48 protein-coding genes (2 of these 48 only partly in view) are annotated in these 56,837 nt (G+C 70.2%); 26 read left to right on the forward strand and 22 right to left on the reverse strand.

Translation table 11 applies throughout. From position 1 onward, the window contains the following. Together Ato02nite_RS17835 and Ato02nite_RS17840 are read right to left on the reverse strand one after the other, a co-directional pair. Positions 1 to 704, reverse strand: the 5' portion of a protein-coding gene (locus Ato02nite_RS17835; RefSeq protein ID WP_213007658.1) for an isopenicillin N synthase family dioxygenase. The gene continues 259 nt to the left of window position 1, outside the view; the window shows 704 of its 963 coding nt (coding positions 1-704); its start codon is at positions 702 to 704; the stop codon falls past the left edge of the window. Between the two features lie 23 nt (positions 705 to 727). Beyond that, positions 728 to 1,630 carry a LysR substrate-binding domain-containing protein gene (locus Ato02nite_RS17840; RefSeq protein WP_213007659.1) on the reverse strand — a complete coding sequence of 301 codons (903 nt, stop codon included), beginning with the start codon at positions 1,628 to 1,630 and terminating at the stop codon, positions 728 to 730. A gap of 66 nt (positions 1,631 to 1,696) precedes the next feature. On the opposite strand from Ato02nite_RS17840, the gene Ato02nite_RS17845 reads away from it, so the two are divergent. Both Ato02nite_RS17845 and Ato02nite_RS17850 read left to right on the forward strand, forming a co-directional pair. Continuing rightward, complete coding sequence (locus Ato02nite_RS17845) at positions 1,697 to 2,470, forward strand: inositol monophosphatase family protein (RefSeq protein ID WP_213007660.1); 774 nt, start codon at positions 1,697 to 1,699, stop codon at positions 2,468 to 2,470. Then, positions 2,467 to 3,090: an NAD(P)-dependent oxidoreductase gene (locus Ato02nite_RS17850; RefSeq protein ID WP_213007661.1), complete on the forward strand. Its 624-nt coding sequence runs from the start codon at positions 2,467 to 2,469 to the stop codon at positions 3,088 to 3,090. The genes Ato02nite_RS17845 and Ato02nite_RS17850 overlap by 4 nt, the downstream gene beginning before the upstream one ends. Before the next feature lie 57 nt (positions 3,091 to 3,147). Here Ato02nite_RS17850 and Ato02nite_RS17855 read toward each other — a convergent pair whose 3' ends face one another. Then, on the reverse strand, positions 3,148 to 4,761 hold the full coding sequence (locus tag Ato02nite_RS17855) for a beta-1,3-glucanase family protein (RefSeq protein WP_213007662.1): 1,614 nt from the start codon (positions 4,759 to 4,761) through the stop codon (positions 3,148 to 3,150). A gap of 128 nt (positions 4,762 to 4,889) precedes the next feature. Continuing rightward, a complete protein-coding gene (locus Ato02nite_RS17860) occupies positions 4,890 to 6,398 on the reverse strand; it encodes a S1 family peptidase (RefSeq protein WP_246607132.1) in 1,509 nt (502 codons plus the stop codon). A 198-nt stretch (positions 6,399 to 6,596) separates the two neighbouring features. On the opposite strand from Ato02nite_RS17860, the gene Ato02nite_RS17865 reads away from it, so the two are divergent. Genes Ato02nite_RS17865 through Ato02nite_RS53005 form a run of 5 tightly spaced genes read left to right on the forward strand, consistent with a single transcriptional unit; the run spans position 6,597 to position 11,841 of the window. Further along, positions 6,597 to 7,760, forward strand: coding sequence for an NAD(+)/NADH kinase (locus Ato02nite_RS17865; RefSeq protein WP_213007663.1), 1,164 nt, complete (start codon positions 6,597 to 6,599; stop codon positions 7,758 to 7,760). A gap of 4 nt (positions 7,761 to 7,764) precedes the next feature. After that, on the forward strand, positions 7,765 to 9,423 hold the full coding sequence (locus tag Ato02nite_RS17870) for an NAD(P)/FAD-dependent oxidoreductase (protein ID WP_213007664.1): 1,659 nt from the start codon (positions 7,765 to 7,767) through the stop codon (positions 9,421 to 9,423). Beyond that, the gene (locus Ato02nite_RS17875) at positions 9,423 to 10,883 is read left to right on the forward strand and encodes an ATP-binding protein (RefSeq protein ID WP_213007665.1); all 1,461 of its coding nucleotides are present in this window, start codon (positions 9,423 to 9,425) and stop codon (positions 10,881 to 10,883) included. Before Ato02nite_RS17870 ends, Ato02nite_RS17875 begins: the two co-directional genes overlap by 1 nt. Before the next feature lie 45 nt (positions 10,884 to 10,928). Continuing rightward, positions 10,929 to 11,645: a class I SAM-dependent DNA methyltransferase gene (locus tag Ato02nite_RS17880; protein ID WP_213007666.1), complete on the forward strand. Its 717-nt coding sequence runs from the start codon at positions 10,929 to 10,931 to the stop codon at positions 11,643 to 11,645. Positions 11,646 to 11,670: 25 nt separating this feature from the next. After that, entirely contained in the window at positions 11,671 to 11,841 is a 171-nt protein-coding gene (locus tag Ato02nite_RS53005; protein ID WP_438873050.1) for a hypothetical protein, read from the forward strand. Positions 11,842 to 11,898: 57 nt separating this feature from the next. Here the strand turns inward: Ato02nite_RS53005 and Ato02nite_RS17885 are convergent, their stop codons facing one another. From Ato02nite_RS17885 to Ato02nite_RS17895, 3 genes are read right to left on the reverse strand one after another with little or no spacing between them, the layout of a single operon-like run. Beyond that, entirely contained in the window at positions 11,899 to 12,252 is a 354-nt protein-coding gene (locus tag Ato02nite_RS17885; protein ID WP_213007667.1) for a hypothetical protein, read from the reverse strand. A gap of 55 nt (positions 12,253 to 12,307) precedes the next feature. Beyond that, positions 12,308 to 13,162, reverse strand: coding sequence for a class I SAM-dependent methyltransferase (locus tag Ato02nite_RS17890; protein ID WP_213007668.1), 855 nt, complete (start codon positions 13,160 to 13,162; stop codon positions 12,308 to 12,310). Next, positions 13,159 to 14,043, reverse strand: coding sequence for a helix-turn-helix domain-containing protein (locus Ato02nite_RS17895; RefSeq protein WP_213007669.1), 885 nt, complete (start codon positions 14,041 to 14,043; stop codon positions 13,159 to 13,161). The genes Ato02nite_RS17890 and Ato02nite_RS17895 overlap by 4 nt, the downstream gene beginning before the upstream one ends. A gap of 87 nt (positions 14,044 to 14,130) precedes the next feature. Between Ato02nite_RS17895 and Ato02nite_RS17900 the strand changes: the two genes are divergently transcribed. Continuing rightward, positions 14,131 to 16,344, forward strand: coding sequence for a helix-turn-helix domain-containing protein (locus Ato02nite_RS17900; protein WP_213007670.1), 2,214 nt, complete (start codon positions 14,131 to 14,133; stop codon positions 16,342 to 16,344). A 15-nt stretch (positions 16,345 to 16,359) separates the two neighbouring features. On the opposite strand, the gene Ato02nite_RS17905 is transcribed toward Ato02nite_RS17900, so the two are convergent. Together Ato02nite_RS17905 and Ato02nite_RS17910 are read right to left on the reverse strand one after the other, a co-directional pair. Further along, on the reverse strand, positions 16,360 to 17,307 hold the full coding sequence (locus Ato02nite_RS17905; protein WP_213007671.1) for an alpha/beta hydrolase: 948 nt from the start codon (positions 17,305 to 17,307) through the stop codon (positions 16,360 to 16,362). Continuing rightward, complete coding sequence (locus Ato02nite_RS17910) at positions 17,304 to 18,002, reverse strand: alpha/beta fold hydrolase (RefSeq protein WP_213007672.1); 699 nt, start codon at positions 18,000 to 18,002, stop codon at positions 17,304 to 17,306. Before Ato02nite_RS17910 ends, Ato02nite_RS17905 begins: the two co-directional genes overlap by 4 nt. A 146-nt stretch (positions 18,003 to 18,148) precedes the next feature. Here Ato02nite_RS17910 and Ato02nite_RS17915 point away from each other — a divergent pair, with 146 nt between their 5' ends. The 4 genes from Ato02nite_RS17915 (at position 18,149) to Ato02nite_RS17930 (ending at position 21,507) form a co-directional block, all read left to right on the forward strand. Then, positions 18,149 to 18,778 carry a hypothetical protein gene (locus tag Ato02nite_RS17915; protein ID WP_213007673.1) on the forward strand — a complete coding sequence of 210 codons (630 nt, stop codon included), beginning with the start codon at positions 18,149 to 18,151 and terminating at the stop codon, positions 18,776 to 18,778. 103 nt (positions 18,779 to 18,881) lie between these two features. After that, the gene (locus tag Ato02nite_RS17920) at positions 18,882 to 20,234 is read left to right on the forward strand and encodes an MFS transporter (RefSeq protein WP_213007674.1); all 1,353 of its coding nucleotides are present in this window, start codon (positions 18,882 to 18,884) and stop codon (positions 20,232 to 20,234) included. A 17-nt stretch (positions 20,235 to 20,251) separates the two neighbouring features. Next, positions 20,252 to 21,004, forward strand: coding sequence for a superantigen-like protein SSL4 (locus tag Ato02nite_RS17925; protein WP_213007675.1), 753 nt, complete (start codon positions 20,252 to 20,254; stop codon positions 21,002 to 21,004). A 2-nt stretch (positions 21,005 to 21,006) separates the two neighbouring features. Further along, positions 21,007 to 21,507: a mycothiol transferase gene (locus Ato02nite_RS17930; protein ID WP_213007676.1), complete on the forward strand. Its 501-nt coding sequence runs from the start codon at positions 21,007 to 21,009 to the stop codon at positions 21,505 to 21,507. A gap of 45 nt (positions 21,508 to 21,552) precedes the next feature. Here Ato02nite_RS17930 and Ato02nite_RS17935 read toward each other — a convergent pair whose 3' ends face one another. Further along, positions 21,553 to 22,104: a TetR/AcrR family transcriptional regulator gene (locus Ato02nite_RS17935; protein WP_213007677.1), complete on the reverse strand. Its 552-nt coding sequence runs from the start codon at positions 22,102 to 22,104 to the stop codon at positions 21,553 to 21,555. Positions 22,105 to 22,180: 76 nt separating this feature from the next. Here Ato02nite_RS17935 and Ato02nite_RS17940 point away from each other — a divergent pair, with 76 nt between their 5' ends. The 3 genes from Ato02nite_RS17940 to Ato02nite_RS17950 all read left to right on the forward strand — a co-directional run bounded on the left by Ato02nite_RS17940 (position 22,181) and on the right by Ato02nite_RS17950 (position 24,308). Then, complete coding sequence (locus tag Ato02nite_RS17940) at positions 22,181 to 23,140, forward strand: aldo/keto reductase (protein WP_213007678.1); 960 nt, start codon at positions 22,181 to 22,183, stop codon at positions 23,138 to 23,140. Between the two features lie 80 nt (positions 23,141 to 23,220). Next, the gene (locus tag Ato02nite_RS17945) at positions 23,221 to 23,931 is read left to right on the forward strand and encodes a hypothetical protein (RefSeq protein WP_213007679.1); all 711 of its coding nucleotides are present in this window, start codon (positions 23,221 to 23,223) and stop codon (positions 23,929 to 23,931) included. 53 nt (positions 23,932 to 23,984) lie between these two features. Next, positions 23,985 to 24,308, forward strand: coding sequence for a lipopolysaccharide assembly protein LapA domain-containing protein (locus Ato02nite_RS17950; protein ID WP_213007680.1), 324 nt, complete (start codon positions 23,985 to 23,987; stop codon positions 24,306 to 24,308). Positions 24,309 to 24,324: 16 nt separating this feature from the next. Here the strand turns inward: Ato02nite_RS17950 and Ato02nite_RS17955 are convergent, their stop codons facing one another. Together Ato02nite_RS17955 and Ato02nite_RS17960 are read right to left on the reverse strand one after the other, a co-directional pair. Beyond that, positions 24,325 to 24,750: a hypothetical protein gene (locus tag Ato02nite_RS17955; protein ID WP_213007681.1), complete on the reverse strand. Its 426-nt coding sequence runs from the start codon at positions 24,748 to 24,750 to the stop codon at positions 24,325 to 24,327. A gap of 184 nt (positions 24,751 to 24,934) precedes the next feature. Beyond that, positions 24,935 to 26,611, reverse strand: a complete 1,677-nt coding sequence (locus Ato02nite_RS17960; RefSeq protein ID WP_213007682.1) for an alpha/beta fold hydrolase — start codon at positions 26,609 to 26,611, stop codon at positions 24,935 to 24,937. Between the two features lie 954 nt (positions 26,612 to 27,565). On the opposite strand from Ato02nite_RS17960, the gene Ato02nite_RS53285 reads away from it, so the two are divergent. After that, positions 27,566 to 27,946 (forward strand): ClpX C4-type zinc finger protein, encoded by a 381-nt coding sequence (locus Ato02nite_RS53285; RefSeq protein WP_213007683.1) that lies wholly within the window; start codon positions 27,566 to 27,568, stop codon positions 27,944 to 27,946. Positions 27,947 to 28,254: 308 nt separating this feature from the next. Here the strand turns inward: Ato02nite_RS53285 and Ato02nite_RS17970 are convergent, their stop codons facing one another. From Ato02nite_RS17970 to Ato02nite_RS17985, 4 genes are read right to left on the reverse strand one after another with little or no spacing between them, the layout of a single operon-like run. Further along, entirely contained in the window at positions 28,255 to 29,316 is a 1,062-nt protein-coding gene (locus Ato02nite_RS17970) for a winged helix DNA-binding domain-containing protein (protein WP_213007684.1), read from the reverse strand. After that, a complete protein-coding gene (locus Ato02nite_RS17975) occupies positions 29,313 to 31,070 on the reverse strand; it encodes a S9 family peptidase (RefSeq protein WP_213007685.1) in 1,758 nt (585 codons plus the stop codon). The genes Ato02nite_RS17970 and Ato02nite_RS17975 overlap by 4 nt, the downstream gene beginning before the upstream one ends. Positions 31,071 to 31,100: 30 nt before the next feature. Then, positions 31,101 to 32,873: an N-acetylglutaminylglutamine amidotransferase gene (locus Ato02nite_RS17980; RefSeq protein WP_213007686.1), complete on the reverse strand. Its 1,773-nt coding sequence runs from the start codon at positions 32,871 to 32,873 to the stop codon at positions 31,101 to 31,103. 35 nt (positions 32,874 to 32,908) lie between these two features. Next, a complete protein-coding gene (locus Ato02nite_RS17985) occupies positions 32,909 to 35,488 on the reverse strand; it encodes a carboxylate--amine ligase/circularly permuted type 2 ATP-grasp protein (protein ID WP_213007687.1) in 2,580 nt (859 codons plus the stop codon). Positions 35,489 to 35,682: 194 nt separating this feature from the next. Here Ato02nite_RS17985 and Ato02nite_RS17990 point away from each other — a divergent pair, with 194 nt between their 5' ends. Both Ato02nite_RS17990 and Ato02nite_RS17995 read left to right on the forward strand, forming a co-directional pair. Then, entirely contained in the window at positions 35,683 to 36,756 is a 1,074-nt protein-coding gene (locus Ato02nite_RS17990; RefSeq protein ID WP_213007688.1) for an NAD-dependent epimerase/dehydratase family protein, read from the forward strand. Positions 36,757 to 36,849: 93 nt separating this feature from the next. Further along, positions 36,850 to 38,934 (forward strand): bifunctional SulP family inorganic anion transporter/carbonic anhydrase, encoded by a 2,085-nt coding sequence (locus Ato02nite_RS17995; protein ID WP_213007689.1) that lies wholly within the window; start codon positions 36,850 to 36,852, stop codon positions 38,932 to 38,934. Here the strand turns inward: Ato02nite_RS17995 and Ato02nite_RS18000 are convergent. Next, positions 38,908 to 39,726, reverse strand: a complete 819-nt coding sequence (locus Ato02nite_RS18000) for an SDR family oxidoreductase (protein WP_213007690.1) — start codon at positions 39,724 to 39,726, stop codon at positions 38,908 to 38,910. The genes Ato02nite_RS17995 and Ato02nite_RS18000 overlap by 27 nt on opposite strands. A gap of 64 nt (positions 39,727 to 39,790) precedes the next feature. Between Ato02nite_RS18000 and fxsT the strand changes: the two genes are divergently transcribed. Beyond that, complete coding sequence (fxsT, locus tag Ato02nite_RS18005) at positions 39,791 to 42,175, forward strand: FxSxx-COOH system tetratricopeptide repeat protein (protein WP_213007691.1); 2,385 nt, start codon at positions 39,791 to 39,793, stop codon at positions 42,173 to 42,175. Between the two features lie 4 nt (positions 42,176 to 42,179). On the opposite strand, the gene Ato02nite_RS18010 is transcribed toward fxsT, so the two are convergent. The 4 genes from Ato02nite_RS18010 to Ato02nite_RS18025 are packed head-to-tail and all read right to left on the reverse strand — an operon-like array spanning position 42,180 to position 45,685. Further along, entirely contained in the window at positions 42,180 to 43,175 is a 996-nt protein-coding gene (locus Ato02nite_RS18010) for an amidohydrolase family protein (RefSeq protein WP_213007692.1), read from the reverse strand. Then, the gene (kynU, locus tag Ato02nite_RS18015; protein ID WP_246607137.1) at positions 43,172 to 44,392 is read right to left on the reverse strand and encodes a kynureninase; all 1,221 of its coding nucleotides are present in this window, start codon (positions 44,390 to 44,392) and stop codon (positions 43,172 to 43,174) included. Before kynU ends, Ato02nite_RS18010 begins: the two co-directional genes overlap by 4 nt. Next, positions 44,389 to 45,243 carry a tryptophan 2,3-dioxygenase gene (gene kynA / locus Ato02nite_RS18020; protein ID WP_213007693.1) on the reverse strand — a complete coding sequence of 285 codons (855 nt, stop codon included), beginning with the start codon at positions 45,241 to 45,243 and terminating at the stop codon, positions 44,389 to 44,391. Before kynA ends, kynU begins: the two co-directional genes overlap by 4 nt. Before the next feature lie 22 nt (positions 45,244 to 45,265). Beyond that, the gene (locus Ato02nite_RS18025) at positions 45,266 to 45,685 is read right to left on the reverse strand and encodes a YchJ family protein (RefSeq protein ID WP_213007694.1); all 420 of its coding nucleotides are present in this window, start codon (positions 45,683 to 45,685) and stop codon (positions 45,266 to 45,268) included. Positions 45,686 to 45,811: 126 nt separating this feature from the next. Here Ato02nite_RS18025 and Ato02nite_RS18030 point away from each other — a divergent pair, with 126 nt between their 5' ends. The 7 genes from Ato02nite_RS18030 to Ato02nite_RS18060 all read left to right on the forward strand — a co-directional run bounded on the left by Ato02nite_RS18030 (position 45,812) and on the right by Ato02nite_RS18060 (position 56,466). Next, the gene (locus Ato02nite_RS18030; RefSeq protein ID WP_213007695.1) at positions 45,812 to 46,801 is read left to right on the forward strand and encodes a LacI family DNA-binding transcriptional regulator; all 990 of its coding nucleotides are present in this window, start codon (positions 45,812 to 45,814) and stop codon (positions 46,799 to 46,801) included. Between the two features lie 219 nt (positions 46,802 to 47,020). After that, entirely contained in the window at positions 47,021 to 48,403 is a 1,383-nt protein-coding gene (locus Ato02nite_RS18035) for an ABC transporter substrate-binding protein (protein WP_213007696.1), read from the forward strand. 67 nt (positions 48,404 to 48,470) lie between these two features. Continuing rightward, positions 48,471 to 49,409: a carbohydrate ABC transporter permease gene (locus Ato02nite_RS18040; RefSeq protein ID WP_213007722.1), complete on the forward strand. Its 939-nt coding sequence runs from the start codon at positions 48,471 to 48,473 to the stop codon at positions 49,407 to 49,409. Between the two features lie 4 nt (positions 49,410 to 49,413). Beyond that, entirely contained in the window at positions 49,414 to 50,286 is an 873-nt protein-coding gene (locus Ato02nite_RS18045) for a carbohydrate ABC transporter permease (protein WP_213007697.1), read from the forward strand. Between the two features lie 66 nt (positions 50,287 to 50,352). After that, entirely contained in the window at positions 50,353 to 51,930 is a 1,578-nt protein-coding gene (locus tag Ato02nite_RS18050; protein ID WP_438873049.1) for a glycoside hydrolase family 13 protein, read from the forward strand. Between the two features lie 44 nt (positions 51,931 to 51,974). Further along, on the forward strand, positions 51,975 to 55,529 hold the full coding sequence (locus tag Ato02nite_RS18055; protein WP_213007698.1) for a galactose-binding domain-containing protein: 3,555 nt from the start codon (positions 51,975 to 51,977) through the stop codon (positions 55,527 to 55,529). Positions 55,530 to 55,605: 76 nt separating this feature from the next. Next, the gene (locus Ato02nite_RS18060) at positions 55,606 to 56,466 is read left to right on the forward strand and encodes an alpha/beta fold hydrolase (RefSeq protein WP_213007699.1); all 861 of its coding nucleotides are present in this window, start codon (positions 55,606 to 55,608) and stop codon (positions 56,464 to 56,466) included. Here Ato02nite_RS18060 and Ato02nite_RS18065 read toward each other — a convergent pair. After that, positions 56,463 to 56,837, reverse strand: the 3' portion of a protein-coding gene (locus Ato02nite_RS18065; RefSeq protein WP_213007700.1) for an HPF/RaiA family ribosome-associated protein. Its footprint extends 30 nt past the window's final position; 375 of the gene's 405 nt are visible here — the last part of the coding sequence; the start codon falls outside the window, past its right edge — the gene reads right to left on this strand; its stop codon occupies positions 56,463 to 56,465. The genes Ato02nite_RS18060 and Ato02nite_RS18065 overlap by 4 nt on opposite strands.

Here is a 56,837-nt window from a genome sequence, read left to right on the forward strand (position 1 = left end):
GGAACGTACGGCGCGTCCGCCCACTCGCCGTCGAGGGTCTGCACCTGGAGCCCGCCGTAGCCCGGCTGCCGGTCGAGGATGGTGAGGATCCCCCAGTCGGTGTGCGGCCCGACCCGGAACTGCCCCTCGACCGGCGCGCCGGTGACCGACAGCGCCGGATAGCGGTTGATGTTGAACGTGTGCGGCGCGTTCCTGGTCCGCTCGACGAAGTAGCCCGGTTCCAGCCCGAGCGCGGTGGCCAGCACCTCCAGCAGCTCTCGGTAGAGGTCCTGGACCTGCTCGGCGTATGCGGTGACCGGGTCGCGCAGCGAGGGCACCTCGGCCGGCCAGACATTCGCCATGAACCAGGCCGGGTCGCCGTCCGCGTCCTCGCGCCCGAGCGTGAAGGTCTCCTTGAGGTCGGCCGTCGCCGCGTCGCCGACCTCCCCGTAGTACGCGTTTGCCTCCCGGCCACGGGCGATCCACCCGCGCCCGCCGACGCCCGTCCCGTACGCGTCCTTGACGGTGTCGGGCAGCGCGAAGAACGCGCGGGACGCCGCCCGGATCCGCTCCGTGCGAGATTCGTCGATGCCGTGCCCGCTGACCAGGAAGAACCCGGAGTCCTGCATGGCCCGGTCGAGCCGGGCGGCGAGCGCGACCCGCTCGTCGAGGTCGGCGGCCCGCCACGCGGAGATGTCGAAGAGCGGAATGTCCGGCGTACTCACGCCCCGACCGTACGTGGCCACTGTTACGACTGCCGTACCACCTCGGTGACGGCGGCCCGGACCTGGTCGCGGAGCCAGACGTGGGCCGGATCGGTGTCATAGCGCTGGTGCCAGGCGCAGTTGATCGGTGGGCTCGGCAGCGGGATCGGCAGCGGCGCGGTGACCAGGTCGAACGCCTCGATCAGGGGGCGCCAGGTCAGTTCCGGGACGGTCGCCACGGCCAGGCCGCGGGCGATCAGGTGGGCGGCGGTGGCGGTGGTGCCGACGGCGGCCAGGACCCGGCGCCGCAGGCCGTGCGACTCGAGCAGGTGGTCGACCGGGTCGGTGAGCCGGCCGCGGCGGGAGATCAGGACGTGCGGCTGGGCGGCGTAGGCCGGCAGATCGAGGCGGTCCGCGTACGGATGATCGCGGCGCAGGACCACGACGAAGCGGTCGTGGCCGGCGGTCTCGTGCCGGATCTCGGGCAGCGCCGGCACGTCGGCACCGATCTCCAGGTCGACCCGGCCGTGCCGCAGTTCGTCGGTGTCGACCGCGGCCTCGGGCAGGAACCGTAGCCGCACGCCCGGCGCCGACCCGGCCACCCCGGCCAGCAGCGGCGGTGCGAGCGCGGTGGCCAGGGCGTCGTGGCATTGCAGGGTGAAGACCCGGTCGAGCCCGGCCAGGTCGAGCTCCCGGCTGGGCGCCAGCACCTCCCGGGTCTGCCGCAAGAGCTCGCCGACCTGTTCGCGGACGGCCAGCGCGTACGGCGTCGGGGTCATCGTCCGCCCGGTGCGCACCAGGATGTCGTCGCCGGTCAGCCGGCGGAGGCGGCCGAGGTTGCGGCTGACCGCGGGGGAGGACAGCCGCAGCCGCTGCGCCGCCCCGGCGACGCTGCCCTCCTCCAGCAGTGCGTCCAGCACGGTGAGCAGATTCAGATCCAGTTGCATGGCGGTAAATCGTAGCTTCGAAAGGTTGCACTGGACTTAACCGAATCGCGGACCGAGAGTCGAGGCATGCAAAAACTCCTGGTGGAAGCAACCGCGGCGGTCCGTGCGGCCGCGTCCCGTGTCACCCGTCCCGAGCGCACGCCGACGACCTCGGCCGAGCTGTTCGCCGCCCTGCGGGCCAACGACGAGGCCGTCACCGAGGTCCTCCGGCCCGCCCTACTCGGCGCCCTGCCCGGCGCCCGGTGGACGTCGGACGAGCACGGCTCCGGCCCGATGCCGGACGGCGACTGGTGGGTCGTCGACCCGGTCGGCGGCAACATGAACGCGGTGCAGGGCATGCCCGACTGGAACGTCGGGGTGAGCCTGGTCCGGGCCGGCCGCCCGGTGCTGGCCGTCCTGCACGCGCCGGTGGCCGGCGAGACGTTCACCGCGACGGCGGGCGGCGGGGCGTTCCTCGACGACGTACCCCTGCGGGTCTCGGCGAAGACCGACCTGAGCCTGGCGCTGACCGGAACCGGGCAGGCCAGGCCGACCCGCGACGCGGCCGGCGCCGAGCGGGCGGGCACGGCGATCGCGGCGATGATGCGGCACGCCCTGTACGTCCGGGCCTCGGTGCCGGTCGGCCATCAGCTCGCACAGGTCGCGGCCGGCCGGATGGAGCTGCACTGGCAGTTCGACAACCTGCGCTCGCACATCGCGCCGGTGCTGCTCGTCCAGGAGGCCGGCGGCACGGTCACCGACCTCGACGGCAAACCGTGGCAGCTGACCAGCGACGGCTACCTGGCGTCCGCCCCCGGCGTGCACGCCGCCGCCCTCGACGTGCTCCGCCCGCTGCGATGAGCCTGGAACTGACCGTGCTGGCCGCGTCCGGGGCGACCGGGCTCGAACTGACCCGGCAGGCGCTGGAGCGCGGGCACCGGGTCGTGGCGATCGCCCGTGATCCCGGCCGGATCGCCCTCCCGGACTCGGCGCGTCTCACCCGGGTGGCCGCCGACGTGCGGGACCCGGACGGGATCGCCGGCGCGCTGGCCGGGCGCGGGATCGTGCTCTCCGGTCTCGGCATCGCCGGCGGTGACCGGCCGGGCGTGCTCACCGCGGGCGCCCGGGCCGTGGCCGACGCCGGGCCGGACCGTGTCATCTGGCTCGGCGCGTTCGGCACCGGCCCGTCCGCCCGGGCCGCCGGCCCATTGACCCGCACCCTGCTCAAGATGCTCGGCGATCAGCTCGCCGACAAGGTCACCGCGGACGCGATCGTGCTGGCGGCGGGCGGCACGGTCTTCCACGCCGGCCCGCTCTCGAACGGCCCGCTCGGCCCGGCCCGCCGCACCGTCGGCCTGGCCGAGGTCCCGGCGCGGCTCTTCCCGTCCCGGGTGAGCCGCGCGACGGTGGCCGCCGCCATGCTGGACGAGGCGGAGACCCCCGCCCATCCGGGTGGCGTCGCCGTGCCGCTGGAGCGCTGACATGGCGGTGCCCCGGGCGGCGGGGACGCCGGCCCGGGGCACCGGGGGTGAAGAGGATCAGAACGGGGTCATCGTGATGGTGGCCAGGCGCGGGTCGCCGTCGTGGACCAGGGATTCCTGGTTCTGGACGTCGTCGAAGGCGAACGCGTAGGCCTTTCCGTCGACCATGTTCTCGTGGACTGCCTTGGCGTACACGTCGGCCGGGTTGTTCTTGTAGAAGTCGGCCGCGGTGCCGCTCGGCTGGGTGTCGAGGGTGCCGAGCGTGCCCCGGGTGAGCGCCGCGCACAGGGTGCGGGCGATCGGGCCGACCACCTGGTCGTTCGGGGCGCCGAGGGCGCCGTCGCAGCCCCACACGTTGGAGGTGGACGGCTTGGTGAACGACGCGACCGTCTTGCCGGTGGTGTCGGTGAAGTTCATGACGTTGCCGCTGGTCCGGCCGAGGAACTTGTTGTTGGGCTGGTCGCCGAACGGCACCACGGTCAAGTTCTTGCCGGTGTAGGCGTTCCACGCGGTGTTGATGTACGAGTCCAGGTAGGTCGGGCTCATCAGGCCGGCGTCGGCCGCCTTGCCGGGGGCCAGGACCCGCAGGACCGTGCCGTCGGCCCGGGTGATCACGCTCTTCGCGAAGTCGGCGTTGGCCTTGATGGTGTTGATGACGTTCTGCCGGCCGCCGGACTTCAGCCGGCCGGTGGAGAGCTCGGTGCCGGCGCCGTTGGTGATGCTGACGATGTGCGGCACGGCGAACATGTCGACCTGCGAGCTGTTCAGGAACAGGCCGCCGGCGTCGAGGGTGAACTCGCTCCAGTCGAACAGGATGTCGTGGTTGGGGTCGCCACCCGCCCACGGCGCGGGCTGCACCAGGCCGTCGGTGGTGATGCGGAAGTCGAGCTTCTGGCCGAACGACATGTACAACCGGCCGGAGAGACCCTTCGGCATCTTGATCGTGGTGCTGCCGCCGTTGGCCGGTCCGGGGATGGACACGTCCGGGGCCGGAACGGGGGTGGCGGCGCCGCCGGTCCAGGCGGTGAAGGTGCCGGCCGCGTTGACGTACCCGAGCTTGCCGGTCGCCAGGTTGACGCCGAGCAGGTAGAGGAAGACGTTCTCGCTGCGCCCGGTCTTGTTGGTCACGGTGACCGGCAGCAGGTTCGAGGCGGGCGGAACGTCGGCTTTGGGAGTCGACGTGGTAGGCGCGACGGTGGTGGGCGCGACCGTCGTGGGTTTCACTGTCGGCGTCGTAGTGGCAGCCGTCGTGGTCGGCACCGCGGTGGTCGGCGAGACGACCCCGTTGCAGGGCAGGCCGTTGATCTTGCAGTTGGTGGGCCGGCCGCCGGAGCCGACGAACCCGAAGGTCGCCTTCGCCCCGACGGCCAGCGTCCCGTTCCACCCCTGGTTCGCAAAGGTGACGTGCTGTCCGGAGACCGTCATCTGTGCGTCCCAGAAGCTGCCGATCTTTGCCCCCGACGGCAGATCGAACTCCACCTTCCAGGCCGTCATGCCCGCCGCCCCGGTGTTGCTGACGGTCACCTCGTCCTGCCAGCCATTGCCCCAGTCGGACACCGTGCGGAGAGATGCGGTCGGTGCCGCTGCCGAGGCCGGCAGAGCGATCCAGGTGGTCCCCGCGGCCGCCACCGCGAGGACTGTGGTGAGGATGAGAGTTCGTTTGCGGCGCATCGTCGGGCTACTCCAATGGATCGGCTTGGGGACCGGCCAATCTTGGAAAGCCGCCCGCCGATGCGCCGCATGTGAACGGATCTTTTACGGTTCCTTTAAGGTGCTTCTGCCCGTTTGTCGGGGCCGGATTACCCGCGGTGCCACTTCTGGTTGGCGGTGCCCCCGCAGTCCCACAGCTGCAGCCCGGCGCCGTCGTTGCCGTTCCAGTCCTTGATGTCGATGCACTTGTTGGCCTGCGGATTCACCAGATCACCGGCGGCCGACAGGACGAACTGCTGGGCCGCGTTGCCGCTGCAGCCGACGATCTGGATGACCGCGCCGTTGGCCGTCGAACCCCACGCCACGTCCATGCACTTGCCGTTCGAGGTCTGCAGCGTCCCGTTCACGAACGTCCACTTCTGCGCGCCGCTGGAGTTGCAACCCCACATCTGCAGCGCTACGCCGTCGGAGAAGTTGCCGTTGGGCACGTCGATGCAGCGCCCGTTCCAGTCGCTGATCAGCGAGTTGGTGCTGCCACCGCCGCTGGTGGTCAGTGACAGACCGTAGGCGCCGAGGATCTCGTTCACCGGCTGGAACCACATGGTGCCGCCGGACGAGCAGTTGCCCGAGCCGCCGGACGTCACGCCCTGGGCCTGGTTGCCGGAGATCCAGGACCCGCCGGAGTCGCCCGGTTCGGCGCACGCGTTGCTGCGGGACAGCCCGGAGACCGAGCCCTGGGCGTACACGATCGTCTCGTTGCGGCCCAGCAGGGTGCCGCAGCGCCAGCCGGTGGTGCGGCCGGAGCGGCAGATCGAGCTGCCGATCGCGGCGTCGGCCGAGCCGGCCACCACCACGTTGCCGCCGGAGTAGTTGTTCACCCACGGTTGCGGCGTCCAGTTGCCGTTGGTGCGGATCCACGAGTAGTCGTTGCCGGGGAACGACGAGCCGGCGAACGTGCCCTGGCTGACGTTGTTGTAACCGAGCGTGGGGCTGCCGGTGCCGCCGCAGTGCCCGGCGCTGACGAAACCGCCGGCCACCGCGAACCCGATCGAGCAGAGCGTGTTCCCGTTGATCACGTACTGGTCGCCGCCGCGGATGTCGTACATCGTCCGGGGTTGTTCGGCTTCCGGCAGGATCGTGACGTCGGTCGCGCCGGCCGCCTGGGCGAACGTCCGGGCGGCGCTCTCCGCGCCGGGCTTCGCCATGACCACGACCCGGTTGGCGGGCACGTCGACATACCAACCCCGGACGTTCGCCTGCGCCGCGCGGCCGGCATTGCGGTCCAATTTCGTACGGGTGGCAGCAAGATCAGCGGCGTCGTGGCGGACGAGAACCGGGTTCGCGCCTTCCGCCCGTACCGAAGCCTCGGCCGACGCGGAAGTGACCGCGACCGTGAGTTTCGACGCGCCGTCGGGGATCCAGGCACCGGCGAAGGCGGAGCCGAGCCGGGTTTCCAGCCGTTTCTGCACCACCGGTGCCGCCGCCTCGGTGCGCAGGCGGGCCGCGATCTGGTTGTCGTCGAGCTTCAGGTCGCGGCGCATCGCGGCCAGCATGCCGGGCGCGAGATCGAATCGGGGCGCTGCGGCGGACGCCGGTTGGGGGGTCAGAGTGGCCACCGTGATCGCCGCAGCGGCGATCGCGAGCATTCTTCGGGCCATGGGGGAGTCCTTCCACGCAGGGGGAATGTGAGGAAGGAGAGCGCTCTCTTGATCGAATTCTGTCTATCTGTGACAACGCTGTCAAGAAACCTTACGGAAACTTGCCCCTCCATACGCACGTGTGCTGGATCGCCTGCCCTCGCCGCCGATAGGTGGGTCGTGCAAGGCTGGTTCTTTCCGGAGGATGGGGTACGCGGCATGGGCATGATCAAGGTCGTCGGGCTGGTATTGCACCCGCGGCGCGACTGCGGCTCGGCGATCGACGCCATCGTCGAGTGGGCCACCCGCCGTGAGGTCACCGTCCTCGGCCTGCACGACGAGATCAACCGGATCGACTGCGAGGCCGTCGCGGTCAGCTCGGAAGAGATGGTCGAGCGGGCCGGACTGCTGGTCAGCCTGGGCGGCGACGGCACCATGCTGCGCACCATGCGCCTGGTCGAGGGGCGCAAGACACCCGTGCTCGGGGTCAACGTCGGCCGGCTCGGGTTCCTCGCCGAGGTCGACCTGCCCGACCTGCCGGGCGCGCTGTCCGCCATCGATGAACACAAATTCACCATCGAATCGCGTACGGCCGTGCGTACCACCCTGCCCGATGGGCGAGAGGTGTCCGCTTTCAACGACATCGCGATGGTGCGGGTGCCGGGCGACGGTCTCGCCGCGGTCGGCATCGCGGTCGAGGGTAAAAACTTCGTTAACTACGCGGCCGACGCCGTGATCGTGGCGACGCCCACCGGCTCGACGGCATATTCGTTCTCGGCCGGCGGCCCGATCGTCTCGCCCAACGTCGAAGGCCTGATCGTCAGCGCCTCGGCGGCGCACTCGTCCTTCAACCGCTCGCTGATGCTGGCCCTGTCCGAGCGCCTCGAGCTCGGCGTGCTGCCCACCAGCGGACGGCTGGCCATCGAGGTCGACGGCATCATCGAGGGCTACGCCGAGCCCGGCACCAAGCTCGAGATCGATCCGGTCCCGGCCGCCGCCCAGGTCGTCCGCCTCGGCGGCACGTCGTTCTACGAGCGGGCCCGCCGCAAGCTGCGGGTCGAGGGCAGCGCCCAGGTCGGCGTGCCCGACGCGGCCGCCGACGCCACCGTGGTCGACAGCTTCGAGCGCCGGCGCTACGAGATCCTGCTCGGCGGTGAGGTCGCCGGGGTGCTGCACTACCGCCGCCACGGCGAGAAGATCGAACTGATGCACACCGAGATCGAACAGACGTTCTCCGGTCAAGGCCTGGCGTCCCGCCTCGCCTCGGCCGCCCTGGAGGACGCCCGCGTCCGTGCCACCCCGGTGGTGGCCACCTGTCCCTTCGTCACCGGCTACCTGGACCGCCACCCGGAGTACTCCGACCTGCTATCAGATGGGGTTTGACAGCATGGGCCATCCCGCCATCCTGACCGTTGACGACGACCCGTCGGTCTCCCGCGCCATCGCCCGCGACCTGCGCCGCAAGTACGGCGAGCAGTACCGCATCGTGCGCGCCTCCTCGGCCGCCGAGGCGCTGGACGCGCTCAAGGAGCTGAAGCTGCGCGGCGGCCGGGTCGCCGTCATGCTGGCCGACTACCGGATGCCGCAGATGAACGGCATCGAGTTCCTCGAACAGGGCATGGACCTGTTCCCCAACGCCCGCCGAGCCCTGCTGACGGCGTACGCCGACACCGACGCGGCGATCCAGGCGATCAACCTGGTCGACGTCGACCACTACCTGCTCAAGCCGTGGGACCCGCCGGAGGAGAAGCTCTACCCGGTGCTCGACGCACTGCTCGACGCCTGGCAGGCGACCGGCGACCGCGAGATCGAGGACATCCGGGTCGTCGGGCACCGGTGGTCCGAGCCGTCGTACCAGATCCGCGACTTCCTGGCCCGCAACCTCGTCCCGTACCGCTGGCTGGCCGCCGACGAACCGGAGGGCCGCCGCCTGCTCGAGGCGGCCGACGCCGGGCCGGAATCCATTCCGCTGGTGGTGACCGCCGACGGGCGGGCCCTGGCCCGGCCCACCACCGCCGCGGTCGCCGAGGCGGCCGGCCTGCCCACCACCCCCGGCCGGGACTTCTACGACCTGGTCATCGTGGGCGGCGGGCCGGCCGGGCTCGGCGCGGCCGTCTACGGCGCCTCCGAAGGCCTCAAGACCCTCCTGGTGGAACGCCAGGCGATGGGCGGCCAGGCCGGCCAGAGCTCCCGCATCGAAAACTATCTGGGCTTCCCCGACGGCATCTCCGGGGTGCAGCTCACCGACCGGGCCCGCCGGCAGGCCACCAAGTTCGAGGCCGAGGTGCTCAACACCCGCGAGGTCACCGGGCTGCGGCTGGACGGCTCGGCCCGCACCCTCACCTTCGCCGACGGCGGCGAGATCTCCGCGCACTCGATCGTGCTGGCCACCGGCGTCGCCTACCGCCCGCTGCCGGCCGACGGCATCGCCCGGCTCACCGGCTCCGGCGTCTACTACGGCTCGGCCTCCACCGAGGGGCCGGCCTGCGCCGGCGCCGACGTCTACATCGTCGGCGGGGCGAACTCGGCCGGACAGGCCGCGCTCTTCTTCTCCCGGTACGCCAAGAAGGTCACCCTCCTGGTGCGCGGCCAGTCGCTCGAGGCCTCGATGTCCTACTACCTGATCCAGCAGTTGGCGCAGACCGACAACATCGAGGTCCGCACCAACTGCGAGGTGCTCAGCGCGCACGGCGACGGCCACCTGCAGGCCATCACCATCTGCGAGAACAAGGGCACCCTGGAGACCACCGTCGAATGCGGCGCGCTCTTCATCTTCATCGGCGCCGAGCCGCGTACGGACTGGCTCGGCACCACGGTGGCCCGCGACGAGAAGGGCTTCGTCTACACCGGGCCCGATCTGCTGGCAAACGGGTCCCGTCCGAAGGGATGGGATCGGGACCGCGATCCGTTCTACCTGGAGTGCAGTGTTCCCGGCATCTTTGCCGCCGGCGACGTCCGGGCCAACTCGGTCAAACGGGTGGCCTCGGCGGTCGGCGAGGGCGCGATGGCCGTCACGCTGGTCCACCGTTACCTGGAGGCGCAGTGATGTCCGACGTTCCTACTCTCGTCCCGTGTGACCCCGGTGCGCTGACCCCGGACGAGCTGCGCACCCTCTTCCTGTTCGAGAAACTGACCGACGAGCAGCTCCGCTGGATCGCCGACCACGGTTGCACCATGCACATGCCGGCCGGCGGCATGGTGATCCGCGAAGGTGACCCGGCCGAGCAGTTCTTCGTGCTGCTCAGCGGCACCATCGCGCTGTCCCGCCGGGTCGGCCAGGACGACGTGCAGACCTCACGCACCGAGCAGCGCGGCGTCTACATGGGCGCCACCCAGTCCTACCTGCGCGACGACGGTGTACCGCGCACCTACATGGCGAGCATGCGGGCGCTCGACGACGCCGATTTCTTCGTGATGTCGGCGAACGACTTCGGGCACATGATGCGCGAGTGGTTCCCGATGGCCATCCACCTGCTCGAGGGCCTGGTCATGGGCATGCGCAGCTCGGCCGCCGCGATCAGCGAGCGGCAGCGGCTGCAGGCCCTCGGCGCGTTGTCGGCCGGCCTCATGCACGAGCTGAACAATCCCGCCGCGGCCGCCTCCCGGGCCACCGCCGTGCTCCGCCAGCGGGTCGCCGGCATGCGGCACAAGCTCGGTAAGCTCGCCTCCGGCAAGGTGCCCGCCGACCGCCTCGACGCGCTCGTCGAGCTGCAGGAGGAGGTCATCGAGAAGGCGTCGAAGGCGCCCACGCTGACCGCCATGCAGGCCTCCGACCGCGAGGACGAGCTCGGCGAGTGGATGGACGAGCACCGGGTCACCGGCGGCTGGGACATCGCGCCGGTCTTCGCCCAGGCCGGCATCGACATCGACTGCCTCGACGACATCGTGGTCAAGGTCGGCTCGCCCGAACTGCTCGACCAGGCCATCCACTGGATCGGCTACGCGCTCGAGACCGAGCAGCTGATGAGCGACATCGAGGACGCCACCGGCCGGGTGTCGTCGCTGGTCAACGCGGCCAAGCAGTACTCACAGATGGACCGGGCCGCACACCAGTGGATCGACGTGCACGGCGGCCTCAAGTCGACGCTGGTCATGCTCACCCACAAGATCGGCGACGGCATCACCGTGGTCAAGGACTTCGACCGCTCGCTGCCGCAGATCCCGGCCCACCCGGCCGAGCTCAACCAGGTCTGGACCAACCTGATCGACAACGCGGTGCAGGCCATGAACGGCGTCGGCACGCTGACCATCAAGACCTACCGGGAGGACGACCACGTGGTCGTCTCGATCGGCGACACCGGGCCGGGCGTGCCCGAGGACCTGAAGAAGCGGGTCTTCGAGCCGTTCTTCACCACCAAGCCGGTGGGCGAGGGGACCGGGCTGGGCCTGGACATCTCCTACCGCATCGTGGTCAACGGCCACGGCGGCGACATCGTGCTGAAGTCCGAGCCGGGCGACACCCGCTTCCTGGTACGGCTGCCGCTGACCGAGCCGTCGTCCGCCTGAGAAATACGGATGCCCGCGGCGCCGCCGGCTCGTAGGGTCGGCGGCATGCTGTGGGATGCGGAAACCGCCGCCGGCTATGACACACCCGGCGAGGGCATGTTCTCGCCCGAGGTGCTCGACCCGACCGTCGACCGACTCGCCGCCCTGGCCGGCGGCGGCGCCGCGCTGGAGTTCGCGGCCGGCACCGGGCGGGTCGCCCTCCCGCTCGCGGCCCGCGGGGTGCCGGTCACCGGGATCGAGCTGTCCGAGCCGATGATCGACCGGCTGCACGCCAAGGACCCAGCGTTCCCGGTCGTGACCGGCGACATGGCCACCACCCGGGTGCCGGGCGAGTTCACCCTGGTCTACCTGGTCTTCAACACCATCTCCAACCTGCTCACCCAGGCCGAGCAGGTGGAGTGCTTCCGCAACGCTGCCCGCCACCTGACCCCGGGCGGCCGGTTCGTGATCGAGCTGTGGGTGCCCGAGCTGCGCGCGCTGCCGCCGGGCCGCGCCGCCACCGTCGGGGTCGTCGAGCCCGGCTACATCCTGCTGGACACCTACGACGTGCTCAACCAGCACGTCGTCTCGCACCACTTCCGCTTCGACGACACCCGGCAGGCAACGCTGGGCCGCTCGCCGCACCGCTACATCTGGCCGTCCGAGCTCGACCTGATGGCCCAGCTGGCCGGCTTCACCCTGGAGTCCCGCCACGCCGACTGGGTCGGCACCCCGTTCACCGCCGACTCACCGTCCCACGTGTCGACGTACCGCCTGCCGTGACCAGCTGCGCGGAGTCCCGGCCGAGCTGGCCGCCGCGGCCGACGAGCTGGCGCGGGCCTTCGCCGCCCTGACCCCGGCCGAGTGGACCCGCACCGCTGTCTACAACTTGCCGACCGTCGAGTCCCGCACCCTGCTGTGGCTGGGCCGCCACACCCTCCACGAGGTGGAACACCACCTGACCGACATGACGCCCTAGGGTCCCGCCAACGCGCCGCCACCGTCGAGGAGATCGCCGCCGGGGCCTAGATCGGCATCAGTCCTCCGGGGTCGTCAGCTCGTAGAGGTGTTCCTCGGTGTCGTCGAAGTCGCGTAGGTCGATCAGCACCTGGCGGAACTGGCGGCAGCCCTCCTTCACCAGCTGCTCCATGCGCAGGGCGTCCTGGGCCCGGGCCACCGCGAGCTGCGCCTGGGCCGGGATCGCCGTGCCGCCCTCGTACTGGACGCCCTGCATCAACTGGGCCACGGACCAACCGGCGATGCGGAACTGGAACAGGTCGTACAGCCGAACCAGCTCCTGTTCCTCGGCCCGCAGGGCCAGATGGAAGAAGGCCAGGAACCGGATGGCGGTGGTCGACGCTTCCTGACTGCGCCGCACGGTCAGCTTCATGGACGGCAGAATAGCCGCATGGATTGTCGATATCCGGGGGCCGGCGGGCTGCGGGTCAGTGGTCGGCCAGGGCGATGCGGCCGTTGCGCAAGGAGGTGGCCCGCTCGGGGCGTACGCCCAGAGCGGTCGCCGTCTCCAGCAGGTCGTGGTCGCGCCGCACGACGAAGGCGTGCGTGGCCAGCAGCCGGGACATCGCCGCCGGGGTCCACGTCGAGCGCCACGGCTCGGCCGCCCACGGGTTGAAACGGCGGGCGGCGGCACCGATCAGCTTGCGGGCCACGCCGCCGAGCAGCGACGGCGCCTGGTAGTTGACGATCAGCCGGCTGCCGGGCGCCGAGCGGGCGGTGACCGCGGCGACCGTCGCGGCCACCTCGGGGCGGGTCAGGTAGGGCACCACGCCCTCCCAGATCCAGGTGGTCGGCTCGTCGTCGCGGTGCCCGGCCGCTTTCAGCGCGTCGGTGAGGCGGTCCCGGGCGAAGTCCACCGGAACGTACCGCGGCGGCTCGCCCTCCAACACCGCGGCGCGTTCGCGTTTTTCCTGCTGGGAGGCCGGATGGTCGACCTCGAAGACGACTGTCCCGGGCAGGTCGAGGCGCCAGGCCCGGCCGTCCAGGCCCGCACCGAGGATCACCACCTGCGGGGTCGGCACGGCGCGGACGGCGTCGTCGATGGCGACGGTGCGGGGCACGATGATCTCACTGCCGGCGCGGATCATCTCATACTGCATGCGCTCGGCCATGCCGTTGGGGGGCTGCTCATCCCGTACGCGTGAAACCTGCGCACGTTCCGCCTCGCGCAGCAGCGGCATGGCCGTCGGATCCGCGAAGCGGTCCGGCGCGATCCGGCCGTGCGCCACCGCCCGGCCCTGGCAGACCAGCACGGCGGTGCGGCTCGCGCGACGCTCGGTCACGCTGTGAGTCTCCCCGATGACCGCGAACGGCGCCAATCGCGCGGCGCCGTCCCGAACGCCGTACTGAACGCCCGGCTGAACGTGGACGCCGAGCGGAAGCCCGCGCGCTCGGCGATCGTCTCGATCGGCAGCCGCCGGCCGGGGTCGTTCTCCAGCAGGTCGCGGGCCCGGCCGAGGCGGGCCTCGCGGATCGTGTCGGCCACCGTGGTGTCCTCGTCCTCGAACGCCTTCTGCAGGGTGCGCAGCGGGACGCCGAGGTGTTCGGCCACCGTGGCCGGTGTCAGCGTGCCGCTGCGCAGGTACAGCTGGATGTGTCGGCGGGCACGGAACACCAGGCCGGCGGTGCCGTCGCCGCTCCGGCCGCGGCCGGTCACGTCGCCGGCGAAGCCCCGGGCCAGGTCGACGATCGATTGGGCCAGCGCCGCCCGGGACGCCTCGCCGAGCCGATCGCCGGTCATCAGCTGGTCGGCCATCAGGGCGAGCAGCCGGGGTGCGCCGTCGGCGAGCGGATAGCTGCGCGCCCCGATCGTGTCGATCTCGGCCGAGGTCAGCGGCAGGACGGTGGGGCTGAGCCGGATCGACAGAGCCCGGAAGTCCGGCGTCATCCGGACCCGGGTGACCCGGGGCACGTGCTGGACGGTCAGGTGTCCGGCCCGGCCGGCCGTCTCGGCTCGGCCACGGCCGGCCACCACCGCCCCGCCCGCGATGAAGGACCAGGCCAGCACGTCGCCCGGATCCTGGTAGCGGGTCCGCGGGTCGTCGCGGGGGTTCGACGCCTTGAGGTGGTCGAGCCGGACCGGGCCCACGGTGGTCGTACGCAGAACGGTGCTGACGGTGGGCTCGAATCCGCTCGCTGTCCGGGTGAAGTCCGGCAAATACATCACTGGCCTCCTCGGCGCCCATCCCCGGTGTGACGATGTCGATCTTCATTGCAGCAGCGTGCGGTGGTCGGATACCACGAAGAAGAGATGAAGAATGACGACGCCTTCGGGGCGATGCTGCGACGGCTGCGCCTGGCCGCCGACCTGACCCTGGAACAACTCGCCGCCGATTCGGGGCTCAGCGACCGGGCGATCAGCGACATGGAACGCGGTGTGAGCCGAGGACCCCGCGTGCGCACGATCGAGCTGCTCGCGGACGCGCTGAAACTGTCGCCGGGGGATCGGGCCGCGCTGCAGGAGGCCGCCCGGGCCGGGCGGGCCGGTGCGCAGGCCGGGGCGGCCGGGCTGCCGATGCCGCGCCGGATGGCCGACTTCACCGGCCGGGCCGCCGAACTCGCCCGCATCGCCGGCTGGGCGGGCGCCGCCCGCGAGGACGCCCCGGCGCCGGTGATCGTGATCAGTGGCGAGCCCGGCGTGGGCAAGACGTCCCTCGCCATCCGCGCCGCCGAGGCGTGGGCGCCGGACGAGCGGCTCTTCGTCGACCTGCGCGGCCTCGACGCCCGACCGGTCACCCCGGCCACCGTGCTCGGCCGGCTGATCCGCGCGGCCGACCCGTCGGTCAAGGCCGTGCCGCGCGATCTCGACGAGGCGACGGGTCTGTGGCAGGGGCTGATCCGGGGGCGGCGGTGCGTGCTGATCCTGGACAACGCGGCCGGGGAGAGTCAGGTGCGGCCCGTGCTGCCCGCGGCCGGGCCGGCCGTGGTGCTGGTGACCAGCCGGCGCACGCTCGGCGGGCTGGAGGGCGCCCGGTGGACGCGGCTCGACCGGCTGCCCGAGACCGACGCCGTGGCGCTGCTGGCCGCGATCATCGACGACCCGATGGCACCGGCCGACGATTTGCACACCATCGCCCGGCTCTGCGTACGGGTGCCGCTCGCCCTCCGGATCGCCGGGAACCGCCTGGTCAGCCGGCCGGGCTGGACGACCGGGGACCTGATCGCCCGGCTCGGTTCGCAGGACCGGCGACTGGACGCGCTGGCCGCCGGTGACCTGCGGATCGAGGCGGCGTTCACGTTGTCGTACCGGCAGCTGTCGGACGTCGGGGGCCGGATGTTCCGGCGGCTGGCGCTCGTGCCGGGGCCGTCGACCGGGCCGGATCTGGCGGCGGTCCTGGTGGACGAGCCGCTGCCGGTGGCCGAGGACGCCCTCGACGAGCTGGTCGACCTGAGCCTCGTGCAGCAGCGCACCGACGGCCGGCTGCAACTGCACGACCTGCTGCGGCTGTATGCCCACGGCCGGTTGGAGCCGGCCGAGACCGCGGCGGCGATCGAGCGCCGCAACGCCTGGCTGCTGGACCGGACAGTCCGGGCCGGGCGGTACTTCGAGCCGCGGTACGAGTCGGCCGGCTTCGAGTCGGCCGGTGCGGCCCGGGACTGGCTGGTCGCCGAGGCGGACAACTGGCTGCCGGTGCTGCTCGAGACGACCGACGACGCCCGGATCGTCGAGGTGGCCGAGTCACTGCACTGGTTCGGCGACTGGTGGCCGTACTGGCCGCAGTGGGTGGACGTCTACAGCGCCGCGGCCGCGGCCGCCGAACGGCTCGGCGACCGTCTCCTCCAGGCGATCCATCAGGGCTATCTCGCCTGGGCGCACATCCTGCCGGCCCGCCGCCCGGACCTGGCGCTGGAACCGGCGCGGCGGGCGATCGCGGCGGCCGACGCGGCCGATGATCCGCAGCAGCAGGGGTGGGCCCGGTACTACCTGAGCTGGGCCCTGCGCGACCTGCGCCGGCTGACCGAGGCGCTGACCGCCGCCCGCGAGGCCGCCGTCGAGTTCCGGCGGGCGGGCGACCGGGAGGGCCTGCCGAACGCCCTGTCGCAGGTCGCCAGCATCCTGGACCTTCTCGGTGAGTTCGACCGCGCCCGGTCCTGCTATCAGGAGGTGGTGGGCGTCGCCACCGACCCGGCGACGGCCCCACCGCGGAGCATCGGCGGCTACATCGAGCTGACCGCCCGCAACGGGCTGGCCGACCTCGAGATCCGCACCCGGTCCTGGGCGGCGGCGCGCCGCCAGATCGACCAGGCCCAGCAGGTGATCGTCGAGCTCGGTGGCTGGTCCGCCGTCCGAGCCGCGGAACTGGCGAGCCGGCGCGCGCTGATCGCCGCCCACGTGGGCGACGGCGCCCTGGCCCGGGCCGAGCTCGACCAGGTCGCGACCCTGCTGAACAGTGCCGGGGAGGCCGAGACGCCGCCGCCGATCGCGCGCCGCGTCGCCGAGGCCACCCACCTGCTCGGCGGGTGACCCCGGCCGTGCCGGTCAGGCCGCGAGCACCGCGGACAGGTGCGCGACGGCCTGCTGGATCGCGGCCTTCGACTGCGGGGTGCCGTGCAGGCTGTTGACCATCACGAAGTCGTGGATGATCCCGCCGTAGCGGACCGCGGTGACCTCGACGCCGGCCTCGCGCAGCTTCGCGGCGTACGCCTCGCCCTCGTCGCGCAGCACGTCGCACTCGCCGTTGATGACCAGCGCCGGCGGCAGGCCGGCCAGGTCCTCGACGCTCGCCCGCAGCGGTGCGACGGTGATCAGGTCGCGCTCGGCGTCGCTGGTCGTGTACTGGTTCCAGAACCACTGCATGGCGTCCCGGCGCAGCCAGTAACCCTCGGCGAATTCCAGGTACGACGCGTTGTCGAAGGCGGCGTCGGTGACCGGGTAGAAGAGCACCTGGCCGCGGAACGTGACGTCGCCGCGCTCCTTGGCCATCAGGGTCAGCGCGATCGCCATGTTGCCGCCGACCGAGTCACCGGCGATCGCGATCCGGGAGCCGTCCAGGCCGTGCTCGGCGCCGTGCTCGCCGATCCACCGGGCGACCGCGTAGGACTGCTCGTTGGCGACCGGGTAGCGGGCCTCGGGCGAGTGGTCGTACTCCGGGAAGACCACCGCGGCGCCGGTGCCGACCGCGAGGTCGCGGACCAGCGCGTCGTGGGTGTGCGCGTCGCCGAACACCCAGCCGGCGCCGTGCGTGTAGAGCACCACCGGCAGGTCGTTCCCGGCGTCGAGGGGCTTGACGATCCGCACCTTCAGGCCGTCGACGGTGATCCACACGTCGTCGACCGCGGGCTTCTCGATCGGCGAGTCCTGCACCGAGTCGACGATCTTGCGGCCCTCGGCGGGCGGCAGGTCGAACAGGAACGGCGGGGTGTCGGTGGCCTCGCAGAACGCCAGCGCGGCCGGGTCGAGGGCGTAGTTCTTCGGGTTCGCGGTCACTTCTCGACCTCGCGGACGGCCTTTTCGATGACGTCGGCGACGTCCTTCGGGTTGGTCTGCATGACCAGGTGCGGGCCGTCGATCTCGACCACCTCGCGCACCCCGGCCCGCTGGTAGCCGAAGCGCTCCACGTCCGGGTTGATGGTGTGGTCGGCCGACGACACGATGCCCCAGGACGGCTTGGTCTTCCACGCGGCGGCCGGGGCCGCCTCGCCGAACGCCTGGGCGGTGAGCGGACGTTGCGACACGGCCAGCACCTCGGCGACGGCGGTGTCCACGCCGGCGGCGAAGACGGCCGGGAAGGCGTCGACCTTCACGGAGACGTCGGTGCCACCCGGGTAGGGGGTGTAGACGAGGTTCGCGGCCAGGTCCGAGTCGGGGAAACCGCCCTGCAGCTGGCCCAGGGACTCGCCCTCGTCGAGCGCGTAACCGGAGACGAAGACCAGCCCGACGACGTTGTCGGCGGTCCCGGCGACACCGATCACGGCGCCGCCGTACGAGTGGCCGGCGAGCACGACCGGGCCGGTGATGCTCTCGCAGAACGCCTTAACCGAGGCGCCGTCCTCGATCAGGCTGCGGTTGTAGACGGGCGGGACCAGGACGGAGTGGCCGCGATCGAGCAGTTCCCGGGTGACCGGAGCCCACGAGGCGGCGTCGGCGAACGCGCCGTGTACCAGAACGATGGTTGCTGACATGACTCGATCGTGTCGCCGCGGCGAGCGCGGAACGCCGTCGTGCGCGTCCGGTCATGTGAGCCTGCGCGTCGTGCGAAGAATTCGCGTGAAGTAGAAGCACAGCGACCCCACAGTTGATCCATGGATTGCCGCCCTAACGTCAAAACATGTTGATTCTGGTGCTTTTCGTCATGCTGGGGGTCGGGGCGGCGGTTGCCCTCGCCGGCGGGCGCCGCGGCGCCACGATCCGGGACGACCAGGCGGCGGGGGACTCGCGCGCCGAGGCGCAGCGGTGGTACGAGCGGCTCGGCGGCCAGCTGGTGAACCTGCCCAACGACAACCCGATCGCCCGGCAGGCGCTCGCCGACGCGGCCGAGCGACACCAGGCCGCCGGTGCGCAACTGGCCCAGGCTCGTACGGTCGTGCAGTTCCAGCTCGCGCGGGAGACCGCGTTGGAGGGGCTGGCCTACGTGCGGGGCGCCCGTACCGCCCTCGGCCTCGACCCCGGCCCGGAGTTGCCGCCGATGGCGGCGTCCCGCGGCACTGGGATGATCATGGAAGAGCGCGAGATGAACGGCTACCGGATCGGGCCGCGGTCCAGCGCCGCGACGCCCTACTACTACCCGGGCGGCTACGTCGAGGGCCGGCCGGTGCCGGCCGGCTGGTACTCGACGCCCTGGTGGAAGACGGCCCTCGCGGCCGGCGCAGGCACGGTCGGCGGCATGCTGATCTTCGAGAGCCTCTTCGGCGGTCACCACGGCGGACCGGGTGGTCCGGATATGTTTGACCTGTTCTGAGTGACCAGGGGCACGTGTGGGCTTGGCCGCGATTCGTTGTCGCGGCCATGCCGCGAGAGAAGGCTTGCTTCCGTACGCGTAAGTAGCGAGCGGAGAGGCAGACATGTCCATGCGACCCGGCTGGAGAGCATGGGCGGTATGGTCCGCCGGTCTCGCCGCCTACATCATGGCGGTGCTGCACCGTACGTCCCTCGGTGTCGCCGGGCTCGACGCGCAGGACCGGTTCGGTGTCGGAGCCGGGGCGCTCGCCTCGTTCGCGGTGCTGCAGCTCCTGGTCTACGCGGCCCTGCAGGTGCCGGTCGGCCTGCTGCTCGACCGGTTCGGCTCGTTGCGGCTGGTGGTCAGCGGTGGACTGATCATGGCGGCCGGGCAGGCCCTGATGGCCACCACGCACGGGGTCGAGGGTGCGGTCCTGGCCCGGGTCCTGGTCGGTGCGGGCGACGCGATGACGTTCATCAGCGTGCTGCGTCTGGTGCCGCGCTGGTTCCCGACCCGGCGAGTGCCCGTTCTCACCCAGCTGACGGGTCTGGTCGGGCAGGCCGGGCAGGTGCTGTCCGCCGTACCGCTGGCTGCTCTGCTGGCCGGTCCTGGATGGACCACCGCGTTCCTCGGCGCCGCCGGCGCCGGCCTGTTCGTCGCGATCGCGGCGTTCGCGGCCCTGCGCGACACCCCCGAGAAGAAGGTCAGCAGCGGCCCGCCGATCACCATGCGCCAGCTCGGCACCGACCTGGCCGGCGCGTGGCGGCACCCCGGCACCCGTCTCGGGTTGTGGAGCCACTTCACCACCCAGTTCACCGGCACCGTCTTCGCGCTGATGTGGGGCTTCCCGTTCCTGATCGCCGGCGAGGGCCTGCGCCGGGAGACCGCGAGCACGCTGCTGACCCTGTTCGTGCTGGTCGGCATGGCCGCCGGGCCGGTCATCGGGATGCTCGTGCAGCGTTACCCGCTGCGTCGCTCCTACCTGGTGCTCGGCATCATCGGCGCGAACGCGTTCAGCTGGGGCCTGGTGCTGGTCTGGCCCGGCCACGCGCCGATGGCGGTGCTGGTGCTGCTCGTCCTGGCGCTCGGCCTCGGCGGCCCCGGCTCGATGATCGGCTTCGACTATGCTCGCACCTTCAACCCGCCGAACCGGCTCGGCACCGCGACCGGCGTGGTCAACGTGGGCGGCTTCGTCGCCTCGCTGGTCTCCATCGAACTGATCGGGCTGATCCTGGACGCGCGCACCGGCGGGAGCTCCGACTATGACATCGGCGACTTCCGGGTCGCCATGTCGGCGCAATATCTCATCTTCGTCATCGGGCTGATCGGCATCCTGCGTAACCGCAGGCTGGCCCGGCGGCACCTGGCCGCCGAGGGTGTCGTGGTGCGCCCCCTGCGGGTGGTGCTGGCCGAGCGGCGGGGTTTAGCAAAGAGCCGTCAGGTAAAGGCAGAGACCTTATCGAGAGGAACCCAATAAAGAGGGCAGAGGAGGACATGGCCGAGCACGCACCGGACCGCATGTGGTCCGGCATCGACATCCCGAAGACCATTGCCGGAGTGCTGGCTGCGGTGTCGGCGGCCGTCATCGGATCGTTCCTGGGCGTGGCCGGCACGCTCGTGGGCGCGGCGGTGGCGAGCCTGATCGGCTCGGTGGGCACCGAGATCTACCACCGTTCCATCGATCGCGGGCGCAAGAAGATCCAGGGAACGTTCCTGGCGCCGGCCGCGGTGGGCACGCCGCCCGTGGAGGCGGCGGCCGAGGAGAAACCGTCGGCGCCACCGACCCCCACCAGGATCCGATGGGCCCGGGTGGCCATGGTGGCCGGGGCGCTGTTCGTCCTGGCCATGGGCACGCTGACGGTGGCCGAGCTGGTGTCGGGCAAGTCCATCGCGGACGCGACCGGCGGCAACACCAGTGGTTCCACCACGGTGAGCAGCTTCCTCTCCGGGAAGAGCCGGAAATCGGATAAGCCGCCCGCGACCACCGAGTCGCCGGCGCCGACGTCGCCGAACTCAACGACTTCTCCTACCGACCAGGCCACCACCGACCCCGACCAGCCGGCCCAGCAGGCCACGACCGGACCGACGGACGCACCGGCCACTGACGCACCGACCACCGAGGCGCCGACCGGCACCACCGGGGACAGCGACACCACCGGCGACAAGCCGGGCGCCGATACCGGCAACCTCGACGGCGGAAGCGGCGGCGGCGCGGATACTCAGAATTCGAGCGACGGGACGGAGTGAACATGGACGCCAAGGACATCCTGACCGACGCCTTCGGGCGTCTCCCCGACCTGGTGCACGCCGCCGTGCAGGACCTCACCCGCGACCAGCTCGCGTGGGCTCCGGCACCCGGCGCCAACTCGATCGGCTGGCTCGTCTGGCACCTGACCCGGGTGCAGGACGATCACGTGGCCGACCTGATCGGCACCGAGCAGCTCTACGCCACCGGCGGCTGGGCCGAACGTTTCGGCCTGCCGGCCGACCCGTCCGACACCGGCTACGGCCACACGCCCGACCAGGTCGCCGCGGTCAACCCGGAGAGCTGGCAGGTGCTGGACGAGTACTACCGAGCGGTGCACGAGCGCACGCTGGACTTCATCGCCGGCCTGACGGCCGACGACCTGGACCGGGTGGTCGACAAGGCCTGGGACCCACCGGTCACCCTGGGCGTGCGCCTGGTCAGCGTCTACGACGACGACGCCCAGCACGCGGCCCAGGCGGCCTACGTCCGCGGCCTGCTCTGAGAGCATTTCCGAGGCGGGTACGCGGTAAGCCGCGTACCCGCTTTTTCATGCCGGGCGGAGACCGTCGAGCAGAAAGGCCAGGCTTCGATCGAGTACGCCGGCCGGATAGTCGCCGGTCTCCGCGGCCATGCTGGCGCCGCGGAGCAGGGCAAGGATCTCGGGGAGGGCGGCATCCGGGCGTACGGCCCCGGCCTGTTGCGCCTCGCGCAGGAGATCGTCGATGGCTTTCCGCATCTCCGCCGCTTGGCCGGCCTGGCCCGCCTTGGGGTCGATGCCGGCCGTGCGCAACGCGTCGATGTAGGCCTTCTTGCCGGCGGCGTCGACGACGACGCGGGTGAAGAACGTGAAGAACGCGGTCCGGGGCTCGCCGGAATCCCGCAGCTGGGCCGCCTCGGCCAGTAGCTCGTCGACGCGCGCGGTGACGATCGCCTGGTAGAGGGCTTCCTTGGTGGCGAAGTGGCGATAGACCGTGCCCACGCCGACCCCGGCCCGCCGAGCGATCTCGTCCATCCGGGCGGACAGACCCTGCTCACCCAGCACCGCCTCGGCCGCCCGCAGCACCTTCTCGCGATTACGCACCGCATCTGAGCGCGCCATGGCTCCCTCCCGTCATGCGGAATCCGGATTCCGTATATTGAAGTGGAATCCTGATTCCGATTCTAGTGAGGTCCGCATGCCCTACTCGCCACTGGGCCACTCCGGCCTGCACGTCTCCAACGCCTGCCTGGGCACGATGAATTTCGGCACCGACCCGCAGGCGCCCACCTCGGAGGCCGAGGCCGGCCGCATCATCGGGACGTTCCTCGACGCCGGGCACAATCTCGTCGACACCGCCGACACCTATCGCGGCGGCACCAGCGAAGAGATCGTCGGCCGGGCCATCGCCCACCGCCGAGCCGACGTGGTGCTGGCTACCAAGGGCGCCGCACCGCAGGGCGACGGCCCGAACAACCGGGGACTCTCCCGCGCACACCTGACCCGGGCCCTCGAGGCCAGCCTGCGCCGGCTCGGCACCGATTACATCGACTTGTATCAGTGCCACGTACCCGATCCGCACACACCGATCGACGAGACCATGGCCACCCTGGACGGCTTCGTCCGCTCCGGCAAGGTGCGCTACCTCGGCTGCTCCAACTTCACCGCGGCCGGCGTGGTCTCGGCGCAATGGGCGGCCCAGCGTCGCAACGGGACACCGTTCGTCAGTCTCCAGGTGAGCTATTCGCTGCTGGACCGGGACATCGAGACCGAGACCCTGGCCGTCTGCCGGGAACACGGACTCGGCATCCTTGCCTACAGCCCGCTGGGCAGTGGTGTGCTGGCCGGCCGATACCGGCGCGGCGCCGCACCCTCGCCGGGCTCGCGGCTGGCCGAGTGGGCGGCCATGCCCGGCCCGCGCGCCCGCGCCTACGTGGACGCGCTCCTGACCGACCGCCATTTCGACATCGCCGACGATGTCGCCACGGTCGCCACCGGACTGGGCACCACGAGCGCGACCGTCGCCGTGGCCTGGCTCGCCACCCGGCCCGGGGTCACCTCGGTGGTCCTCGGCCCGCGCACCGCCGACCAGCTGGCCGCCAATCTGGCCGCTCTGGAGTTCACCCTGCCCGCCGCGGTCACCGCCCACCTGGGCTGATCCTTCTGGATTGTTCCCTCCCCATCGCCGCCGGTGCTCGCGTGCCGTCGGCTTTGCGTCGCCGTTGCAGGATGGGCGGCATGCGTCGGTGGGCTCCGGTGGCCGTGGTCGGCGGCCTGCTCGCGTGGACCGCGCTGGCGACGCCGCTGAGCGTTGCGGTCGGCGAGTACTTCGCCTACTACGACCCGCAGTCCGACCCGGAGCGGCTGGAGTTCCACCGCGACCTGGCGGCGCACGTGTACACGACCGGGCATTGGCTCGGGCAGCTCGTCGCGGCGCTCGCCGGCGCCTGGCTGGTCGCCCGCTCAGGGGTGTACCGCCCGGCCACGATCGGGCGGGCGGCCCTGGCCGGTGTTCTGCTCGGCCTCGTCACCGGCGCGGTGGCGATCGCCGCCGGCATCCGCCCGATGCGCACCAACGGGTACCCGAGCGTGGCCGCCGACCCGACGATGCTCTCCGAGCCCGCGCTGCGCTGGTGCCTGCTGGCGAGCTCGGTGTGTTTCCCACTGTGGGCGATCATCGGGGCGGCCATCGGCGGGCTGATGCGCAGGGGCGGGCTGGTCGTCTCCGCGGCCGCGGTTCTGTGCCAGCCCGTCACACTCCTGTTGGTGGTGGGGGTGGTCGCGCCGCCGTCGAGCCACCCGGTGGCGGTGTCGCTGATCGTCGACACCGGCCGCGCGGCGCTGCAGATGGTGGCGATTCTGCTCGCCTGGGCCACCGTGGCCACGGCGGCGGCAATCGTCGTGGGACGGCACCGGAGGGGTACGGTTGAGACGTCCCGGGAGCGATGACACCCCCCTGCTGAGGTGCCGCCACGCCGGCCTTTCCCCCGGAGGGGGATGCCATGTCCAACGATCTTCACCAGCCCGCCGAAACCTTCCCTGAACCGCCCGTCACGGAGCTGTCCGACTCCCCGGCAGCGCGGCACACCCGCACCGGCGCCGCCTGGTTCGGCATCTGCCTGGCCGCGGTGGTGCTGGTGTTCCTCATCGTGTTCATGCTGCAGAACACCGACTCCGTCGAGGTCACGTTCCTCTGGATGCATGGCAACCTGCCGCTCGCGCTGGCCCTGCTGGTGGCAAGCGTCGGCACCGCCATCGCCACCATGATCGTCGGTGCCGCCCGCATCATCCAGCTTCGCCGTCAGGCCCGCCGCCAACGCCACTGACAGCATGACCAGGCGGTCAGCTTCCGGCGACGGCCTTGCAGTTCTCGGAATCGGTGCCGGTGGCCAGCTCCTTGCCGTCGACAGACACGACACTCACCGAGCCGACACCGTGGGTCGAGGCCTCGCTGGCCGCATTCTGGCAGAGGCTGGCGGCCTGGTCGCCCTCATCGGCGCCCAGTGACGTGGCCACGATCGCCTTGTCGCAGGTCGGCACGTCGACCGAGGTCACCGCGCCCATGCCGGTCAGCGACGCCTTGATCTCGGCTTGCGCGGCACCGCAGTCCTGGGCCGGCGCGTCCGTCGTCATGGTCGCGGGCCCGATCCTCGCGCCGTTGCTGTCGTCCGATGTGCCACACCCGGCGGCGAGGCCGAGCAGAACGGTGAGACCGACCGCAGCGATGACCTGTCCGTACCGGTGGTGGCTGAAAGAATTCACTCGCATGATCCGCACAATGGCAGCCTCACGCGATTACGGCAATAGCCATTCCAAGTGCTGTTCGGCGTTAAGAGTTCCTTTGGAGCGGCCCGATAAAATGAATATCAAAAAGCCTTGTCGGCGTTGGCGGAATTCGGGGGAAAGGCCGCGGTGACCGGTCTTTCGGCCGGCCACCGCGGTGGGAACGGAATCAGTGCCGGCGCCAGGTCCACCGGTTGCCGGAGGGTGCCAAGTCGGTGCTGACCGGCGCCGTTTCAGCGGCAACCGTCGCGGCCGCGGTGGCCGAGTCGGCGGGTGGTGTCACGCCGTCACAGCCGCCGGAGTCGGGGCGGCCGGTCAGGAAATACGCCTCGAGGTGCTCGGTGCACTCCGGCACCCGCGCGACCGAACCGTGAATGTCGTCCTCGACCGTGAATACGGTGCCGCCGATCTTCGCCTGCACCTGGGCGATCCACGGGAACGGCGTCGGGCTCTCCCACCGGTGCCCGGACAACTGCAGCGAGCCGTTCGACCGACGCAGCTGGAACGGTTCCTTCGCGGGGATCGGCCAACCGGCGCACATCTGGGTGAAGGGCGCCAGGCCCGCGGTGATCGGGAACTCCCGCTGCCAACTCCGGTACGTCTTCCAGAAGGTGGGGAAGTCGTGCGGACTGGTGTCGTCATTGCACAGGATCGCCCGCCCGGCGGTGTCGTTGAACTGCTCGGGAAGATCGGCCGGCGGCTCGGTGGGCTCCTGCGGCCCGTCGCCGATGAGGATCGGCCGGAGCGCGTCCGGCACCGGATCGCCGGTCTTCGCCGTGGCCAGCGCCGCCAGCGCGGGCGTGGCTTCGGCCCACAGCGGGCTGGGCGCGACGGCCAGGAAGGCGGCCAGGTTGCCGTCGATCGGCTGGTCGAGGTCGCTGAATTGGATCGGCGCCGCATCCAGCTTCGCCTTCAGCTGCTTGACCAGGGCGATCACCTCCTTGACGGTGTCGCCGAGGTGGTACGTCCCGTCCCGCTCCGCGGCCCAGGCGGCCCAGCGCGGAATCTTGCCCTCGTCGGCCGCGGTCACATCATGGAAGCGCGAGTCGAGCCGGTTCGCGGTCGGGCCGACCACGCTGTCCAGCCACATCCGGCCCACCGACTGCGGGTAGAGGCTGCGGTAGACCTGGCCGAGGAGCGTGCCCCAGGAGACGCCGAAGTAGCTGAGCTTCCCCGGCCCGAGCGCCCTGCGCACCTGCTCGAGGTCGCGGGCCACGTTGGCGGTGGTGAGCTGCCCCAGGAAGGTGGGGTCGCTCTGCCAGCAGGTCCGGTTCTGCAGAACCTGGAAGTCGTAGATCTTCTTGGCGGTCTCCGCGGTGAGCGGCCCGGCCGGGATCTCGGGCGGTGTGACGTCGTCGCCCGGGCGCGCGCAGGCGGCCCGGGTGCTGTAGCCGACGCCGCGCGGGTCGAACCCGATCAGGTCGTACCTTTCGGCGAGCGCTTCGAACTGAGGGCTGGTCAGAGCCAGCTCGTGCGGCATGAGGTAGCCGCTGCCGCCCGGGCCGCCCGGGTTCACCGCCATGCTGCCCAGCCGGTGCCGCTGGTCGGCGGCCCGGAGCCGGCTGATCGCAACCGTGATCTTCGTGCCGTTCGGGTGGTTGTAGTCGAGCGGCACCTGGACGGTGCCGCAGTCGGTTCGGGCGAGCAGCGCCCGGATCCTGGGTAGCTCCTCCGGCCGGACGCCCATCGCTTCGAGGGTCTCGTCCGAGTAGGCCACGCATTCGCTCCACGTCACCGCTGGTGGCGCCGCGCTCGCCGCGACCGGCGGGGCGAGGGCGACGAGCCCTGCCCCGGCCGCCATGACGAGCACCCCGATCCCGGCGACAGTTCCTGTGCGTCGTGTCATGCAGAGATTGATACAGGTGGACGCGTCACACCGAGGTAACCAAAATCGTCCAGGCTTCTCTCAGCCACCGTCCACCTTGTGTCACGGAGTGTGAGGGGTTATCTCGTCGCCCTGATCACGGCGTACATTAGATTTGATTAACGCCCTCTCTGAAGTCTAATGATCGCTTGCTGGCGCGTGTCCTGCCGACCGCGAGACAATCTGTTTATGCGGCAGCTGGAGTTCTTTAGCAGGTCTTAGATTGCCGCTATGCGTGACCCGATGAGAGCGCGGAATTATTGGCCGGGGAAAGCGGAGTTTCGTCGCGATCATGAGCGGCGCCGGCGTTGGGGGCTCAAGCGGCGCCACGGGTGGAGGGTGTGCCGGTCGAGAGGCCGTTCCCGCACCTGCGGGGAGCTTGGTCTGCATGAGGACGTCGAGAGTGTTCCGCCGCTGATCTGGCCGGAAGGGGCGACGTGTGTGCGGCCGTCCGGTCGGGCCGAACCCGCGGCCCGGTCAGTGCCCGAGGCTTGCATGCCGGCTGTTCCTGCAGGCCAGGCAACGGACGCCGCTGTCGGGGACGACGCTGCCGTTCGGGACGACGCCGCCGTTCGGGACGATGCTGCCGTTCGCGACGACGCTGGGCGGGCGGAACCGCGCGAACAACAAAGCCACCGGATGGCCCGGCCCTGGCGATCACCCGGGGCTGCTGGCGACCGCCGACCGCCGTCGGCAGGGCGTGGCCCGGTGTCCGGAATCGGCAGCGCCGTCCGGCATGGCACCTCCGATCGGGCGTGGCCGACGTCGGGTCACCGCAGGTGAGGAATGCGCACCGTTTCATGAGAAATCAATCGGGGGTGGTCGCTACGCCGGGAAGTCCGTCGGCTTGGTGTGGGGTTAGGTGTTCCAGCTCTGTCAGGTGTAGCCTGACGGCGTCAGGATATGCCTGACAAGCCGCTATCGCCGGGAGACGCCATGCCGAGTGAGACGAACACGGCCATCCAGTTGAGCTGTTCCTTCTGTGCCAAGCCGAGCTCGGACGTCGAGAAGGTGATTGCCGGGCCTGGCGTGTACATCTGTAACGAGTGCGTCGGGCTGTGCAACGACGCCCTGCGGTCCGAGCAGCCGGATCCGGTCGAGTCGGGCACGCGGCTGTCGGCCTGGGAAGAGGGGATGGCCGATGAGCAGATCCTGGACCAGCTTCCCCGCGTTGCGGCGGTGGGGGCGCAGACCGAGGCCAGTCTCCAGCGGCTGGTCACCCTCCTACGGCAGCGGAAGGTGACCTGGGCGCGCATCGGCGCCGCCCTCGGAATCACCCGGCAGTCCGCGTGGGAACGGTTCTCCGGTGAGGAGTAGGCGTTCCAGCAGGGCGGCAACCCTGGGGGCCGACGGCTGGTGGACCACGTGGTAGGTGACTGATGGCAGGTCGAGGAGTGGGTGGGCGATCGAGCCGGATGAGGGGGCACGCAGCCGTTGACGATCGGCACGAGCAGGACCTGGGGGAACGTGGCCAACTCGGTGGTGGTCAGTCGTCGGGGAGGACGTCGAGCACGCCCACGCCCAGGTGGGCAGCCGGGACAGGGCGAACGCCTATGCCGGGTCGTCGACCGTGGCGTCGTGGGTTACCGGGGACTCGCCGCCGAGGGCGTGGGTGCGGCACACGCTCACGTGGGCAGAAGCCGAGCAGTCGATCCGCCGAGAAACGCCGCCAGCCGCGATGCCTCGGCCAGCAGCGGGGCCGGGTCGGCGGGCGGGGTGAACGGTTCGACGTCCAGGGTTTCGCCGCGCAGCCGCCAGGTGCCCTGCCACGTGCCGTCCAGTAGGTAGGTGCCCATCGTCGCGCCGTTTCCCGGGGGCAGCGGCACGCGTCGCGGCGACGGGATGAAACGGGTGCGGTCCCGGTGCGACAGCAGGAGGTTGTCGTACTCGGGAAGGAACCGTGGCGGCGCGGGGGTGTCCTCGTCGGGTCGCGGGGCGTCGGGTAGGTCGTACAGCAAAGGGCCGGCCGGTGAGCGGAACGTGCGCAGTGAGAGTGCGCCCACCACCTCGCCGAGGCGGGTCAGGCCGGACCAGGTCTGCAGGTCGGCGATGGTCGCGGGGCCGAAGGCGCCGAGGCCGCGCAGCACCACCGCGGACACCGGGGTGGTGCTGCGCGGCGCCTCGCCCAGCCATTTTTCGACCAGCGCCCACGCGGCGGGGCCGGTGCGGCCCCACAGGCCGCGCGGCGGCACCTGGCACATCGCCACCTCCTGGGCGGCGGCGAAGGCCAGCGCGCCCGGGTCGGCGCCCACAAAGGAAGCCGCGAGCAGCCGGCCCAGCTCGGCGCGGGTGCGCGGTGAAGCGCGGAGCAGACGTTCGGCGGCCGTGCGCAACGAGGTGCGGTCGATCGGCGGCAGGCCCGCGGTGTTCGGGGTCATCGCGGCGGCGTTGCGAGGTTGGAAGAGCGTGTGCCAGTCAAGGCAGTCGCGGGCGCTGACCAGGTGGACGGTGGTGCGCATCAGGTGGGTGCGCACGGTTTCGCGGCGGGACATGAGCTCGGACAGAACGGCAGGATCAAAGGCCGACAAACGCGACCAGAGACCGACGTACGGGGCCAGCGGTGCCTGCGACTGCATGCCGCCCAGGTGTTCGATCGCCTCGAGCACCGGGACGTCCGTACGGTCCAGGAGGTATTGGCGGGCCAGGGTGGCCCGGTTGAGCGCTCGGTCGGTGAGCGCGGGGATCACAACAGATGCTCGCTCAGCCAGGAGACCGTTTCGCGCAGGTAGTCGGCACGGGACGTGCTGTGCAGGAGCTGGTGGCCCTCGTTGGGGAAGAGCAGGTAGCGGTGCGGGACACCGCGCTCGGCCAGGGCAGCCACGACCTGCTCGGCCTCGATCACCGGCACGTTGGAGTCGTTCTCGCCGTGCACGACCATCAACGGGGCGCGGAGCCGGTCGATGCGGGTGATCGGGGAGAGGTCGGCGAGCAGGTCGGCGTCGGTGACCGGGTCGCCGTATTTGGAGACGGCCGCGGCCGCGATCCACGGTTCCGTGTGCTGATAAAACGTGGAAAAGTTGGACATGCCGCACACGTCGATGCCGACCGCGAACAGGTCGGGGAAGCGGGTCAGGGCGGCCAGCGTCAAGAACCCGCCATAAGACCGGCCCATGATGCCGATATGCGACTCGTCCGAGATGTTGGAGCCGACCAGGTGCCGCACGCAGGAGCGCACGTCCTCGATGCCGGCATAACGCAGCACCCCGTTGTCCGCGTTGACGAAGCTCTTGCCGAAGCCCGACGAACCCCGCACGTTCGGCGCGAAGACCGCGATCCCCAGGTCGACCAGCGACTGGAACAGCGGCGAGTGACCCGGCCGTTCCTGCGCCTCGGGACCCCCGTGGAACCACAGCACCGTGGGGTGCGGCCCGTCGCCGGCCGGGCGGAACAGCCACCCGCTGAGCTCGAGTCCGTCGTGCGCTTCGAAGACCTCCAGCGTCGGCCGCACCGATCCGGGTGCGGTGCGCGCGGCGGAAACGGCCCGCACCACGCCGTCCTCGTACACCCAGACGCCGTGCGGCCGCCCCGGTCCTTCGGCCGTGAAGGCCAGCCCGGACCCGTCGAAGCTCCAGGCCGGCTCGGACACCACGCCGCCGGGCAGCGGCTCGACCCGGCACCGGGTGCCGTCGCGCAGGTCGACGATCTCGACCTCGGACTCGCCCCCGCGCACGTTCCACAGCACCGCGGCGGCGGACGCGTCGGCGGTGAGCGTGAACGCCTCCACCTCGGCCCGGGCGGCGGCCGCGACGACGCTCACGGCGCCGTCCGGCGCGACCCGGATCAGGGCCGGGAACTCGCCGGCCTCGGAGCGGGCGTAGACCGAGCCGTCCGGCGCGTAGACCGCCTGCTCGCCCAGTGCCACCAGGGTGTCGGCACCGGTCGTCAGGTCACGGCTGACGATCTGGCGGTCGCCGCGCGGGCCGATCCGCAGCAGCGCGTGCGTCGCCGACACGTCGAGCAGCGCGGTCAGCGAGCCCTTGGCGACGACCGAGCGGGTGTTGTGCACCGGGTCGATCAGCAGGCCGGTGTTCAGATTTTCGGTCACCGCCAGCAGCGACCGGCCGGGCAGCCAGCGCACGTTGTCGGCGTCGTCGGTGCCGAACCCGGCGACCTGGTGCAACTCCGAGCCGTCCGGCCGGATCAGCCACAGCTCGTGCCGGGGGCCGCCGCCCGGGGCGAGCTGGCAGGCCAGCCAGCCACCGCCGGTGGACCACTGCACGGCGGTGACCGGCTCGGGCCCGGTGTCGACCAGGAAGGCCAGCTCGGCACCGATCGGCTGCACCCAGATCTGCGGGCGGCCGCCGCGGTCGGAGATGTAGGCGGAGTGTTCGCCGTCCGGCGAGAGGGCCGGTGACCAGCTGCCACCGGCCTCGGGCGGTAGGGGCTTCGTCCAGCTCACCGGAAGTACGGTGACATCGATCCGGCCGAGCTGTCCGGTCATGCAGTTCCCCCTAAGAAGACCTCAGAAGCCTCAGATGCCCTTGTCCTGCAACCACATCTCCAACAGAGCCAGCTGCCATAGCTGGTTGGCGCCGAGCGTCGTGCGCGGCGTGTTCGGATCGGCGAGCAGCCGTTCCACGTACTCCGGCCGGAAGAGCCCTCGCTCTCGCGCGGCGGGCGCGAGGAGAGCGTCCCGGACCTTGTCGTACATCGGTCCTTCGAGGTGCCGGATGCCGGGCACCGGGAAATATCCCTTGGTCCGGTCGATCACCTCGTCGGGCACCACCCCGCGGGCCGCCTGCTTGAGCACTCCCTTGCCACCATGAGCCAGTTTGAGCTCGGGCGGGCAGGCCGCGGCGAGTTCCACCAACTCGTGATCCAGGAACGGTACGCGAGCTTCCAGCCCCCACGCCATGGTCATGTTGTCGACCCGTTTGACCGGGTCGTCGACGAGCATCACCTGGGAATCGAGACGCAACGCTGCGTCAACTGCGGTCACGGCGCCGTGGCGGCCGAAACTCGCCGCGACGAACTCGCGGCTCACGTCGTCGTCGAGCAGCCACTCGGGGTTGAGCTGCTGCGCGAGGTCGGCGTGCGGGCGGTCGAAGAACTCCTCGGCGTACGCGTCGACGGCTTCGTCGCGACGCACGTGGGCGAGCGGCGGATACCAGCTGTAGCCGGCCAGGATCTCGTCCGCTCCCTGCCCCGACTGTACAACTTTCACCGACTTTGACACGTCTTCGCTCAAAAGGTTGAACGCGATGCAGTCGTGCGAAACCATCGGCTCGCTCATCGCCGCCACGGTCCGGTCGACGGCCGGCAGGAAACGGTCCCGGCCGATCCGGATCTGGTGGTGCACGGTGTCGAACTGCTTGGCGACGATGTCGGAGTAGGCGAACTCGTCGCCGCTCTCCCCACCGGCCGCCTCGAACCCGATGCTGAACGTGGTGAGGCCGCGCTGACCCTGCTCGGCCAGCAGCGCCACGATGTAGCTGGAGTCGATGCCGCCGGAGAGCAGCACGCCGACCGGCACGTCCGCGACCATCCGCCGCTCCACGGCGAGCGCGAGCTTCTCGTGGATCAGCGCGGGCCACTCGTCGTCGGCCACGTCGGTGCGCCGGGTGTGTGACGCCTCCCAGTACACCTCGTCGGTCCAGGACCCGTCCCGGCTGATCACCCGGACGGTGGCCGGCGGCAGCTTGCGGACCCCGGAGATGATCGTCCGCGGCGCCGGCACGACCGAGTGGAACGTCATGTAGTGCTGCAGCGCCACGCGATCGATCGACTTGTCGACGTCCCCGGCCGCGAGCAGCGCCGGCAGCGTGGAGGCAAAACGCAGGCCTTTGTCGAAAGAAGCCAGGTACATCGGCTTGATGCCGAGCCGGTCCCGGGCCAGCATCACCTCGCCGGTCTCATGGTTCAGAATCGCAAAGGCGAACATTCCCAAGAAGCGGCGTACGCAGGACGCGCCCCACCGGTGGTACGCCTTGATGATCACCTCGGTGTCGGAGGTGGAGAAGAACCGGTAGCCGTACCCCTGAAGCTCGGTCCGCAGCTGCTGATAGTTGTAGATGCAGCCGTTGAAGACCAGGGTGAGCCCGAGTTCGTCGTCGGTCATCGGCTGGCCGCCGGCCTCGGAGAGGTCGATGATCTTCAGGCGGCGGTGGCCGAAGGCGACCGGGCCGCGGCGGAAGAGTCCCTCGCCGTCCGGGCCACGTGACTCGAGGCACGGCAGCATCCGCCGGATCGCCCCCTCGTCCGCGGCGTTTCCGTCGTACCGAATTTCACCGGCGATCCCGCACATCGGTGCCAATCTCCTCCCACTCGATTTCCATCCTGTTACGCCCCGAGCAGCCAGGTGTCCTTCGAACCACCTCCACGGGAGGAGTTGACGATCATGCTGCCGGCCGGCGCGACCCGGGTGAGGGCGGCCGGCGCCACCACCGACTCGGTGCCGCTGAAGACGAAGGCGCGCAGGTCCACGTGCCGGGCCGCGAGCTGGTGGCCGTCGAAGACCGGGCTGGTGGACAGCCCGACGACCTCCTGGGCGACCCAGCGGTGCGGGGCGGTGACGATCTGCCGGCGCACGGCCGCGAGCTCCTCGGCGGTGGCGTGCGGGCCGATCACGATCCGGTCGCCGCCGTACCCGTCGACCGGCTTGCAGACCAGCTCGTCGAGGCGCCCGAGCACCTCCTCGCGCTGCTCCCGGATCCCGCACAGGTAGGTCGGCACGTCCGCGAGCAGCGGCTTCTCGCCGAGGTAGTACTCGATCAGCTTGGGCACGTACGCGTAGACGGCCTTGTCGTCGCCGATGCCGTTGCCCAGCGCGTTGGCCAGGGTGACGGTGTCCGCGTGCAGCGCGGCGATCAGGCTCGGGCCGAGCGGCATGCCGTCCGCGCCCGGCGAGTGCACCAGGCTGTCCTCACCCATGCGCAGATAGATCACGTCGACCGGGTAGCGCTTGCCGTTGCGCAGCCGGAAGACCCGGGTCCCCTCGACGAACAGCTCGGTGCTGCGCACCACCGGCACGCCCATCTCCTCGGCCAGCATCCGGTGCTCGAACCAGGCCGAGTCGTCCGGGCCCTGGCTGAGCACCACGATCGCCGGGTCGTCGCCGGCCGCCGGCCGGGCCGAGTCGCGCAGCGCCGTCAGCAGCAGCCGCGGCGTGCCCTCGACGGAGAGCAGGTCCTCCGGCATCGGCAGCTCGGGCAGGACGCTCTCGGTCAGCCGGCGGTTCTGCATGGCGTACGCGATGCCGGACGGCACCCGGAGGTTGTCCTCCAGCACGCACCAGTCGCCGTCCACGTCCCGCACCAGGTCGACGCCGGCCACCTGGGCTCGCACGCCGTCGTGGGCGACCAGGGCGCCGCTGGGTCGCAGCTCCGGCGATCCGTCGATCACCCACTCCGGCACGATGCCGTCGCGGACCACGGCGCGCTCGCCGTACACGTCGGTGACGAACCGGTCGAGCGCCCGCACCCGCTGCACCAGCCCGATGCTGAGCCGGGCCCAGTCGTCGGCCGGCACGATCCGCGGCACCAGGTCGAACGGGAACAGCCGGGTCGCCGCCTCGCCGGCCACGCTGAACGTGATGCCGCGGGCGCGCTGCTCGTCGTCCCGAGCGTCCTCGCGGCGGCGCAGGCCGGCCGACCCGAGGGCACTGAGAACATTGAAGATTCCGGCGTACGGCGTGGCCACGTCGCCGCCCGGGAACGCCTCGTCGCCGATCGTCGCGTACGGAACGAGGCCGGCCGGCACCGACTGGCCCTCCGGTCCGATGCCGGTGGCACCGCCCCGGGTGTCCGCGACCACCAGGTCGACCACGTCGGAGATGCGGCCGCGCCGGGCCATGGCCCGGCGCTGGCGGGCGGCCGAGCTGCCCCGGCTGAGCGTCCGCACCGAGAGGTCGAAGACCTGCTCCCAGTCGCCGAGCTCCTCCAGCTGCGGGCGCAGCTCGCCGACCAGGCGTTCGACGGCGGCGGCGGCCGGGACCGGAGCCGGCGAGCGGGGCAGGTCGAGCAGTTCGCCCTCGAGTCCGGAGCGGGCGGCCCGCCACATCGCGGCCCGGTGCAGCGGGGCGCGGTTCGGCGGAAGCGGACGCCCGGCCCGGTGCTCGTCGCGGGCGCGCAGAACCAGGGCCCGGAACAGGCCGGCCAGCAGCACCACGGTGTCGGCGTCCGGCGAGGAGTCGGTGACCCGCAGCTCCACGGTCGGCAGGTGCGCGGACGGCCGCACGTCGAAATAGACCATCTTCGGGTCGGTGATCGTGCCCGACGTGATCAGGTCGTTCACCAGGGCGTCGTGCTCGGCGGCCGAGTTCAGCACGCCCGGGTCACCGGCGGTCGGCCAGCGCATCCACACCAGCGACCGGGTGCTCGCGTAACCGGAGTCCTCACCCATCCAGTACGGCGAGCTGGCCGAGATGGCGAGCAGCACGGGCAGCACCGGGGTGACCCGCTGCGCGACCGCCACCGCCTCGTCCCGGTCGGGCACGCCGACGTGCACCTGGGCCCCGCAGATCAGCTGTTCCCGGGCGAGCAGCTGGTAGTCGTCGAGCATCCGCCGGTACCGCGACGTGGGTGTCACGGGGAGTGACTCCAGGTCGACCAGCGGAACCGTGCCGGTGGCGGCCAGACCCAGCCCGAGGGACTCGGCGACCGCGATCGCGGCCCGCCGTCGCTCGACTATTCCCTCCCGCAGGTCGTCCAGCGTCGAGGCCACCGGGGTGTTCGTCTCCACCACCGACCGGTGCAGCTCGGCCGAGAAATGCTCCGGGTCGAGCCGGGCCAGCACCTCGGGAGCGCGCGGCACGAGCTCGCGGGTGGCCAGGTCGACGACGTGCAGCTCTTCCTCGACGCCGAGCGTGAGGTCCTGAGCCGCGGCGGCTTCGTCCGTCGCGACCGGGAGAGACTCCGTCATGTAGACCGCCTATGTCCGTGTTGATGACTGCCCCTGTCCCGGGAGCCTCGCCATCGGATGTGCCGATTAGGTCACGTGCCCATTTCACGCTCGAACAAAGCATGACGCCGGCGACACAGCGCCCGGCGACCCAGGGCACTGCGCACACCCTGTAACCTCGGGCCGTTCCGACACAGCCCGTCGTGGAGGTCTTGATGAGCAGCAGTGTGGTCGTGGTCACCGGCTCGGCGGGGCTCATCGGCTCCGAGTCGGTCCGGCACTTCGCCGGTCTCGGCATGGACGTGGTCGGCGTCGACAACGACATGCGGGGCTATTTCTTCGGCAAGGACGGTTCCACCAAGTGGAACCTCGACCGCCTGAGAAAAGAGGTCGGTGAACGGTACACCCACCACGACATCGACATCCGCGACCGCGACGGCCTGGCCAAGCTCTTCGCGGCGCTCGGCAAGAACGTCGGGCTGGTCATCCACTGCGCCGCGCAGCCGTCGCACGACTGGGCCGCCCGCGAGCCGTTCACCGACTTCGACGTGAACGCGGTCGGCACCCTCAACATGCTCGAGGCGGTCCGCCGGCACGTGCCGACGGCGCCGTTCATCTTCACCTCGACCAACAAGGTCTACGGCGATCTGCCCAACTCGCTGCCGCTGATCGAGCAGGAGACCCGCTGGGAGCTGCCCGAGGACCACCAGTGGTACGACGGCATCGACGAGACCATGTCGATCGACCAGAGCCTGCACTCGGTGTTCGGCGCCAGCAAGGTCGCCGCCGACGTGATGGTGCAGGAGTACGGCCGGTACTTCGACATGCCCACCGCGGTCTTCCGTGGCGGCACGCTCACCGGACCGGGTCACTCCGCGGCGGAACTGCACGGCTTCCTGGCGTACGTCATGCGGTGCGTCATGGAGCAGCGGCAGTACCACATCTACGGCTACAAGGGTAAGCAGGTCCGCGACGCCATCCACTCGAGTGACCTGGTGTCGGCGTTCGAGGCGTTCCACCGGGCGCCGCGGATCGCCGAGGTCTACAACATGGGCGGCGGTCGTTATTCGAACTGCTCGGTCATCGAGGCGTTCCAGCTGGCCAGCGAGATCACCGGGATCGAGGCCCGCACCGACTACGTCGAGGAGAACCGGGTCGGCGACCACCAGTGGTGGATCAGCGGCCTGGCCCGTTTCCAGACGCACTACCCCGACTGGAAGCTGACCTACGACGTGCCGGCGATCCTGCGCGAGATGTACGAGGCCAACCAGGAGCTGTGGAAAGCCTGAGCCGGCTGGGTAACCGGCGGCAGTTTGCTGTGCCTTACCTGAAGAACCACGCGGCGTAACGCCGAGTTAACCCTTCTTAGTTACTTTTCGGACATGTCCGTCATGAGGGTTTTACGACATGACCTTCCCGCGTCGATCGTGGTGTTTCTCATCGCGATCCCGCTGTCCCTTGGTATCGCGGCAGCATCGGGGGCTCCGCTTCTCGCGGGCCTCATAGCCGCCGTCGTCGGTGGCGTCGTCGTCGGCGCGCTCGGCGGAGCCCCATTACAGGTCAGCGGGCCCGCCGCCGGCCTCACCGTGATAGTGGCCGGCACCATCGCCGCGTACGGCCTGGCCGGCACCGCCGCGATCGTCGCCGTCGCCGGCCTGGTCCAGATCGCGCTCGGCGCCTCCCGCCTCGGCCGCGCCGCCCTGGCCCTGTCACCCGCCGTCGTGCACGGCATGCTCGCCGGGATCGGCCTGGTCATCGCGCTCAGTCAGGTGCACGTGCTGCTCGGTGGCGACGCCCAGAGCTCGGCCTGGCGCAACCTGCGCGACCTGCCCGCCCAGATCGCCGGCCACCACGGCGTCTCGATGGTGCTGGGCGTGGCCACCATCGCCGTACTCCTGCTGTGGCCTCGTCTGAAGAAGTTGGCGATGATCCCCGCCGCGCTGGTCGCGGTGGTCGTGGTGACCGCGGTCGCCGCCGCGATCGGCGCCGACGTGGAACGGGTCGACCTGCCCGACGCGCCGCTGTCCGCCCTGACCCGGCCGGTCTGGCCGGACGCCCCGATCTGGGAGATCGGCCTCGCCGTCGTCACCATCGCCCTGGTCGCCAGCGTCGAATCGCTGCTCTCCGCGGTCGCCGTCGACCGGATGCACGACGGCCCGCGCGCCGGCCTCAACCGCGAACTGGTCGCCCAGGGCTGCGGCAACACGATCTCCGGCCTGCTCGGCGGCCTGCCCGTCACCGGCGTCATCGTGCGCAGCTCGGCCAACGTCGCGGCCGGCGCCCGCACCCGCGCCTCGGCGGTCCTGCACGGCGTCTGGATCGCCGTGGTCGTGCTGCTCTGCGCCGGGCTGCTGGAGGCCATCCCGCTCGCCGTACTCGCCGCCGTGCTGGTCGTGGTCGGGTTGCGGCTGATCAGCCTGGCCCAGATCCGCACCTACGCCCGGCACCGGGAACTGCCCACCTATCTGGTCACCGCCGGCGGGGTGGTCGCCACCGACCTGCTCACCGGGGTCGCGGCCGGGATGGCCTGCGCGGTGCTTCTGATGCTGTGGCGGCTGGCCCGTTGCGAGATCCGCACCGACGGCTCGACCGTCACGATCAGCGGGACCCTGGCCTTCGTCGGCTCCGGCCGGGTCGCCCGTGCCCTGGCCACCCTGCCGGCCGGGCAGCACGTGACCGTCGAGCTGCACCTGGACTACCTGGACCACGGCGCTTTCCAGGTGATCGAGGACTGGCGGGAGGCGTACGAAAAAAGCGGCGGCACCGTCGACGTCAGAGAAACCCACGACGGCTGGTTCGGCCGCGCGACGCGCGGGCGCCTCGGCGCCGGCAAGAGCACACCGCGCCGCTTCGGCTCCTGGTCGCAGTGGCAGAACCTGGACCGGCAGCGGCGCAACGCGATGGCGGCCGGCATCCACGAGTTCGAACGCAGCGTCGCCCCGCTCGTCCAGCCGCACCTGGCCGGCCTGGCCCGCGACGGCCAGCAGCCCGAACAGCTCTTCATCACCTGCGCCGACTCCCGCGTGGTGCCCAACCTGATCACCACGAGCGGCCCCGGCGACCTGTTCTGCGTCCGCAACATCGGCAACGTCGTGCCGCCCTACGGCGGCCCCGACTCGTCGGTGGGCGCCGCCATCGAGTACGCCGTAGGGGTGCTCGGCGTCCGCACGATCACCGTCTGCGGCCACTCCGGCTGCGGCGCGGTGCGCGCGATGATGGCCGGCGGCAACACCGGCGACCTGGGCCGCTGGCTGACCGGGTCGGCCAACGACTTCACCGGCGAGACCGACGAAACCCGCTGCGTCACCACCAACGTGACCCGCCAGCTGGCCAACCTGCGCACCTACCCCGCGGTGCGGGAGGCGGAGGCGGCCGGCCGGCTCACCCTCACCGGCCTCTACTTCGACCTGGCCGAGGCGAAGATGTACGCGGTGGAGAGTTCAGGCCTGCAGCAGGTCGCGCAGTGAGGTGGCCGGGTGCCCGGTCAGCGTCCGGACGTCGTCCGAGACCCGGGCCAACTCGCCGGCCGCGATCGCGGTGTAGGTGCTGACCCAGGCGTCGACCTGCCAGTCCGGCGCCGCGAACTGCTTCCGGGAGGCGTACGCCTCGTCGAGGGTTTCGTCGTGGAAGGTGACCGGCTTGCCGGTCACCTCCGCGATCGTCGCGGCCACCTCGGCCAGGCTGAGCGCTTCCGGCCCGGTCATCTCGTACGTCTTCCCGGCGTGCGGCGACGGCTCCCGCAGCACCGCCACCAGGGCGTCCGCGATGTCGTCCTGTGCGACGACGGCCGCCCGCCCGTCCCCGGCCGGCCCGCGGATCACGCCGTCCTCGCCGACCAGGAACGGCAGGAAGTCGGCGTAGAGGTTGTCCCGCAGAAAGGTGAAGGCGAGGCCGCTGTCGCGAATGTGCTGCTCGGTGTGCCAGTGGTCGCGGGCCAGCGTGAACGTCGCGTCCGGCGAGGCCCCCGCGAACGACGTGTAGACCAGGTGTCGCACACCGGCCGCCACGGCCGCGTCGACGAAGCTGCGGTGCTGTGCCACCCGGTCCAGCGTCTCCGCCGCCGACACCATCAACACGGTGTCGACCTCGTTGAGGGCTTTTCGGACCGAGTCGCCGTCGGCGTAGTCGGCCAACGCGACGTCGGCGCCCTCCGGCGCCCGGCCCGCGTCGCGGACCAGCAGCCGCGGACTTCCACCGATGAGCCGAGCCACCCGGCCTCCAAGCCGCCCGGTAGCTCCTGAAATCGCGATCTTTCCCATTGCTCCTTTCTACGCCCCCGTTCGGGTGGTGTGTTCCTGGAACACACTTCGTAGGCTGGTTCGCGTGGCGAGATCGACGCCCCGCACCGTCTTCCTGTCGCACACGGGTGAGCTGCGCCGCCTGCCGGCCACCCGATCCTTCGTGGCGGCCGCCGAGTCCGCGGTCAACCGGGCCGGCGACGCCGTCTCCGACATGGCCTACTTCGCGGCCCGCGACGACAAGCCGGCCCAGGTCTGCCGGGACAAGGTCGCCGAGGCCGACGTCTACGTGCTGATCGCCGGCTTCCGCTACGGCTCCCCGGTCCGCGACGAGCCCGAGCATTCCTACACCGAGCTGGAGTTCGCCACCGCCACCGAGCTGGGCCTGCACCGCCTGGTGTTCTTGCTCTCGGAGAAGACCGAGGGTTCCCGCGAATTGCTGGTGGACCGCGAGTTCGGCGACCGCCAGGAGGCGTTCCGGTCCCGGCTCACCGAGAGCGGCGTCGTGGTGCGGGAGGTGTCCACCCCGCAGGAGCTGGAGACGGCGATCCTGCAGGCGCTGAGCGAGCTGCCGCGCTCGCGGTCGGCGGCCATGCCGGTCGGCGGCATCTGGAACGTTCCGGCCCGGCCGTCCCGCTTCACCGGCCGCGGGGAGCTGCTGGCTCGGCTGGAATCGGCGCTGACCGGCGGAGGCCCGGCCGTCGTGCAGGCCATTCAGGGCATGGGCGGAGTAGGAAAAACAACGACCGCGATTGAGTACGCCCACCGGCACGCCAGTGACTACGACGTCGTGTGGTGGGTGTCCTCCGAGGACCCATCGCTGATCCCCGACCAGCTGGCCACCCTGGCCCGGGCGCTCGGGCTCCCGGCCGGGTCCTCGCCGGCCCAGTTGCTGGGCACTCTGCTCCATCGCGACCGCTGGTTGCTGATCTTCGACAACGCCGAAAGCCCGCAGGATCTCCGGCAGTTTCTTCCCGGCGGCCCGGGGCATGTGCTGATCACTTCCCGCAGCCCTGATTGGGACGGGCTGGCCGAACCGGTCAAGGTGGACGTGTTCAGCCGGGCGGAGTCGGTGGCGATGCTGTGCACCCGCCTGCCCGACCTGTCGGCCGTCGACGCTGAACGGCTCGCCGGGGTGCTGGGAGACCTGCCGCTGGCGGTGGAACAGGCGGTAGGCCTGCTGTCCGAGTCCGACCTCGATCTCGCCACCTATCTGCGTTTGATCGAGGAGCGCAGCACCGATCTGCTCGACGAGCTGCCGCCGGGCTGGATCTATCCACGGTCGATAGCCGCGTCCTGGACAGTCGCCTTCGACCGGCTGGCCGCCGCCCACCCGGAGGCGTTGCTGCTGCTGACCTTGATCGCCTGGCTGGCGCCCGAGCCGGTGCCACGAGCCCTGCTGGCCAATCGCCCCGACCTGCTGCCGGAGCCACTGCCCGCGGTCGTCGGTAACTCGCTGAAACTCGCCGGTCTGCTGCGGGTTCTGCGTCGGCGTGGCTTACTGCGCACCGAACCGGACAGCGTGCTCCTGCACCGGGTCCCGGCCATGCTGCTGCGCGCCCGCACCCGTTCCAAAGGTGACTGGCCGTCGGTCGCCGCGACAGTCGTGCACGGCGCGATGCCGGGCGACCCGTGGATGAACCCGCCGATCTGGCCGGCCTGGCGCAGGTTACTGCCGCACGCGCTGGCGGTGACCGACCCGGCCCGCCCGCTCGACCGGATTCCGCCGGAGGAGTTCGAACTCCTTCTGGGCCGGATTGCGGCCTACCTGCACACCAGGGGCGATCCGCAGATCGCGGTGCCGATCTTCGAGCGTTTCTACCGGCTGCGGTCGGCCCGGCTCGGCCCCGATGACGTGCGGACGCTGCGGGCTACCGGAGACCTGGTTAGTGTGCTGACCTCCGTCAATGAGCTCTCACGGGCCCTTGAGCTAGGCGAGGACTTGCTCGCCCGGTCGCGGGCATTGCGAGGAGATGATGACCAAGAAACCTTGAGAACCATGAACATACTGGCAATATGCCTGCGCAAGATGGGCGAGCACGAACGGTCTCGCGAGATGCGTATTGACCTTCTTGCTCGGCTTCGTCGGCTGCGCGGCGACGATCATCCGAACACGCTGTCGACGGCCTCGGATCACGGCGCGGAACTCTGGAGATTGAGGGATTTCGCCGGGGCGCTGCACCTCCATCAGGACACGCTCGCTCGGAGTAGGCGGGTGCTGGGTGACGACCATCTGCAAACACTGACCTCGGTGACCTGGGTCGCGTTCGCCCTTCACCATCTCGGGGACGTCCAAGACGCCATCGACCTGTACGAGGACACCCTGGAACGCAGGCGGCGGCTGCTCGGCGATAGCCATCCGGACACGCTGTCCACGATGCAGCACCTCGCCGGCGCCTACCGTGACCTCGGAAACCGGGAACGTGCTCGTGAGCTCGAGGAGTCGCGGATGCGCCTCCTCGCGTCGTGACTCGTCAGGGCAGGCGGGGGCGGACGGTGTCGTCGAGGACTCGGGCGGTGGCCAGGGTGTCGGCGAAGCGGGCGGGGTCCAGGTCCAGGCCGCCGGGGAGCCAGGTCACGTCGGGGCCGGTCATCGACTGGAGGATGTCGTTCGGGGTCAGGCCGGCCGACTGCAACGCTCGGATCTCTCGTGGGTTGACGCCGGGGATCAGCGGGCCGTTGCCCAGATCGGTGCCGTAGTGGACTCGTCCGCCGTACTCCAGGAAGCGGCGCAGGTTGGCCACGGCCGTGGCCAACTCGGGGGTTGGCACTCCCCAGCCGTGGATGTCCAGGGTGCTGATCCACCGCATGCGCTCGGCGCACGCCCGGATCAGGCCGCGGTCCAGCGGCTCGGTCCACGGCGTGTGGGCCAGCAAATCGGCGCCGGCCTCGTACGCCGTCGCCACCGTTCCGGGGCCCTCCGCGTGGACCACCACCGGCAGACCGCGGTCGTGGGCCGCGTCGACCACCGCGGTCATCGTGAACAGGCGTAGTTGCGGGCCGCCGGCGTGGGCGGTCACCTTGATCAGGGTGGCGCCCGCGCTGGCGGCCTCCCACACCGCCTCGGTTGCCGCGGCCGCCGAGTCGATCTCGCGCCAGCTGCCCCTGGGGGCCCAGGCGCGGTCGCTCGGGTAGCCGCCGGGAGCGATCAAAAACGGTCCCGTGTAGCGGATGCGGGGGAGGTCGCGACGGGTGCTGCGGGCCAGGCCGGCGATGAAGGCCGGCTCGCTGCCCAGGTCCCAGACGCCGGCGATGCCGCCGGCCCGGACCGTGGCCAGGTCGACCAGGCCGGCGTGTACGTGCGCGTCGACCAGGCCGGGCAGCAGGGTGCCGGGCAGCGTGCGCACCGGCTCCGACTCTCCGATCGACGACACCGGGGTCGCCTCGCCGCCGGGGGAGAGGCGCAGGGCGACGCCGGTGCGTAACCGGCCCTCCCACCACAGGGAGGCGGCCTGGACGTACGAGGTCACCGGTCGAGCAGGTCGCGCAGGGTGGACAGACCGCGGTGGACCTCGCCGAAACTGGTGCTCAGCGGGGCCGGGCCGATCCGCAGGCCGTCCGGGCGGCGGTAGTCGGGGATGACTCCGGCCTCCCACAGCGGGTCGAGCAGCTTGTCGAAGCCGGGCTTGCGCAGCGTGACATGACCGCCGCGCCGGGCCGGGTCGCGGGGGCTGAGCACCTCGACGCCGTACGGTGCCAGCCACTCGTCGGCCAGGTCCAGGGTGTAGCCGGTCAGCAGCAGCGACTTGGCCCGGACCGCCTCGATGCCGGCGGCGGCGAGCATGTCCAGGTTGGCGTGCAGCGGGACCATAGCCAGGACCGGGGGAGTGCCGCTGAGCAGGGCGCGGCTGCCGGCCGCCGGCTCGTAGCCGGGGCCCATCTCGAACGAGGCCCGGTGGCCCATCCAGCCTTGGATCGGCTGGCGCAGGGTTTCCTGCAAACCCTTCCGGAGGTACGCGAACGCGGGCGCGCCGGGCCCGCCGTTCAAATACTTGTACGTGCATCCGACGGCGAGGTCGACGCCCCACTCGTCCAGCCGGATCGGCACCGAGCCGGCCGAATGGCACAGGTCCCACATGGTCAGTGCGCCGGCCGCGTGCGCGATCCGGTTGATCTCGGCGACGTCGGCGAGCCAGCCGGACCGGTAGGCGACGTGGCTGAACAGGACCAGCGCGGTGCGCTCGTCGACCACCTCGGCGACCTGGGCGGGGTGGATGCCGGCGGCCGGGTCGGTCTCGATCCAGACCAGTTCGAGGCCCTTTTCGGCGGCGACGCCTTCCAGGACGTACCGGTCGGTGGGGAAGTTGTCGGTGTCGAGAACGACCCGGTTGCGGCCGGGCGCCGAGTCGACCGCCGCGCGGGCGAGCTTGTAGATCAGGACCGTCGTCGAGTCACCGATGATCACCTGGTCAGCCGCGGCGCCCAGCGCGACTGATCCAAGACGGTCACCGAGCTGGAGGGGCCACTTCATCCAGCTGTCCGTCCAGCCACGGATGAGCCGGCCCGCCCACTGCTCCCGGATGAATCGCTCCATCAGGGCGGCGGTGGCGATCAGTGGCCGGCCCAGCGAATTTCCGTCCAGGTAGGACACGACGTCGAAGTCTTCCGGGGCCAGGAACTGCTCCCGGTAACCGGCGAGGGGGTCGGCCGAATCGAGCGCGGCGGCGCGGGCGATCTGGTCGATCAACGGGGAACTCCGATCTCGGTCCGGACGGCGTACAGCTCGGGGAAGAACGTCAGGTCGAGCGCGGCCTTGAGGAAAGCGACACCGCTGGAGCCGCCGGTGCCGCGCTTGAAGCCGATGGTCCGCTCCACGGTCTTGAGGTGCCGGAAGCGCCAGAGCTGGAAGTTCTCCTCCAGGTCGACGAGCTCCTCGCAGGCCTCGTAGGCGCCCCAGTGCTTCTCCGGGTCGTTGTAGATCTCGACGAAGACGGCCACCAGGTCCTCGTTGAATTTGTACGGCAGGGTCACGTCGCGCTGCAGCAGCTCGGCGGGCACTTCGTACGCGTGCCGGGAGAGGTAGCGCAGGAACTCGTCGTAGACGCTGGGCGCCTCCAACGCCTCGGTCAGCAGCGAACGGGCGGCGGGATCGTCGTCGAAGATCGACAGCATCCGGCGGTCCTTGTTGCCGAGCATGAACTCGACCGCCCGGTACTGGTACGACTGGAAGCCGCTGGACGTGCCGAGGAAGCTGCGGAACTCGGCGTACTCGCTCGGGGTCAGCGTGGCCAGCACCGACCACTGCTCGGTGAGCGTGCGCTGGATGTGTTTGACCCGGGCCAGGCCCTTCAGCGCCGGGCGCAGCTCGTCGGCGGCGAGCTGCCGCTGCACCGCGCGCAGCTCGTGCAGCACCAGCTTGAGCCACAGCTCGGAGGTCTGGTGCTGCAGGATGAACAGCAGCTCGTCGTGGTGCTCGGGAGTGCTCACCGGGTGCTGGGCGTCGAGGATCTCATCCAGGTGCAGATAAGCCCCGTACGAGAGATTGACCTTGAAGTCGCGGACTATGCCGTCCTCGATGGGTCGTTGTTCGCTGGCCACCCTTGCAGCAGATCACACCGGGTCAGATGTTGGCGAGCGAGCCGTTGGTAAGGATCGGCCCCCAATACACCCACTGACCGTCGTGCCGCACGAAACGGCTGCGCTCGACCATGTCGCCGCGCTTGCCGTGATCTTTGTAGTGGGCCCGGAACTCGACCACGCCCTCGGCGTCGAACATGCCCCCGCCGCTGGTCTCCAGGATGTCGAGGCCCGTCCAGCGCAGGTGCGAGTCGGGCTCGATCCGCCCCGGCCGGGTGTCCGGGTGCCACGAGCTCAGCACGTACGCGTCGTCGTCGAGCGCGAACGCCGAATAGCGCGAGCGCATCAGCGCCTCGGCGGTGGCCGGGGCGTGCCCCCGGTGGGCGGGTTCGCAGCATTCGTCGTACGCCATGCCGAGGTGCCCGCAGGGGCAGGCGGTGGCCACCTTCGTTCGTCGTGCCATGCGTCAATTCTCGCAGCAGCTCACGGCGTCGGCCACGAAACTCCGCTGCAAGTGCAGCCGACGCTTATCCGGTTCAGCTGCAAGTGGGGGTTCTGATTTTGCAAAGATATGACGTAGGATTCCGCCGTGACCAAACGTCTGGCCGAGGTGGCGAAGAAGGCGGGCGTCAGCGAGGCGACCGTCAGCCGGGTGCTCAACGGGCGCAGTGGCGTCTCCGAGGCGACCCGCGCATCGGTGCTGACCGCGCTCGATGTCCTGGGCTATGAGCGGCCCACCAAGTTGCGGGGTGAGCGTGGCCGGCTGGTCGGTCTCGTCCTGCCCGAGCTGCAGAACCCGATCTTCCCGGCGCTGGCCGAGGTGGTGACCGCCTCGCTCGCGCAGCGCGGTTTCACGCCGCTGCTCGCGGCCCGCACGATCGGTGGTGTCCCCGAGCGCGACTACATCGAGATGCTGCTCGACCACCAGGTCTCCGGCGTCGTCTTCGCCGGTGGTTCCTACGCGCTGGCCGACGCCGAGCACAGTCACTACCGCGCGCTGACCGATCGGCGGATGCCGGTGGTGATGGTCAACGCCGGCGTCGACGACCTGGGCTTTCCGCACATCTCGACGGATGACGCGGTGGCCGTCGAGCAGGCCTACGGGCATCTGCGATCCCTTGGCCACCAGCGGATCGGCATGGTGATGGGCCCGGAGGACCACGTGCCGTCCCGTCGCAAGCTGGCCGGGCTCGAGAAGATCGCCGGCGACGACTGGCTGGTCGAGCGCACCAACTTCTCGATGGAGAGCGCCCGCCTGGCCGCGGGCCGGCTGATCGAGCGCGGCGTCACCGGCATGATCTGCGCGAGCGACGTGCTGGCGCTCGGGTCGATCCGGGCCGCCCGGCGCCTCGGCCGGGACGTGCCGGCCGACGTGTCCATCGTGGGCTTCGATGACTCAGCGTTGATGACGTGCACCGATCCGCCGCTGACCACGGTGCGGCAGCCGATCGAGATGATGGGCCAGGCGGCCGTCGATCTGCTCGTCAACCAGATCGAGGGCAGCGGGGTGCAGCCGGACGAGCTGCTGTTCGAGCCGGAGCTCGTGGTGCGCGGGTCGACCGGACCGGCACCGAGCTGACCAGGTAATTCTCCTAACCAAGGGCGGGCCTTCGGGCCCGCCCTTTGCTTTTGCCCGGCGGTCGCGTTTTTTCTCATGTCAGTCGGCTTCTTGCGTAACACGGTTCGTCTTTGTATCGTCACCTCCACGAAACATGACGGCGAGACCCAGGTCACACCGATTGCCGTCAGTGACGAATGCGCAGCTCACCGAGGCCAGACATAAGAAGGGTTGGACAGCATGTCCGTACCGCAGTACCGGAAGGTTGCGGCGCTCGCGCTCGTGGCCGGCCTGGGATTCAGCCTTACCGCCTGCTCCACCAAGGGCGATGACGATTCTCCGAAGAGCGCCGCCGGCAAGACCGTCATCACGGTCGACTGCCAGCCCGACGGCTCCCAGAAGGACCTGCTGAAGAACTGGAACGACGACGTCGCGGCGTTCGAGAAGGAAAACCCCGACATCACGATCAAGAGCGTCAGCGTCGGCCAGCAGTGCAACAACCCGCCGGACTTCACGGCCCGCCTGACCGGCGGCACGATGACCGACGTCTTCTACGGCTACATGACCGACCTCCAGCAGGTGCTGGACTCCGGCCAGGCGATGGACATCACCCAGTACGCGAACAAGGACAACATCGCGACCTGGGACAGCATCGACCCGGCGCTGAAGGCGGTCTTCACCGACGAGAACAAGGTCTACGCGGTCCCGACGAAGAACTACTCGATGGGCCTGCTCTACAACAAGACCCTGTTCACCAAGGCCGGGCTCGACGTCAACAACCCGCCCAAGACCTGGGCCGACGTCCGTACGGCGGCCAAGAAGATCGCCGCCCTCGGCGGCGGGGTCTCCGGCTACTCGGAGTACAGCGCCGGCAACACCGGTGGCTGGCACTTCACCGCCGAGCTCTACGCGCAGGGCGGCCAGATCCTGTCGGCCGACAACAAGAAGGCCGACTTCAACAACGCCCAGGGCAAGCAGGTCCTGCAGAACCTCAAGGACATGCGGTACGGCGACAACAGCATGGGCAGCCGTCAGCTCCTGCAGTGGGCCGACCTGCTGACCAACGCCGCGGGCGGCAAGGTCGGCATGTTCGTCGGCGCGCCCGACGCCACCACCGCGATCGTCCAGCAGTTCCAGGGCAAGTACCAGGACTGGGCGATGGCTCCGATGCCGGGCCAGGACGGCGCGGCCAAGGGCACGCTGGGCGGCGGCGAGGGTTACTTCTTCCGCAAGGACCTCACGCCCGAGCAGGTCAAGGCCGGTCTCAAGTGGATCACCTTCGAGAAGCTGACCCCGGGCAAGGGCCAGTTCGACTACGCCCGGGCCAAGACCCAGAACCAGCCGGTCGGCCTGCCCCAGCCGCTGCTCTTCGCGAACGGCACCGAGGCGCAGAAGCAGGAGCTCGACGCCCGCAAGGCCAACCAGAACGTGCCGAGCGAGAACTTCGGTCTCTTCGAGGCCACCCCGGTGCCGATCAAGGGTGAGCCGGCCAACGCGCAGGCCATCTACGCGGTGCTGGACAGCGCGATGTCCGGGGTGCTGACCAACCCCAACGCCAACATCGACGACCTGCTCAAGACCGCCGAGACGAAGACCAACCAGCTGCTGGCTTCGAACGGCTGACCGACGAGTGCGGGGGCCTCACGGCCCCCGCACCCCTTCTCGATAGCAGGAGCTTTCGTTGGCGACGATGACCAGCGTCCCGGAAACCAAGAAAACCCCACGGGTGTACGCGGTACGCAAAGTGCAGACCCGGCGCGGACGCAAACTTCGGGACAACCTGACCGGCTACGCGTTCCTGATCGGGGCGGTCTTCTGTTTCGCCCTGTTCAGCTGGTTCCCGATGATCCGCGGCATCGTGATGAGCTTCCAGCACACCAAGCGCGGCGTGACGAGTTGGGTGGGCTTCGACAACTACACCCGGATCGTGCAGGACCCGAGCTTCTGGACCGCCTGGAAGAACACCTTCTACTTCACGGTGCTGGCCCTGATCCTCGGTTACCTGGTCCCGTTCGTGGTGGCGATCCTGCTCAACGAGCTGCGGCACGGCAAGGGCTACCTGCGCATCCTGGTCTACCTGCCGGTGATGCTGCCGCCCGCCTCGGCACTGTTCCTGTTCAAGTACTACGCGTACGACCCGAGCGACGCCGGCCTGTTCAACGCGATCCTGAAGTTCCTGCACCTGCCGACGTCGGAGTGGATGCAGTCGCCGACCATGACGATGCCGGCCATGGTGCTCGCCTCGACCTGGATGAACATGGGCGGCGCGGTGCTGATCTACCTGGCCGCCCTGCAGAACATCCCGGGCGAGCTGTACGAGGCGGCCGAGCTCGACGGCGCCGGGATCTTCCGGCGGATCTGGAACGTGACGATCCCGCAGACCCGGCTCATCCTCGCGCTGCTGGCGATGCTCCAGATCGTCGCCACCATGCAGGTCTTCATCGAGCCGCTGATCCTGGCCAACGGCGCCGGCACGCAGGACTCGGCGACCTCGGTGGCCTACCTCATCTACCAGCACGGCTTCTTCCAGAACGATCTCAACGGCGCCGCCGCACTGGGCGTGATCATGCTGCTGGTGCTGGCCGCCTTCTCCGCCGTGTACGTGCGACTGACGACGAAACAGGACTGAGACGATGTCGCGAACCCTTATCTCCCAGGCCCAGCTCCAGCGCGGCCGCGGCAAGTTCCTCTACTGGACGATCCTCGCGGCGGTCGTCGTCGTCTTCACCCTGGTCTTCATCGGGCCGCTGTACTGGATGGTCACCGGCGCGCTCAAGAGCGGGCAGGAGATCGCGCAGACCCCGCCGACGATCTGGCCGAAGGACCCGCAGACGCAGAACTACACCGACGCGTGGAACAACCTGAACCTCGCCAAGCTGATGTTCAACACGTTCTACTACGCGGCCGGCGCGGTCGTCTTCCAGCTCATCTTCGACACTGCCGCGGCGTACGCCCTCTCCAAGCTCCGCCCGATGTTCGGCAACGTGATCCTCGGCGCGATGCTGGCCACCCTGATGATCCCGGCGATGGTGCTGATCGTCCCGCAGTACGTGACCGCGATCGACCTGCCGCTGGTGCACGTCAGCCTGATCGACTCGCCGTGGGCGCTGTGGCTGCCGCTGATCGCCAACGCGTTCAACATCTTCCTGCTCAAGCGGTTCTTCGACTCGATCCCCGAGGACCTGATCGCCGCCGCCCAGGTGGACGGCGCGTCGCCGCTGCGCACGCTCTGGTCGATCATCCTGCCGATGTCGCGGCCGATCCTCGGGGTGGTCTCGATCTTCGCGGTCACCTACGTCTGGAAAGACTTCCTCTGGCCGAAGCTGGTCATGCCGTCACCGGAGACGCGCACGCTCAGTGTCGGTATCTACGCGTTCTCCGGCGGCACCCCGATGAACGTGGTCGTCGCCGCTTCGGTCATCGCCGCCATTCCCACGGTGATCATTTTCCTGATCTTCCAGCGGAACATCATGGCGGGTTTGACCACAGGCAGTCTCAAAGGCTGAAAAATCATTAGAAATACGGGTCCGGGAATACCGGGCCGTCTCACCCATGCGAGAAAGCAGGTGCTCGTGTCCACAACCGAGTGGTGGCGTAGCGCGGTCATTTACCAGGTGTACCCGCGGAGCTTCGCCGACACCGACGGCGACGGCATCGGGGACGTCCAGGGCATCCGCGCACACCTGGGGCACCTGCGTGACCTGGGCGTCGACGCGATCTGGATGAGCCCGTGGTACCCGTCGCCGATGGCCGACGCGGGCTACGACGTGGCCGACTTCCGCGACATCGACCCGGTCTTCGGCACGCTCGCCCAGGCCGAGGCGCTGATCGAGGAGGCGCACGCGGTCGGCATCCGCATGATCGTCGACATCGTCCCGAACCACATCTCCAGTGAGCACCCGTGGTTCAAGGCGGCGCTGGCCTCACCCGACGCGCCGGAACGGGACTACTTCTGGTTCCGGCCGGGGCGTGGCGAGAACGGCGACGAAATGCCGACGAACTGGAGGGGGGAGTTCGGCGGCACCACCTGGACCCGTACACCCGATGGGTCTTGGTATTTGCATCTCTTCACGCCCGAGCAACCTGATCTGAATTGGGATCACCCGGATGTGCGGGCCGAATTCGAGAGCATTCTTCGATTCTGGTTCGACCGAGGAGTCGACGGCATCCGGATCGACTCGGCGGCCCTGCTTTTCAAGGACCCCTCGTTGCCGGAGGTGGTCGAGGGCGCGAAACACCCCTTCCACGACCTCGACGAGGTGCACGACGTCTACCGCGGTTGGCGCCGGGTGGCAGAGGAATATCCCGACCGCGCTCTGATCGGCGAGGTCTGGATGCCGGAGGTCGAGCGGTTCGCCAACTATCTGCGCCCGGACGAGTTGCACGCGGCGTTCAACTTCGACTTCCTCGGCTGCGCCTGGGACCCGCGGCTGATGCGCGAATGCGTCGACCGCACCCTCGACGCGCACCGGGCCGTCGGCGCCCCGGCCACCTGGGTGCTGTCCAACCACGACGTCACCCGGCACGTCACCCGCTACGGCCGCGCCGACACCACGTTCAGCTTCGACAACAACCTCGACGGCACCCCGGTCGACCTCATGCTCGGCACCCGGCGGGCCCGCGCGGCCGCGCTGCTGTCGCTGTCGCTGCCCGGCGGCACCTACATCTACCAGGGCGAGGAGCTGGGTCTCTGGGAGAACGAGAACATCCCGCCGGCCTCCTACCAGGACCCGATGTGGGCGCGGCGCGGGCACAGCCGGGACGGCTGCCGGGTGCCGCTGCCGTGGAGCGGCGACGAACCGCCGTTCGGTTTCAGCACCGCCGACCCGTGGCTTCCCCAGCTGCCCGAATGGAAGGACCTGACCGTCGAGGCGCAGAGCGGCGACCCGACTTCGATGCTCGAGCTGTACCGCGCGGCCATCGCCCTGCGCCGCGCCGAGGACGGGCTGCACCGGCCCGCCATGTCCTGGCTGGACCTCGGCCCCGAGGTCCTCGCCTACACCCGAGGCGACCGGTTCGCCTGCGTCGTCAACATGTCCGGCTCCCCGATCCCCCTGCCGGACCACGAGACCTCCCTGCTCGCCAGTGGCCCACTCGACGGTGACCGCCTCCCCCAGGACACCGCCGTCTGGCTGCGTTTGACGGCCTGACAGGGAGTCGGGGGCTTTTCACGGAAGAAAGGCTCGCTCCCGCTATGCCTCGATTCAGAAGACTCCTTGCCGCGTCCGCCGCGGCGGGAGTCGTAGCCGCCATCTTCTCCGTCCCCACCGCAGCCTCCGCCGCCGGCCCGAACCTGGCGGCCGGAAAGACCTTCAGCGCCAGCAGCTACGCCGACGTCTACGGCGCCGGCAACGCCGGCGACGGCAACGCGAACACCTACTGGGAGAGCAACAACAACGCGTTCCCGCAGTGGCTGCAGGTTGACCTGGGCGCCGCCACCAGCGTCAACCAGGCAATCCTGAAGCTGCCGCCGGCCACCGCCTGGGCCACCCGCACCGAGACCCTGACCGTCCAGGGCAGCACCGACGGCTCGTCGTTCAGCACCCTGAAAGCCTCGGCCGGCTACACCTTCAACCCGGCCTCCGGCAACAGCGTGACCATCGACTTCACGGCGACCACGGCCCGGTTCGTCCGGCTGTCGTTCACCGGCAACACCGGCTGGCCGGCCGGCCAGCTGTCCGAACTGGAGGTCTACGGTCCGGCCACCGGCGGGGACACCCAGGCGCCGAGCGCGCCCGGCAACCTCGCCTACACCCAGCCCGGTTCCGGGCAGATCCGGCTGACCTGGTCGGCCTCGACCGACAACGTCGGCGTCACCGGCTACGACGTGTACGCCAACGGGGTGCTGCGCACCAGCCTCGGTGCGGGCGTGCTGACCTACACCGACAGCCAGCCGGACACCGCCACCGTCGCCTACCAGGTGAAGGCCAAGGACGCGGCCGGCAACGTCTCGGCCGCGAGCAACACGGTCACGCGCAACGGTTCTTCTGTCGGTGGGACCAACCTCGCGCTCAACAAGCCGATCGAGGCGTCCTCGACCGTCTTCACGTTCGTGGCCACCAACGCCAACGACGGCAACACGGCCACCTACTGGGAGGGCAACGCGTACCCGGCTCTGCTCACCGCGAAGCTGGGCTCGAACGCCTCGCTTCAGCAGGTGGTGGTCAAGCTCAACCCGGACAGTTCCTGGGGTACGCGGCAGCAGACGTTCTCGGTTCTCGGGCGCGATCAGGGCTCGTCGTCGTTCACCACGCTGGTCGGGTCCGCGACGTACACCTTCAACCCGGCCTCGGGCAACACGGTGACCATCCCGGTCAGCGGAACCGCCGCGGACGTCCGCCTGTCCTTCACCGCCAACAGCGGCGCGCCGAGCGGCCAGGTGGCCGAGTTCCAGGTGATCGGTACCGCGGCCCCGAACCCGGACCTGACCGTGACGGCCCTGACGTTCTCACCGTCCGCCCCGGTGGAGACGGACGCGGTGACGCTGTCGGCGACCGTCAAGAACATCGGAACAGCCGCGGCTGCCGCGACGACGGTCAGCTTCTACGTGGGTACCACTAAGGTTAGTACGGCTAACGTTAGTGCGACTAACGTTGGTGCCACTAACGTTGTCACGGCTAACATCGGTGCTCGGGACGCCGGCAGCTACCCGCTTTCCGCGGTGGTCGACGAGCCGAATGCGGTGATCGAGACCAACGAGGCGAACAACTCGTTCTCGGCACCGAGCAACCTCGTGGTGACCCCGGTCAGCAGCTCCGACCTGGTCGCCTCGGTGGTCTCCTGGTCCCCCGGCAACCCGGCGCCCGGCAACACGGTCACCTTCTCGGTGACGATCAAGAACCAGGGCTCGGCGGCCTCGGCCTCCGGTGCGCACGGTGTCACCGTGACCGTGCTGAACGGCTCGACCGTGGTGAAGACCCTGACCGGCTCCTACACCGGGGCGCTGGCCGCGGGTGCTTCGTCGCCGGCGCTCAACCTCGGCACCTGGACCGCCGTGAACGGCAAGTACACGGTCCGCACGGTGGTCGCGGTCGACGCCAACGAACTGGCCGTCAAGCAGGCCAACAACACCGCCGACAAGCCGTTCTTCGTCGGGCGGGGCGCCAACATGCCCTACGACATGTACGAGGCCGAGGACGGCTCGATCGGCGGCGGCGCGGCGATCGTCGGGCCCAACCGTACGGTCGGCGACCTGGCCGGCGAGGCGTCCGGCCGCAAGGCCGTCACCCTCAACCAGACCGGGGCGTACGTGCAGTGGACGTCGCGTGCGGCCACCAACACGATCGTCGCCCGTTTCTCCATCCCGGACGGCACCACCAGCTCGATCAACGTGTACGTGAACGGCAGCCTCAACAAGGCGCTGCCGCTCACCTCGAAGTACGCGTGGCTGTACGGCAACGAGACGGCGCCGCAGAACTCCGGATCCGACCCGCGGCACATCTACGACGAGGCGAACATCCTGCTCACCGGCTCGTTCCCGGCCGGCAGCACGATCAAGCTGCAGAAGGACGGGGCCAACTCGGGCACCATCGCGATCGACTTCATCAACCTGGAGCAGGTCGCGGCGCTGGGCAACCCGGACGCCTCGAAGTACGTCGTGCCGGCCGGTTTCGACCAGCAGTCGGTGCAGAACGCCCTGGATGCCGCGCGGCAGGACACCACCAAGCTCGGTGTCTACCTGCCCGCCGGTGACTACCAGACCTCCAGCAAGCTGCAGGTCTACGGCCGGCCGATCGTGGTCACCGGCGCGGGCCCCTGGTACACCCGCTTCTACACCCCGTCCACCCAGACCGAGACCGACGCCGGCTTCCGGGCCGACTCGGGCGCGAACGGTTCGACGTTCAAGAACTTCGCGTTCTTCGGCAACTACACGACCCGGATCGACGGGCCCGGCAAGGTGTTCGACTTCGCGAACGTCTCCGGCATCACCATCGACAACATCTGGGCCGAGCACGTGGTGTGCCTCTACTGGGGCGCGAACACCGACAACATGGTCATCAAGAACACCCGGATCCGCGACACCTTCGCGGACGGGATCAACATGACCAACGGCAGCACCGGCAACCTGGTCGACAACAACGAGGCCCGGGCCACCGGGGACGACAGCTTCGCGCTGTTCTCGGCGATCGACGCGGGCGGCTCGGACGAGATCAACAACACCTTCTCGAACCTGACGTCGATCCTGACCTGGCGGGCCGCGGGCATCGCGGTCTACGGCGGGTACGCCAACACGTTCAAGAACATCTACGTCGCGGACACCCTGGTCTACTCGGGCATCACGATCAGCTCGCTGGACTTCGGCTACCCGATGAACGGTTTCGGCGCCAACCCACCGACGGTGTTCGACAACATCTCGATCGTCCGGGCCGGCGGTCACTTCTGGGGCGGGCAGACCTTCCCGGCGATCTGGATGTTCAGCGCGTCGAAGGTCTTCCAGGGCATCCGGGTGAGCAACGTCGACATCGTCGACCCGACCTACTCCGGAATCATGTTCCAGACCAACTACGTGGGTGGCCAGCCGCAGAACCCGATCAAGGACAGCATCTTCACCAACATCACGATCAGTGGTGCACAGAAGAGCGGCGACGCGTACGACGCCAAGTCCGGCTTCGGCATCTGGGCCAACCCGCTGCCCGAGTCCGGCCAGGGCCCGGCGGTCGGCACGGCGACCTTCACCAACCTGCAGTTCAGCAACAACTACCGGGACATCGAGAACACGACCAGCACGTTCACCATCGTGCGTAACTAAAACCCCGCTCCCATCCCCAAAAGGAAGGGCCCGCGCCGCGTCCGGCGCGGGCCCTTCCGCTCGTAAGGTGTTCCGCATGGAGAGCGTGAAGCTGGCGGACGGGCGCGTGCTGGAGTTCCTGGTGGAGGGTCCGGAGGACGGCCTGCCGCTGGTCGTGCACCACGGCACCCCGGGCGCCGCGGTCAGCCGCGCGGGGATGTTCCCGCCCGGCGTGCGGGTGGTGATGATCAGCCGGCCGGGCTACGCGACCTCGACGCCGCTGCCGGGCCGGGACGTCGCCGCCGCGGCCGCCGACACGGCCGCCGTGCTCGACGCGATCGGCATCGCCGAGTTCGTCACTCTGGGCTGGTCGGGCGGCGGCCCGCACGCCCTCGCCTGCGCGGCCCGGCTGCCCGATCGGTGTCTCGCGGCGGCCACCATCGCCGGCGTGGCGCCCTATGACGCCGGCGGACTGGACTGGCTGGACGGCATGGGCGCGGAGAACGTCGAGGAGTTCGGCAAGGCGCTGGCCGGCCCCGCGGAGCTGGAGGCCTTCCTCGCCGAGGCCGAGGGCTCGTTCGCGCACGTACAGCCGGGGGAGATCATCGCCGCCTTCGGCGACCTGGTCTCCGAGGTCGACAAGCGGGCGCTGGCCGAGGGATTCGCGGACTACCTGGCCGCGTCCATCCGGCACGCCCTGTCCGGCGGGACGGCCGGCTGGCGCGACGACGACCTGGCCTTCTGCAAACCGTGGGGATTCGCCGTCGCCGGCATTGAGCCACCGGTCTCCCTGTGGCAGGGCGACCAGGACCGGATGGTGCCGTTCGGGCACGGCCGATGGCTGGCGGCCCATCTGCCGCGCCCGGAGGCGCATCTGGTCCCGGGCGAGGGTCACATCTCCCTGATCAACAGCATCGACCGGATCGTCACCACGCTCCGCCGCCAGGCCGCTGTCTAGGCCGGCGACCCGGGCTCGAGCAGACCGGGCTCGGTGAGGTCGGGCTGGGGCACGTCGCGCAGGTGGCGGTTGTGCCGCGGCTCCTGCTTCGACTTCGAGTCGTTCAGCTTCCGGCGCAGGTCGTCCCGGCAGTCCATGACGGCCGCGTGCAGCTCCTCCAGCGACGAGGTCGTGACGATCTTGTCGCGACCGCCGATCCAGCACTCGAGGGTGACCTTCTGACCGCGGGCTTCGCGGTCCTTCACCGAGATCTCCAGTTCCGTCGTGTCGGCGTGGAACGAGGCCAGCCGGGCGTCCAGGGTGGCGAACAACTCCGTGAGCCAGATGCGGTCGCCCTGGGTGAAGCCGGTACCGACGCGCAGGCAATCCTC

The organism is Paractinoplanes toevensis (genome assembly GCF_018332695.1).
Classification (GTDB): domain Bacteria; phylum Actinomycetota; class Actinomycetes; order Mycobacteriales; family Micromonosporaceae; genus Actinoplanes; species Actinoplanes toevensis.

Bases quoted from the DNA above. Each gene is read 5' to 3' on its own strand.
- Ato02nite_RS17845 (WP_213007660.1), top strand. From the start codon at position 1,697: ATGCAAAAACTCCTGGTGGAAGCAACCGCGGCGGTCCGTGCGGCCGCG.
- Ato02nite_RS17925 (WP_213007675.1), top strand. From the start codon at position 20,252: ATGGCCGAGCACGCACCGGACCGCATGTGGTCCGGCATCGACATCCCG.
- Ato02nite_RS17930 (WP_213007676.1), top strand. From the start codon at position 21,007: ATGGACGCCAAGGACATCCTGACCGACGCCTTCGGGCGTCTCCCCGAC.
- Ato02nite_RS18000 (WP_213007690.1), bottom strand. From the start codon at position 39,726: ATGGGAAAGATCGCGATTTCAGGAGCTACCGGGCGGCTTGGAGGCCGG.
- Ato02nite_RS18045 (WP_213007697.1), top strand. From the start codon at position 49,414: ATGTCGCGAACCCTTATCTCCCAGGCCCAGCTCCAGCGCGGCCGCGGC.
- Ato02nite_RS17975 (WP_213007685.1), bottom strand. From the start codon at position 31,070: ATGACCGGACAGCTCGGCCGGATCGATGTCACCGTACTTCCGGTGAGC.
- Ato02nite_RS17875 (WP_213007665.1), top strand. From the start codon at position 9,423: ATGTCCGACGTTCCTACTCTCGTCCCGTGTGACCCCGGTGCGCTGACC.
- Ato02nite_RS17940 (WP_213007678.1), top strand. From the start codon at position 22,181: ATGCCCTACTCGCCACTGGGCCACTCCGGCCTGCACGTCTCCAACGCC.
- Ato02nite_RS17850 (WP_213007661.1), top strand. From the start codon at position 2,467: ATGAGCCTGGAACTGACCGTGCTGGCCGCGTCCGGGGCGACCGGGCTC.
- Ato02nite_RS53285 (WP_213007683.1), top strand. From the start codon at position 27,566: ATGCCGAGTGAGACGAACACGGCCATCCAGTTGAGCTGTTCCTTCTGT.
- Ato02nite_RS17995 (WP_213007689.1), top strand. From the start codon at position 36,850: ATGTCCGTCATGAGGGTTTTACGACATGACCTTCCCGCGTCGATCGTG.
- Ato02nite_RS17920 (WP_213007674.1), top strand. From the start codon at position 18,882: ATGTCCATGCGACCCGGCTGGAGAGCATGGGCGGTATGGTCCGCCGGT.
- Ato02nite_RS17855 (WP_213007662.1), bottom strand. From the start codon at position 4,761: ATGCGCCGCAAACGAACTCTCATCCTCACCACAGTCCTCGCGGTGGCG.
- Ato02nite_RS17840 (WP_213007659.1), bottom strand. From the start codon at position 1,630: ATGCAACTGGATCTGAATCTGCTCACCGTGCTGGACGCACTGCTGGAG.
- Ato02nite_RS18040 (WP_213007722.1), top strand. From the start codon at position 48,471: ATGACCAGCGTCCCGGAAACCAAGAAAACCCCACGGGTGTACGCGGTA.
- Ato02nite_RS17900 (WP_213007670.1), top strand. From the start codon at position 14,131: ATGAAGAATGACGACGCCTTCGGGGCGATGCTGCGACGGCTGCGCCTG.
- Ato02nite_RS17865 (WP_213007663.1), top strand. From the start codon at position 6,597: ATGGGCATGATCAAGGTCGTCGGGCTGGTATTGCACCCGCGGCGCGAC.
- Ato02nite_RS17960 (WP_213007682.1), bottom strand. From the start codon at position 26,611: ATGACACGACGCACAGGAACTGTCGCCGGGATCGGGGTGCTCGTCATG.
- Ato02nite_RS17990 (WP_213007688.1), top strand. From the start codon at position 35,683: ATGAGCAGCAGTGTGGTCGTGGTCACCGGCTCGGCGGGGCTCATCGGC.
- Ato02nite_RS17985 (WP_213007687.1), bottom strand. From the start codon at position 35,488: ATGACGGAGTCTCTCCCGGTCGCGACGGACGAAGCCGCCGCGGCTCAG.
- Ato02nite_RS17955 (WP_213007681.1), bottom strand. From the start codon at position 24,750: ATGCGAGTGAATTCTTTCAGCCACCACCGGTACGGACAGGTCATCGCT.
- Ato02nite_RS18060 (WP_213007699.1), top strand. From the start codon at position 55,606: ATGGAGAGCGTGAAGCTGGCGGACGGGCGCGTGCTGGAGTTCCTGGTG.
- Ato02nite_RS17860 (WP_246607132.1), bottom strand. From the start codon at position 6,398: ATGGCCCGAAGAATGCTCGCGATCGCCGCTGCGGCGATCACGGTGGCC.
- Ato02nite_RS17915 (WP_213007673.1), top strand. From the start codon at position 18,149: ATGTTGATTCTGGTGCTTTTCGTCATGCTGGGGGTCGGGGCGGCGGTT.
- Ato02nite_RS17870 (WP_213007664.1), top strand. From the start codon at position 7,765: ATGGGCCATCCCGCCATCCTGACCGTTGACGACGACCCGTCGGTCTCC.
- Ato02nite_RS17895 (WP_213007669.1), bottom strand. From the start codon at position 14,043: ATGTATTTGCCGGACTTCACCCGGACAGCGAGCGGATTCGAGCCCACC.
- Ato02nite_RS17935 (WP_213007677.1), bottom strand. From the start codon at position 22,104: ATGGCGCGCTCAGATGCGGTGCGTAATCGCGAGAAGGTGCTGCGGGCG.
- Ato02nite_RS17980 (WP_213007686.1), bottom strand. From the start codon at position 32,873: ATGTGCGGGATCGCCGGTGAAATTCGGTACGACGGAAACGCCGCGGAC.
- Ato02nite_RS17950 (WP_213007680.1), top strand. From the start codon at position 23,985: ATGTCCAACGATCTTCACCAGCCCGCCGAAACCTTCCCTGAACCGCCC.
- Ato02nite_RS18025 (WP_213007694.1), bottom strand. From the start codon at position 45,685: ATGGCACGACGAACGAAGGTGGCCACCGCCTGCCCCTGCGGGCACCTC.
- Ato02nite_RS17910 (WP_213007672.1), bottom strand. From the start codon at position 18,002: ATGTCAGCAACCATCGTTCTGGTACACGGCGCGTTCGCCGACGCCGCC.
- Ato02nite_RS18035 (WP_213007696.1), top strand. From the start codon at position 47,021: ATGTCCGTACCGCAGTACCGGAAGGTTGCGGCGCTCGCGCTCGTGGCC.
- Ato02nite_RS17885 (WP_213007667.1), bottom strand. From the start codon at position 12,252: ATGAAGCTGACCGTGCGGCGCAGTCAGGAAGCGTCGACCACCGCCATC.
- Ato02nite_RS17880 (WP_213007666.1), top strand. From the start codon at position 10,929: ATGCTGTGGGATGCGGAAACCGCCGCCGGCTATGACACACCCGGCGAG.
- Ato02nite_RS17945 (WP_213007679.1), top strand. From the start codon at position 23,221: ATGCGTCGGTGGGCTCCGGTGGCCGTGGTCGGCGGCCTGCTCGCGTGG.
- Ato02nite_RS18055 (WP_213007698.1), top strand. From the start codon at position 51,975: ATGCCTCGATTCAGAAGACTCCTTGCCGCGTCCGCCGCGGCGGGAGTC.